This is a genomic window from Croceicoccus pelagius, from assembly GCF_001661915.1.
GTDB classification, from domain to species: Bacteria; Pseudomonadota; Alphaproteobacteria; order Sphingomonadales; family Sphingomonadaceae; genus Croceicoccus; species Croceicoccus pelagius.
Genome location: NZ_LYWY01000018.1, coordinates 57,672 through 113,672, shown reverse-complemented (window position 1 = coordinate 113,672; position 56,001 = coordinate 57,672). Strand labels below are relative to the sequence as shown.

At 62.7% G+C, this 56,001-nt stretch carries 58 protein-coding genes, 2 tRNA genes and 3 pseudogenes (2 of these 63 running past the window's edge); 34 read left to right on the top strand and 29 right to left on the bottom strand.

All coding sequences use genetic code 11. The annotated features are described in order from the left end of the window. The 14 genes and pseudogenes from A9D15_RS03450 to A9D15_RS03380 form a co-directional block, all read left to right on the top strand. Positions 1-22 carry the 3' end of a TetR/AcrR family transcriptional regulator gene (locus A9D15_RS03450; RefSeq protein WP_172807453.1) on the top strand. The gene continues 599 nt to the left of window position 1, outside the view, so only the last 22 of its 621 coding nucleotides appear in the window; the start codon falls outside the window, past its left edge; its stop codon occupies positions 20-22. Positions 23-74: 52 nt separating this feature from the next. Then, complete coding sequence (locus A9D15_RS03445) at positions 75-1,382, top strand: aromatic ring-hydroxylating oxygenase subunit alpha (RefSeq protein WP_066761772.1); 1,308 nt, start codon at positions 75-77, stop codon at positions 1,380-1,382. Then, positions 1,379-1,909: an aromatic-ring-hydroxylating dioxygenase subunit beta gene (locus A9D15_RS03440; RefSeq protein ID WP_216634372.1), complete on the top strand. Its 531-nt coding sequence runs from the start codon at positions 1,379-1,381 to the stop codon at positions 1,907-1,909. Before A9D15_RS03445 ends, A9D15_RS03440 begins: the two co-directional genes overlap by 4 nt. Before the next feature lie 69 nt (positions 1,910-1,978). After that, positions 1,979-3,082: a thiolase family protein gene (locus A9D15_RS03435; RefSeq protein ID WP_172807452.1), complete on the top strand. Its 1,104-nt coding sequence runs from the start codon at positions 1,979-1,981 to the stop codon at positions 3,080-3,082. Then, positions 3,082-3,453 (top strand): Zn-ribbon domain-containing OB-fold protein, encoded by a 372-nt coding sequence (locus tag A9D15_RS03430; RefSeq protein ID WP_066761768.1) that lies wholly within the window; start codon positions 3,082-3,084, stop codon positions 3,451-3,453. The genes A9D15_RS03435 and A9D15_RS03430 overlap by 1 nt, the downstream gene beginning before the upstream one ends. 30 nt (positions 3,454-3,483) lie before the next feature. Then, on the top strand, positions 3,484-5,046 hold the full coding sequence (locus A9D15_RS03425) for a class I adenylate-forming enzyme family protein (protein WP_066761766.1): 1,563 nt from the start codon (positions 3,484-3,486) through the stop codon (positions 5,044-5,046). 37 nt (positions 5,047-5,083) lie between these two features. Beyond that, the gene (locus A9D15_RS03420; protein WP_082924224.1) at positions 5,084-5,413 is read left to right on the top strand and encodes an AMP-binding protein; all 330 of its coding nucleotides are present in this window, start codon (positions 5,084-5,086) and stop codon (positions 5,411-5,413) included. Positions 5,414-5,610: 197 nt separating this feature from the next. After that, positions 5,611-5,931 (top strand): annotated as a pseudogene (locus tag A9D15_RS17135) (integrase arm-type DNA-binding domain-containing protein); the annotation flags it as partial. Positions 5,932-6,052: 121 nt separating this feature from the next. Beyond that, entirely contained in the window at positions 6,053-6,694 is a 642-nt protein-coding gene (locus tag A9D15_RS16885) for an Arm DNA-binding domain-containing protein (RefSeq protein ID WP_244881968.1), read from the top strand. Then, entirely contained in the window at positions 6,679-7,158 is a 480-nt protein-coding gene (locus A9D15_RS16880; protein ID WP_066761755.1) for a tyrosine-type recombinase/integrase, read from the top strand. Before A9D15_RS16885 ends, A9D15_RS16880 begins: the two co-directional genes overlap by 16 nt. Before the next feature lie 24 nt (positions 7,159-7,182). Then, entirely contained in the window at positions 7,183-7,575 is a 393-nt protein-coding gene (locus A9D15_RS16875; RefSeq protein ID WP_308419921.1) for a type II toxin-antitoxin system RelE/ParE family toxin, read from the top strand. Further along, a pseudogene (locus A9D15_RS03395) lies at positions 7,530-8,398 on the top strand (IS3 family transposase); the annotation flags it as partial. The gene A9D15_RS16875 and the pseudogene A9D15_RS03395, both read left to right, overlap by 46 nt. A gap of 75 nt (positions 8,399-8,473) precedes the next feature. Further along, positions 8,474-9,431 (top strand): IS630 family transposase gene (locus A9D15_RS16135; RefSeq protein WP_216634371.1). Its coding sequence is split into 2 segments (ribosomal slippage): positions 8,474-8,824 and positions 8,826-9,431, totalling 957 coding nucleotides; the frame shifts between segments, so codons are not numbered across the junction. Between the two features lie 13 nt (positions 9,432-9,444). Then, positions 9,445-9,720 (top strand): annotated as a pseudogene (locus A9D15_RS03380) (integrase core domain-containing protein); the annotation flags it as partial. A 288-nt stretch (positions 9,721-10,008) separates the two neighbouring features. On the opposite strand, the gene A9D15_RS03375 reads toward A9D15_RS03380, so the two are convergent. The 3 genes from A9D15_RS03375 to recJ form a co-directional block, all read right to left on the bottom strand. Then, a tRNA-Glu gene (locus A9D15_RS03375) sits at positions 10,009-10,083 on the bottom strand. 50 nt (positions 10,084-10,133) lie between these two features. Beyond that, positions 10,134-10,208, bottom strand: a tRNA-Glu gene (locus A9D15_RS03370). 104 nt (positions 10,209-10,312) lie between these two features. After that, positions 10,313-12,112 (bottom strand): single-stranded-DNA-specific exonuclease RecJ, encoded by a 1,800-nt coding sequence (gene recJ, locus A9D15_RS03365; RefSeq protein ID WP_066761751.1) that lies wholly within the window; start codon positions 12,110-12,112, stop codon positions 10,313-10,315. A gap of 100 nt (positions 12,113-12,212) precedes the next feature. Between recJ and A9D15_RS03360 the strand changes: the two genes are divergently transcribed. From A9D15_RS03360 to A9D15_RS03350, 3 genes are all read left to right on the top strand, one after another. Next, positions 12,213-12,701, top strand: coding sequence for a flavodoxin family protein (locus A9D15_RS03360; RefSeq protein ID WP_066761819.1), 489 nt, complete (start codon positions 12,213-12,215; stop codon positions 12,699-12,701). Between the two features lie 125 nt (positions 12,702-12,826). Next, a complete protein-coding gene (locus A9D15_RS16705; RefSeq protein ID WP_066761750.1) occupies positions 12,827-13,531 on the top strand; it encodes a hypothetical protein in 705 nt (234 codons plus the stop codon). Further along, on the top strand, positions 13,491-14,093 hold the full coding sequence (locus A9D15_RS03350) for an AHH domain-containing protein (protein WP_308419919.1): 603 nt from the start codon (positions 13,491-13,493) through the stop codon (positions 14,091-14,093). The genes A9D15_RS16705 and A9D15_RS03350 overlap by 41 nt, the downstream gene beginning before the upstream one ends. Positions 14,094-14,135: 42 nt before the next feature. Here the strand turns inward: A9D15_RS03350 and leuA are convergent, their stop codons facing one another. The 7 genes from leuA to miaA form a co-directional block, all read right to left on the bottom strand. Then, positions 14,136-15,842, bottom strand: coding sequence for a 2-isopropylmalate synthase (gene leuA, locus A9D15_RS03345; RefSeq protein ID WP_229660374.1), 1,707 nt, complete (start codon positions 15,840-15,842; stop codon positions 14,136-14,138). A 275-nt stretch (positions 15,843-16,117) separates the two neighbouring features. Beyond that, entirely contained in the window at positions 16,118-17,551 is a 1,434-nt protein-coding gene (locus A9D15_RS03340; protein WP_066761744.1) for an amidohydrolase family protein, read from the bottom strand. A gap of 107 nt (positions 17,552-17,658) precedes the next feature. Continuing rightward, positions 17,659-18,309 (bottom strand): YceI family protein, encoded by a 651-nt coding sequence (locus A9D15_RS03335; RefSeq protein WP_066761742.1) that lies wholly within the window; start codon positions 18,307-18,309, stop codon positions 17,659-17,661. Between the two features lie 184 nt (positions 18,310-18,493). After that, a complete protein-coding gene (gene ilvC, locus A9D15_RS03330) occupies positions 18,494-19,513 on the bottom strand; it encodes a ketol-acid reductoisomerase (protein ID WP_066761740.1) in 1,020 nt (339 codons plus the stop codon). 108 nt (positions 19,514-19,621) lie between these two features. Further along, complete coding sequence (gene ilvN / locus A9D15_RS03325) at positions 19,622-20,137, bottom strand: acetolactate synthase small subunit (RefSeq protein ID WP_066761738.1); 516 nt, start codon at positions 20,135-20,137, stop codon at positions 19,622-19,624. After that, positions 20,137-21,882 (bottom strand): biosynthetic-type acetolactate synthase large subunit, encoded by a 1,746-nt coding sequence (ilvB, locus tag A9D15_RS03320; protein ID WP_082924220.1) that lies wholly within the window; start codon positions 21,880-21,882, stop codon positions 20,137-20,139. The genes ilvN and ilvB overlap by 1 nt, the downstream gene beginning before the upstream one ends. A 109-nt stretch (positions 21,883-21,991) precedes the next feature. Beyond that, positions 21,992-22,978, bottom strand: a complete 987-nt coding sequence (gene miaA / locus A9D15_RS03315) for a tRNA (adenosine(37)-N6)-dimethylallyltransferase MiaA (RefSeq protein ID WP_066761815.1) — start codon at positions 22,976-22,978, stop codon at positions 21,992-21,994. On the opposite strand from miaA, the gene serB reads away from it, so the two are divergent. Continuing rightward, positions 22,971-23,852: a phosphoserine phosphatase SerB gene (gene serB / locus A9D15_RS03310; RefSeq protein WP_066761736.1), complete on the top strand. Its 882-nt coding sequence runs from the start codon at positions 22,971-22,973 to the stop codon at positions 23,850-23,852. The two genes, miaA and serB, sit on opposite strands and share 8 nt — an antisense overlap. Here the strand turns inward: serB and A9D15_RS03305 are convergent. The 3 genes from A9D15_RS03305 to purL are packed head-to-tail and all read right to left on the bottom strand — an operon-like array spanning position 23,849 to position 27,146. Next, positions 23,849-24,469 (bottom strand): hypothetical protein, encoded by a 621-nt coding sequence (locus A9D15_RS03305; protein ID WP_172807450.1) that lies wholly within the window; start codon positions 24,467-24,469, stop codon positions 23,849-23,851. The genes serB and A9D15_RS03305 overlap by 4 nt on opposite strands. A gap of 38 nt (positions 24,470-24,507) precedes the next feature. Continuing rightward, entirely contained in the window at positions 24,508-24,930 is a 423-nt protein-coding gene (locus tag A9D15_RS03300; RefSeq protein ID WP_229660373.1) for a GFA family protein, read from the bottom strand. After that, positions 24,927-27,146 (bottom strand): phosphoribosylformylglycinamidine synthase subunit PurL, encoded by a 2,220-nt coding sequence (purL, locus tag A9D15_RS03295; RefSeq protein WP_066761811.1) that lies wholly within the window; start codon positions 27,144-27,146, stop codon positions 24,927-24,929. Before purL ends, A9D15_RS03300 begins: the two co-directional genes overlap by 4 nt. A 109-nt stretch (positions 27,147-27,255) precedes the next feature. Between purL and A9D15_RS03290 the strand changes: the two genes are divergently transcribed. The 8 genes from A9D15_RS03290 to A9D15_RS03255 all read left to right on the top strand — a co-directional run bounded on the left by A9D15_RS03290 (position 27,256) and on the right by A9D15_RS03255 (position 33,776). Next, positions 27,256-27,507, top strand: a complete 252-nt coding sequence (locus A9D15_RS03290) for an exodeoxyribonuclease VII small subunit (RefSeq protein ID WP_066761732.1) — start codon at positions 27,256-27,258, stop codon at positions 27,505-27,507. Further along, complete coding sequence (locus tag A9D15_RS03285; protein ID WP_244881967.1) at positions 27,494-28,438, top strand: polyprenyl synthetase family protein; 945 nt, start codon at positions 27,494-27,496, stop codon at positions 28,436-28,438. The genes A9D15_RS03290 and A9D15_RS03285 overlap by 14 nt, the downstream gene beginning before the upstream one ends. Before the next feature lie 30 nt (positions 28,439-28,468). After that, positions 28,469-28,981 (top strand): pantetheine-phosphate adenylyltransferase, encoded by a 513-nt coding sequence (coaD, locus tag A9D15_RS03280; protein ID WP_066761728.1) that lies wholly within the window; start codon positions 28,469-28,471, stop codon positions 28,979-28,981. A 104-nt stretch (positions 28,982-29,085) separates the two neighbouring features. Continuing rightward, complete coding sequence (locus A9D15_RS03275; protein WP_066761727.1) at positions 29,086-29,832, top strand: peptidylprolyl isomerase; 747 nt, start codon at positions 29,086-29,088, stop codon at positions 29,830-29,832. A gap of 42 nt (positions 29,833-29,874) precedes the next feature. Further along, on the top strand, positions 29,875-30,903 hold the full coding sequence (queA, locus tag A9D15_RS03270) for a tRNA preQ1(34) S-adenosylmethionine ribosyltransferase-isomerase QueA (protein ID WP_066761726.1): 1,029 nt from the start codon (positions 29,875-29,877) through the stop codon (positions 30,901-30,903). A 164-nt stretch (positions 30,904-31,067) separates the two neighbouring features. Next, positions 31,068-32,051 (top strand): ABC transporter ATP-binding protein, encoded by a 984-nt coding sequence (locus tag A9D15_RS03265; RefSeq protein ID WP_082924219.1) that lies wholly within the window; start codon positions 31,068-31,070, stop codon positions 32,049-32,051. Next, complete coding sequence (locus A9D15_RS03260) at positions 32,048-32,821, top strand: ABC transporter permease (protein ID WP_066761724.1); 774 nt, start codon at positions 32,048-32,050, stop codon at positions 32,819-32,821. Before A9D15_RS03265 ends, A9D15_RS03260 begins: the two co-directional genes overlap by 4 nt. A 19-nt stretch (positions 32,822-32,840) precedes the next feature. After that, complete coding sequence (locus A9D15_RS03255; protein ID WP_066761722.1) at positions 32,841-33,776, top strand: DUF481 domain-containing protein; 936 nt, start codon at positions 32,841-32,843, stop codon at positions 33,774-33,776. A 9-nt stretch (positions 33,777-33,785) separates the two neighbouring features. Here the strand turns inward: A9D15_RS03255 and A9D15_RS03250 are convergent, their stop codons facing one another. Next, complete coding sequence (locus tag A9D15_RS03250) at positions 33,786-34,547, bottom strand: TSUP family transporter (protein WP_066761721.1); 762 nt, start codon at positions 34,545-34,547, stop codon at positions 33,786-33,788. 70 nt (positions 34,548-34,617) lie between these two features. Here A9D15_RS03250 and A9D15_RS03245 point away from each other — a divergent pair, with 70 nt between their 5' ends. Both A9D15_RS03245 and tgt read left to right on the top strand, forming a co-directional pair. Next, positions 34,618-35,190: an alpha-ketoglutarate-dependent dioxygenase AlkB gene (locus tag A9D15_RS03245; protein ID WP_066761719.1), complete on the top strand. Its 573-nt coding sequence runs from the start codon at positions 34,618-34,620 to the stop codon at positions 35,188-35,190. A gap of 85 nt (positions 35,191-35,275) precedes the next feature. Then, a complete protein-coding gene (gene tgt / locus A9D15_RS03240; protein ID WP_066761717.1) occupies positions 35,276-36,397 on the top strand; it encodes a tRNA guanosine(34) transglycosylase Tgt in 1,122 nt (373 codons plus the stop codon). A gap of 15 nt (positions 36,398-36,412) precedes the next feature. Here the strand turns inward: tgt and A9D15_RS03235 are convergent, their stop codons facing one another. Both A9D15_RS03235 and rpsD read right to left on the bottom strand, forming a co-directional pair. Then, the gene (locus A9D15_RS03235) at positions 36,413-36,601 is read right to left on the bottom strand and encodes a hypothetical protein (RefSeq protein ID WP_066761715.1); all 189 of its coding nucleotides are present in this window, start codon (positions 36,599-36,601) and stop codon (positions 36,413-36,415) included. 142 nt (positions 36,602-36,743) lie between these two features. Further along, positions 36,744-37,358, bottom strand: coding sequence for a 30S ribosomal protein S4 (rpsD, locus tag A9D15_RS03230; RefSeq protein WP_066761806.1), 615 nt, complete (start codon positions 37,356-37,358; stop codon positions 36,744-36,746). 233 nt (positions 37,359-37,591) lie between these two features. On the opposite strand from rpsD, the gene A9D15_RS03225 reads away from it, so the two are divergent. After that, positions 37,592-37,903 (top strand): chorismate mutase, encoded by a 312-nt coding sequence (locus tag A9D15_RS03225; protein ID WP_066761713.1) that lies wholly within the window; start codon positions 37,592-37,594, stop codon positions 37,901-37,903. A 4-nt stretch (positions 37,904-37,907) separates the two neighbouring features. On the opposite strand, the gene A9D15_RS03220 is transcribed toward A9D15_RS03225, so the two are convergent. The 5 genes from A9D15_RS03220 to rpiB are packed head-to-tail and all read right to left on the bottom strand — an operon-like array spanning position 37,908 to position 41,018. Further along, complete coding sequence (locus tag A9D15_RS03220; protein ID WP_066761711.1) at positions 37,908-38,624, bottom strand: RNA methyltransferase; 717 nt, start codon at positions 38,622-38,624, stop codon at positions 37,908-37,910. 5 nt (positions 38,625-38,629) lie between these two features. Next, entirely contained in the window at positions 38,630-39,091 is a 462-nt protein-coding gene (nrdR, locus tag A9D15_RS03215) for a transcriptional regulator NrdR (protein ID WP_066761710.1), read from the bottom strand. Positions 39,092-39,101: 10 nt separating this feature from the next. Further along, the gene (locus tag A9D15_RS16390) at positions 39,102-39,263 is read right to left on the bottom strand and encodes a hypothetical protein (RefSeq protein ID WP_156521628.1); all 162 of its coding nucleotides are present in this window, start codon (positions 39,261-39,263) and stop codon (positions 39,102-39,104) included. A 10-nt stretch (positions 39,264-39,273) separates the two neighbouring features. Then, positions 39,274-40,569 (bottom strand): serine hydroxymethyltransferase, encoded by a 1,296-nt coding sequence (gene glyA, locus A9D15_RS03210; RefSeq protein WP_066761709.1) that lies wholly within the window; start codon positions 40,567-40,569, stop codon positions 39,274-39,276. A gap of 11 nt (positions 40,570-40,580) precedes the next feature. Then, positions 40,581-41,018, bottom strand: a complete 438-nt coding sequence (gene rpiB / locus A9D15_RS03205; RefSeq protein ID WP_066761802.1) for a ribose 5-phosphate isomerase B — start codon at positions 41,016-41,018, stop codon at positions 40,581-40,583. 199 nt (positions 41,019-41,217) lie between these two features. On the opposite strand from rpiB, the gene A9D15_RS03200 reads away from it, so the two are divergent. After that, entirely contained in the window at positions 41,218-42,735 is a 1,518-nt protein-coding gene (locus A9D15_RS03200) for a catalase (RefSeq protein WP_066761708.1), read from the top strand. Between the two features lie 588 nt (positions 42,736-43,323). Here A9D15_RS03200 and rpoD read toward each other — a convergent pair. From rpoD to A9D15_RS03180, 3 genes are read right to left on the bottom strand one after another with little or no spacing between them, the layout of a single operon-like run. Further along, positions 43,324-45,348, bottom strand: coding sequence for an RNA polymerase sigma factor RpoD (gene rpoD / locus A9D15_RS03190; protein ID WP_066761704.1), 2,025 nt, complete (start codon positions 45,346-45,348; stop codon positions 43,324-43,326). A gap of 51 nt (positions 45,349-45,399) precedes the next feature. Further along, entirely contained in the window at positions 45,400-47,283 is a 1,884-nt protein-coding gene (gene dnaG / locus A9D15_RS03185; protein ID WP_066761702.1) for a DNA primase, read from the bottom strand. Positions 47,284-47,295: 12 nt separating this feature from the next. Then, a complete protein-coding gene (locus tag A9D15_RS03180) occupies positions 47,296-47,748 on the bottom strand; it encodes a GatB/YqeY domain-containing protein (RefSeq protein ID WP_066761700.1) in 453 nt (150 codons plus the stop codon). Between the two features lie 149 nt (positions 47,749-47,897). Here A9D15_RS03180 and carA point away from each other — a divergent pair, with 149 nt between their 5' ends. The 3 genes from carA (at position 47,898) to greA (ending at position 53,044) form a co-directional block, all read left to right on the top strand. Next, entirely contained in the window at positions 47,898-49,082 is a 1,185-nt protein-coding gene (gene carA / locus A9D15_RS03175; protein WP_066761698.1) for a glutamine-hydrolyzing carbamoyl-phosphate synthase small subunit, read from the top strand. A gap of 46 nt (positions 49,083-49,128) precedes the next feature. After that, positions 49,129-52,452, top strand: a complete 3,324-nt coding sequence (gene carB, locus A9D15_RS03170) for a carbamoyl-phosphate synthase large subunit (protein WP_066761695.1) — start codon at positions 49,129-49,131, stop codon at positions 52,450-52,452. A 115-nt stretch (positions 52,453-52,567) separates the two neighbouring features. After that, the gene (gene greA / locus A9D15_RS03165; RefSeq protein ID WP_066761693.1) at positions 52,568-53,044 is read left to right on the top strand and encodes a transcription elongation factor GreA; all 477 of its coding nucleotides are present in this window, start codon (positions 52,568-52,570) and stop codon (positions 53,042-53,044) included. Between the two features lie 77 nt (positions 53,045-53,121). On the opposite strand, the gene A9D15_RS03160 is transcribed toward greA, so the two are convergent. The 5 genes from A9D15_RS03160 to A9D15_RS03140 all read right to left on the bottom strand — a co-directional run bounded on the left by A9D15_RS03160 (position 53,122) and on the right by A9D15_RS03140 (position 55,464). Next, positions 53,122-53,349, bottom strand: coding sequence for a DUF4170 domain-containing protein (locus A9D15_RS03160; RefSeq protein ID WP_066761799.1), 228 nt, complete (start codon positions 53,347-53,349; stop codon positions 53,122-53,124). A gap of 141 nt (positions 53,350-53,490) precedes the next feature. Continuing rightward, a complete protein-coding gene (locus tag A9D15_RS03155) occupies positions 53,491-54,045 on the bottom strand; it encodes a hypothetical protein (RefSeq protein WP_066761687.1) in 555 nt (184 codons plus the stop codon). Between the two features lie 107 nt (positions 54,046-54,152). After that, the gene (locus tag A9D15_RS03150) at positions 54,153-54,488 is read right to left on the bottom strand and encodes a hypothetical protein (RefSeq protein ID WP_066761686.1); all 336 of its coding nucleotides are present in this window, start codon (positions 54,486-54,488) and stop codon (positions 54,153-54,155) included. Next, positions 54,485-54,877, bottom strand: a complete 393-nt coding sequence (locus A9D15_RS03145; RefSeq protein ID WP_066761685.1) for a phage holin family protein — start codon at positions 54,875-54,877, stop codon at positions 54,485-54,487. Before A9D15_RS03145 ends, A9D15_RS03150 begins: the two co-directional genes overlap by 4 nt. A gap of 26 nt (positions 54,878-54,903) precedes the next feature. Further along, entirely contained in the window at positions 54,904-55,464 is a 561-nt protein-coding gene (locus tag A9D15_RS03140; RefSeq protein ID WP_308419918.1) for a hypothetical protein, read from the bottom strand. A 191-nt stretch (positions 55,465-55,655) separates the two neighbouring features. Between A9D15_RS03140 and eno the strand changes: the two genes are divergently transcribed. Then, a protein-coding gene (eno, locus tag A9D15_RS03135; protein ID WP_066761684.1) for a phosphopyruvate hydratase crosses the window boundary here: on the top strand, positions 55,656-56,001 show its start. 938 nt of this gene lie beyond the right edge of the window; 346 of the gene's 1,284 nt are visible here — the first part of the coding sequence; it begins with the start codon at positions 55,656-55,658; the stop codon falls past the right edge of the window.

Genomic DNA, 56,001 nt, shown 5'->3' with positions numbered 1-56,001 from the left:
GCATCGACGAACTATTGACTGAGCGCTTGATTAACGTTAACTGCGAAGTGTATTTGTAGTGAAGGGAAACGGTTATGGCCGTAAGCAAGGCTCATGTCGCTCGCTCGGCGGGTTCGGGCGCGGATTACCGCGAACTGATTCGCGAGGATCGCATTCACGGTTCGCTCTATACCAGCGAAGCCATTTTTAAGGACGAGATGGAGCGAATCTTTCGGCAGGGCTGGGTTTACGTCGGCCACGAATCGGAAATTCCCAAGCGGGGCGATTTCGTGCGCCGACAGATCGCCGGCGATCAGGTGATCGTGGTCCGCGCGCAGGACGACAAGATCAACGTCTTCCTCAATCGATGCGCCCACCGCGGCAATCTGCTGTGTTCCGATAACAGCGGTTCAGCGCGGGCAATCGTCTGCAAGTATCACGGCTGGGCCTACGACCTTGAAGGCAATCTGATCGATGTCCCGTATCCGGCAGGCATGACTTGCGACAAGCAGAAGCTGGGACTGAATGCTTTGCCGCGCGTCGATTCCTATCGCGGCTTTTATTTCGCCAGCTTCAATGAACAAGTGATCCCGCTCGACCAGCATCTGGGCAAGGCCACCGACCTTATCGACCGGGCCTGTGAAATGTCCCCCACCGGCAAGCTTCGGCTTGATGGGGGGTGGGTGCAGCACCGCTTTAAGTCCAACTGGAAGATGCTGCCCGAGAACGACGTCGATGGTTATCACGTGAACTTTGTCCACCCGTCGTTCGCGCAGGCGATCCGTTCGAACTACGATGCCGCAGCGTTCAAGAACGAGGAAGACCTGGTTTCCGAGGCGCGTTACTGGGGCAATGGCCATACCGAGATCGATTTCTCTAAGGCGTATACCAAACCGCTCGAATGGTTCGGCTGCGACGAATCTCGTTTCCCGGTCTACGTTGCAAAGATGCGCGAGGCTTATGGCGTCGACGACGGCAACCGAAAGCTGACGGCAGGACCGCCGCACGCATGCATTTTCCCGAACCTGTTTCTTGGTGAAGGCAATGTCGGCATGTTCGAGCCGATAAGCGCCGATGAGTGCATTCACTGGCACACACCGCTCCTGCTCGAAGATGTCGAGCAAGGGGTCAACGACCGTCTTAAGCGTCAGTCGGAGGGCGCGCTTGGCCCCGCAGCCTTTCTGCTCGCCGATGATGCTGTCATCGCGGAGCGCACCCAGCAGGCGCTGGGCGAATCGGGCGGCTGGCTCGACCTCAGCCGGGGTATCGAACGCGAGCATGAAGAAGATGGCGTGATGATCGGGCACCTGACCGACGAGGTTACCAATCGCGGTTTCTGGCACCACTACCGGCGCATCATGACTGGCGATGCCGAACCGGCCCGCCTGGTCAAGGTCGCGTGAAGGAGGACGAGCACATGACTCTCGCTGAACCGAGAACCGTTTCGCTCGACGAGCGCTACGAAATCGAGGAATTTCTGGCCTGCGAGGCGCGCGCCGCGGATGAATCCCGCTACAGCGACTGGGAAGCGCTGGTGGACGACGACATGGTCTACTGGGTGCCGACCGCCGATGGCGCCCGCTTCCCCCCGGGGGAGAAGATCTCGGTCATTTTCGACAACCGCACCCGGCTTGCCACGCGTATTCGCCAGCTCAACACCGGCAAGCGGCACTCGCAGCTTCCGGCATCGCCGATGGTCCGCACCCAGGCCAATTTCCACATCGAACGCACCGGGGACGATACCTATGGCGTTCGTTGCAGCCAGGTGCTGTATGAATACCGGATCCAGTCCACCCGCGAAATGGTCACCTGGCCGGCGCGCGTGGAATACCGGCTTCGCCGCCATCCCGATGGGCTGAAGATGTATTTCAAGGGCGTGTTTCTGGTTACCGCATCGGATGCGCTGCCCGGCCTCCCGTTCATCATCTGAACGATGGCGACCAAACCGATAGCTGCAATCACCGGGCTCGGGTTCAGCACGCTTTCGCGCGAACCCGGAATGAGCGCGCGCCGCCTCGCCTGCGATGCGGCGCGCGCCGCCAGCCTTGATTCGGGCCAGGCGCTCTCATCGATCGACGGTCTTCTGCTCAACCGAAGTCCGATCGAGCCGCACGAAACGCTGCCGCTCACCGTGCAGCGCGATCTTGGCCTGCACGACCTCGGGCTGCTCGCATCGATCGAGGGTGAGGGCAGTTCGGTTGTGCAGATGATCCAGATCGCCGCGCTGGCGGTCAACTCGGGCATGGTCAATCGGGTCGCCTGCGTCTTTGCCGACGCCCCGATCAGGCCCGCGGTCAATTCGGGCCAGACATTCGCCATTCCCCTGCCGCTGACAGGGATCGAAGGCTGGGAGCGCGAAATCGGACTGTTCGGCGCGAGCGCGGCCTTTGCCCTGGTCGCATCGCGCTACATGAACCTTTACGGGGCAAACGAGGAACACTTCGGTGCCTGGGCGATCGCCGAGCGCGAGTGGGCGATGCGCAGCGAACGGGCCTTCCTGCGCACGCCGCTGACCATGCAGGACTATCTTGCCTCGCGCTGGATCTCGCGGCCGGTCCGGCTGCTCGATTGCGCCTATCCGGTCAATGGAGCGATCGCCTTCATCGTTTCCCGGGCCGATGAGGCGGCCGCCGCCCCCGCCCCCGCCTATATCCACGGCATGGGCCAGGGGCATTCCGGCTGCCGGGGGTTCGGCGCGCTGGAGCCCGAATTCGACAACGGCGCCGAGCAGGCCGGCAGGACCGCCTATGCCATGGCCGGCATCGGCCCGGCCGACATTTCAAGTGCGCAGTTCTATGCACCGTTCAGCTGCGCAGGGCTGGTGGCCGTGGAGAATTACGGCTTCTGCAAGCGCGGCGAGGGGGCGGCCTTCGTCGCCGATGGAAACACCAGGCCCGGCGGATCGCTGCCCACCAATACGGGGGGCGGGATGCTTTCGGGATATTACATGCAAGGCGCCACATCGCTGTCCGAGGCGGTGATCCAGGTCCGCGGCGAGGGGGGGCAGCGCCAGGTGGCCAATGACCTTGTTCTGGCAACAGGGCTGGGAGGACGCCAGGAGCATCATGCCGCGCTCGTCCTCAGCCCGCATGGGAGGCTGTGATGGGCGATTCCGTTGGCCACGACCACGACGAGGACGGCTTTCGCAGCGGCCTTGCCAGGGGTGAACTTCTTGTGCCGGTCTGCAGGCAATGCGGAGCGGTTCTTGACTATGCCCAGCGCGTCTGCGGCGAATGCGGTTCGGCCGCGCTCGGCTGGCGCCAGGCGGAGGGCCGCGGGGTGCTGCGCAGCGCCGTGGAAATGAGCGTCTCCTACGTCGACAGCCTCCAGGCGCCTTACCTCGTCGCTTCGGTCAGGCTGGCCGAAGGGCCCCATCTGCTGGCGCGCTATGCCGGAACCTGGGACGATGTGCGGGGCGGCCAGCCAGTGAACGCGCTTGTCGAGGACGGCGCGCTCTGCTTCAAGCCTGCCTGATAACAAAAATCGAGTGAGTGGGGTGTCGAAATGCTGACCCGGGATTTGATCGCGCGCTGCGGCCGACATTATCCGCGCCGCGCCGCCTATGTCGCGGGAGACCTAACGCGGACCTGGCGCGAAATGGAGGTCCGCTCCAGCCGGATCGCATCGGCCTTGCTGGATCTGGGCGTGACCAAGGGGGCGGCCGCCGGCTTCCTGGGGGGCGAGTTCGTCGAGGCCTACGAACACTTTTTCGCCTGCCTCAAGCTTGGCGCCATCCGCGTTGGCGTGAACCGGCGGCTGACGGTCCGCGAACTGATCCATGTTATCAGGGATTCGCAGTTGACGACGCTTGTCGTCCATGCCGATTGCTTGCCGCTGCTTGAAAAGCTGCGCGAGGCGGGGGGGCTTGGCGGGGTGCAGGTGATCGGTTTCGGGAGCGAACACGGCCTTGCCCACGATCTCGAGGACCTGATCGCCAGGGGCTCGGACAAGCCGGCGCTCCCCACGCTCGAAGGACAGGATCCGGCCTTCTACTCCTACACTTCGGGCACCACCGGCCTGCCCAAGGGCGTGGTCCTTTCGCAGCAGGGCCTTGCCGCCTCGATCATCCAGGCGGTGACCCAACTGGGTTTCAACCGGGAAGACGTGTTCTATCACGCCACCGCGAACGCCTGGGTCGCGGTCGTGCTCGGCATGCTTGGCCTGGCCAACGGGATGACGACTGTGCTTCCCGAAGCCGGCACGTTCGAACTGCCCAAGCTGCTGCCGACGCTCGAGCGTCATCGCTGCACGATCGCGCTGCTCGCGCCGACCATGCTGACCTGGGCCATCGAGGAACAGCGCGCCAAGGCCAATGACCTTTCCGCGCTGCGCCTCATCGCCTTCGGATCTTCGCCGTCCACCCCGGCCCTGATCCGCGATGCGCAGGAGACCTTCGGGTGCGGGCTGATGAATTGCTACGCGATGACCGAGACGACATGGGGCGGAATATCCTTCTTGATGCCCGATGAAATCCGCCGCGGCCTTGAGGACAGGCCCGATCTGCTCGGTTCGGTGGGCCAGATTTCTCCGCTGTTCGACATTCGCATCCTGGACAGCGACGGGCAGGAAGTTCCCGAGGGGGAAGCGGGCGAGGTGTGGCTGAGCAGCGAGGCCAACATGTTGCGCTACCTCAACCTGCCCGACGAAACCGCCGCGGCGATGAACGGCGACTGGATAAGGACGAACGACATCGGCCGGATCGACGAGGAAGGCTATCTTCACCTGCTCGACCGGCGCAATTTCATGATCATCACCGGCGGCATGAACGTCTATCCGGTCGTCGTCGAAGCGGTGCTGGCCGAACATGCGGCGGTTGCCGAAACCTGCGTCGTCGGATTGCCGGACCCGGTCTGGGGCGAGGCGGTTGTCGCGGTGATCCGCACACGGGAAGGTATGGAAGTCGCAGGCGAGGCCCTGCGCACCTTCTGCAAGGAACGGCTCAGCCATTTCCAGGTGCCCAAGCATTTCCATTTCACCACCACCCCGCTGCCGCGCACGGTGACTGGCAAGATGCGCAAGAGCGAGGTGCGCGAAACGCTTTGCCAGGCGGTCGAACCGCTCGCCTGAAGGCAGGTCGTTCCGGCCGGATGGAATCCACCGCCGAATGCGCGCAGTAGGGCTTGATTTGCCGCCGCAGCTGCGCGACCGCCAAGAGCATGACCACCACGCCAACCTTGTTGCCCACGTCCTTGCCGCCGCTGCCGCGGCCGGCAACAAGCCGTTCCTGATCGAGGGAGACGAAGGCAGGTTGTCCTTCGCCGAGCTGGACCGGCGCACGGCCGCGATGGCGGGGCGGCTGGCGGTGCTCGAGGGCAAGGCGGGTGACAGGATCGTCGTCCAGGTGGAAAAGTCGCCAGAGGCGGTTCTTCTCTATCTGGGCGCGCTGCGGCTGGGGCTGGTCTTCGTGCCGCTCAACACTACCTACGCGGCTTAAGCCGCAGAAATGGGAAAAAGTGCAGCGAAATCAATAAAGGCAACTTTGGAAGCCCTCGACAGATTGACTGCTGCTGATGGCTGTCTGGTCCCCAGAATTGGCAATAATTCCGCGACTTTGCCGAGCAGGTCCGGTCGTTCCGATGGCTATATGGTCCCCAAGCGGCATTCCTTGACGGCAATCTGGCTCGCCGGAAGATGGCGCCCGCACCCAGTGATTATGTCATCTGGGATACGGAGCTTGCAGGCTTTGGAATGCGGGTCCGGTCATCGGGCAATCGCTACTGGTTCGTGCGCGTCCGCCGACGCGGCAGGCATTGCCGTGTCTCGCTGGGCAAGGTCGACGAGGTCGATGCCCTGACCGCTCGGGGCGAAGCGCGCAAGCGTCTTGCCGAAGTCGCGCTCGATGGTCTGCCGCGCCGCGTATCGGTGAAGGTCGCTCCTCTGTTCTCGGATTACGCCGATGAATTCTGGACCGACTATGCCCGGCACTGGAAGGCCTCGACCCAGAAGCGCAACCTCGACGCAATCAACCGCGACCTGCTGCCGTGCTTTGGAAAGATACGGGTCGACTTGATTGGCAAATCCGAAACTGTCGCAGAGACCGAAGGGCAAGGCGCGAACGACGACTTGGATTGCCGTGGAGAACGGGTTCGGCATCCGCCACTACCCCAGTGGTCGGCATGTCTACGTTGTTCAGACGCGGATGGGCGGACGGGTTCGGACAATCACGATAGGTCCAGCGTCAGTTCTCAGCCGGCATCAAGCGGTGAAGGTGGCGCGTCAGGTTCTTGCCCATGCCCGTGTCGGCCACGATGCGGCGACATCGCGCCAGCGCGTGCGCAATGCGCCGCGCATGGACGACTTCCTGCGGGAGTACTGGGAGAAGTGTTCCTCGGCTTGGAAGCCGTCCACGCAAGAAACAGCGACCGGCTATCGCCGGAGCCACATCGACGGCGCCTTCCCGGAAGCGTTCGTGGACAGCTTGACCGAGGGCGAGGTGACCAAGTGGTTCGTAGCCATGACGGACAAGTCCGGTCCCGGCGCGGCAAACCGCTGCTTAGAAATTCTACGTTCGGCGCTGAACAATGCCGAGGAATGGGGCTATCGCGTCGAGAACACGAACCCTTGCTATGGAATCCGGCAGAACCGGAACAACCATCGCAATCGCTTCCTGTCCGACGACGAGCCGGCCCGCCTTGGCACTGTCCTCGCCAAGGCACGCGCAGGGGAAACCGAACAGAGCAAGCCTATGCCTCGGCGATCTTGCAACTCGTCCTGACCGGATGCCGGGTCGGTGAAATTCTGTCCCTTGACTGGTCCGACATCAAAGGCCTCCGCCTTCACCTCAGGGACAGCAAGACCGGCCCACAAACCGTCCCACGAACCGTATGGTTGGGTGACGAGGACCGCGACTTGATCGTAGCCCTCCCACGCTGCGGCAAGAATTCGTCGATCTTCTGGAACTGGCGCTATCAACGACCGATCCAGACGATCCACAGTCCTTGGGCGAAATTCAGAGACGTGGCTCGCGTGAAAGATGTTAGGCTGCACGGTTCGCGGCACACATACGCCAGCCACGCCGTGATGGGCCGGGAGAGCGTGCCCATGATCGGTCGGCTGCTCGGGCATGCGACGGTCAAATCCACTTCGCGGTACGCCCATTTCGAGGACGCGCACCTGTTGGAGGCGGCGGAGACGATCGGAGCCGCGATTGAGCGAGCGATGCTGACAGGCCGATCGTGACCGCGCATCGCCGTTCATTGATGCATAAATGGGCCATCCAGGATCGGTAAGCAGCGAACCCGCCTCTACAAGAACCGCTGGTTCGCCAAGCTCGCGATCCGTGAAGGGATCAATGACGCAACGCTTGTTGCCGCCATCGATCAGGCCAATCGCGGCCTGGTTGACGCCTATCTTGGCAGCGGCCTGATAAAGCAGCGCGTTGCGCGTGAGGGTGGAGGCAAGTCCGGCGGATACCGCACACTGGTCTTCTTCCGCCACGAGGAACGGGCCATATTCGCCTTTGGCTTCGCCAAGAGCGACAAGGCCAACCCGGCCTGCTGCCGGCTTGATGGACACCGAGATACGGTGTTTTATCGGACTGGAGGATCAGCATGGAACGAAGGAAGTTTGCGCGTGAGTTCAAGCTTGAGGCAGTGAGGCTGATCAAGGAGCGCGGTGTCAGCGTTGCGCAGGCATCGCGCGATCTGGATGTGCATCAGACGGTGCTGCGTAACTGGGTCCGCGATTTTGCTGACAACCCGCAGAGCGCCTTTCCCGGCCACGGGCAGATGAAGCCGGAGCAGTTGGAGATCGTGCGCCTACGCAAGGAAGTGGCGAAGCTCAGGGCGGAGCGCGACATTCTAAAAAAGCCGCGGCCTATTTTGCGAAGGACAGCCTGTGAGGTTCGCCTTCATCGCAAAGCACCGGGAGACATGGCCGGTATCGTGGATCTGCGAGGCGCTCGGGGTCTCGCGCAGCGGCTATCAGGCTGATCCGCGCGCCGTCCGCCCGCGCCCGAAGCGACGAGGAGATCGGCGCCAGGGTCAAGGCGAGCCACATCGCGAGCTACCGGACCTACGGAGCACGCCGCGTCTGGCACGACATGTTGGCCGAAGGTATCTCATGCGGTCTGCACAAGATCGAGCGGCTGATGCGCATCCAGGGCCTGCGGGCGCGGCCGCGTCGGCGTGGACTGCCAAAGGATAAAGGCGAACGCTCGGTGATCGCCGGCAGCGTGCTTGACCGCCAGTTCATGGCCGATGCGCCGAACCGCAAGTGGGTGGCCGACTTCACCTACATCTGGACCGCCGAGGGCTGGCTATACGTTGCTGCCGTGATCGACCTTTTCTCGCGGCGTGTCGTTGGCTGGTCGATGCAGGCGGAGATGACGGCTCAGCTCGTCACCGACGCTCTCATCATGGCGATCTGGCGACGCGGCAAGCCAGATGCTCTGCTTCACCACTCCGATCAGGGCAGCCAGAGCGTTCCACAGGTTTGCTGAACCGGCGGATTCCCTAAATTGATTGTTTGTGACCCCCCTCATTGGAGGTGGATCATGGGTATTGTTCGATCGTTGGATTTGCGGGAGCGCGTGGTTGCGGCGGTTGCCGAGGGAGCATCGCGGCATGCGGCGGCCAAGCGCTATTCGGTGAGCGTGAGTTCGGCGATCCGCTGGAAGGCGCTGGCGGCGAGCAAGGGCAGTCCGGCGCCGGGCAAGCAAGGCCGCCCGCTGGGCAAGGGGCCGCTGGCGGACCGCACTGACTTCCTGATCGCGGCGATCGAGGCGCAGCCGGACATGACGATGAAGGAGCTTGCCTCGCGCCTGCTGGCGACACGCGGGGTGAGCGGAGCCGAATGGACGCTGTCGCGGCTGCTCAACCGGGCCGGCTACGCATATAAAAAAACAGCTGATGGCGTCGGAATGCGCACGCGCCGATGTGGCTGAACGCCGCCGGGTATGGATCAACGAGCGCCAGCCCGCGATGCGTCAGGAGCCGCACCTGCTGGTGTTCATCGACGGAACTTCCGTGAACACCAAGATGACGCGGCTGCGCGGTCGGGCGAAGAAGGGCAAGCGGCTGAAAGCCAGCGCTCCGTTCGGCAAATGGGGCGCCCAGACGTTCATCGCCGGGCTTCGCTACGATGGCCTCACCGCCCCGTGGGTGATCCCCGGCGCGATGGATCGCGAGGCGTTCGACATCTACGTCGAGACCCAGCTCGCTCCAACACTTGCGCCAGGCGACGTGGTGATCCTCGACAACCTCTCGTTCCACAAGAGCGCCAAGGCCGAAGCCGCCATCCGGGCGTGCGGCGCGAGGATGCTGTTCCTGCCGCAATACTCGCACGACCTGAACCCGATCGAGATGGCCTTCTCGAAACTCAAGGCCCACCTCAGAAAGGTCGCCGCCCGCACCTTCGATGCCCTCACCGAGGCCATCGGAGACATCTGCGACCTCTACCTTCCCGCCGAATGCTCCAACTACTTCGAAAAAGCGGGCTATGGGTCAGACTAACAGTGGGTTTCTCCAGTATACCAGCGAACAGTCCCAACGCCTGATGACCGATAGCGGCGTCACCTGCTCGATGAGCCGCTCGGGTAACTGCTGGGACAATTCTGCCATGGAAAGCTTCTTCTCCTCGCTCAAGACCGAGCGGGTAGGCAAGAAGGTCTATCGATCAAGGGATGAAGCCAGGGCCGATGTGTTCGACTATATCGAGCGCTTCTACAACCCGACACGGCGCCACTCGACGATCGGCTACAAGAGCCCCATCGACTTCGAACGCGAAGCCGGTGTAGCATGAATGAGCCTATCTCGGTGTCCATCAAAGCGGCAGCAGGCCAGATGACCCGAGGGTGGTCTCCGATTAGGCGCCGATCACCGAGTCAGGTGGGCACCACTTGCATGCCGAAACACAGCTCATACCCAGGCCATGCGCCTCAAATTTCAGCCATAAGGGGAGCGATGAGGGTCGCCCAGCCGAGCTGGACTCGGCCAAATGGAGCGTTCCGCCCTGCGAATGCATCCGCTCGCATCTGTGTGGATATATTTGACGAAAGGGAGTCTCGCCCCTCTAAGTCATTGATTTTTATGGTGACCCCTACGGGAATCGAACCCGTGTTTCAGCCGTGAGAGGGCCGCGTCCTGACCGCTAGACGAAGGGGCCATGCCTTACCGGGGCAAACGCCGCGCCGGGGTGGCAAATACTGCACCGCGTGGTGACCCCTACGGGAATCGAACCCGTGTTTCAGCCGTGAAAGGGCCGCGTCCTAACCGCTAGACGAAGGGGCCACGTCGCGGTGCAGGCCGGCCATCTACGAGTGCATTCGCGGACGGTCAAGGGGCCTTTTGCACTTTTATTGCGCGGGCACGAAAATGTCGCGTCATGCTCTGCCTCAATCTGCGAACGCCGCGTCCTCGACATGAAGTTCCGCCGCAGGGACAGAGCCCCAGTCGTCGATCTTGGGACGCCCGGCAAGCCACATGCTGCGCCCGCGCGATGCGTGGAGCAGTGCCTGTCCCATGTCGCTTTCCTCTGCGCGAAAGGCGATGGCCTTGAACCGCGCCCCGTCCTGTCCCGATGCGATCAGGCGCACATGGCCGTTACCGACCACATCCGCCTTTACCAGCTTCACCGGCCCCACCGCGATGCGCGGGGCGGGCCAGCCGACGCCGAAGGGGCCGGCCGATTCGAGCAGTTCGACAAGATCGGGCTGCAGCCCACGCGGACTGACCGAGATGTCAACGAAGGTCGCCTGAGAGGCGCGCGCGCGGTCAACGTCGCGGGCAAGCTGGCTGTCCAACCAGTCGGCCAGCGCGTCGATCCGGCTTTCCTCGACCGTCAGGCCGGCCGCCATCGCGTGGCCGCCGCCTTTGACCAGCAGGCCGTGTTCGCGTGCCGCAATGATGGCCGCGCCAAGATCCACGCCCGATAACGAGCGGCCGGAACCCTTTCCTTCACCGTCCTCGTCCACGGCGATGACGATGGTGGGTTTGCCTGCCTTTTCCTTGATGCGACCGGCGACGATGCCGATGACGCCCGGATGCCAGCCTTTGCCTGAGAGGACGAGGACCGAGCGGTTGTGCTGTCCTGCCAGTTGTTCCTCGGCCGCGGCCTGGACCTCGGCCTCGATCGCGCGGCGCTCTTCGTTCAGCCCGTCGAGGCGGGCGGCGATGTCCTGAACCTCTGGCAAATCCTCACCGGTGAGCAGGCGCACGCCGAGGGTCGATTCCCCGACGCGGCCACCGGCATTGATCCGGGGCCCGAGCGCGAAGCCCAGATCACTGCACTGTGGCGCGCGCTTAAGGCGGCTCGTGTCGATCAGCGCGCTGAGGCCGACATTGCGGCGATGCGCCATGACCTTCAGGCCCTGAGCTACGAAAGCGCGATTGAGCCCGTGGATCGGCGCGACGTCGGCAACCGTGCCCAGCGCGACCAGATCGAGCAGGCCCATGAGGTCGGGGGTGGGGCGGTTGGCAAAAAAGCCCTGTCCGCGCAATGTCCGCACCAGCGCCACACTCAGCAGGAAAGCAACTCCCACGGCCGCAAGATGCCCGTGCGATGCCGCCTCGTCGGTCGAATCGAGCCGGTTGGGGTTCACCAGCGCGACGGTCTTCGGGTTCTCAGCCGCGCACTTGTGATGGTCGACCACGATTACGTCGATGCCCGCATCATGCGCCATCGCCAGCGCCTCGTGCGCCATCGCGCCGCAATCGACGGTAACGATCAGGCTGGAGCCCTGCTCACCGATCTTCACCAGCGCCTCGCCCGACGGGCCGTATCCTTCGAGCAAACGGTCGGGGATGTAGTGCGACGGGTTTGCGCCCAGTTCGCGCAGAAGGCGGATCAGCAGCGCGCTGCTCGTCGCGCCGTCGACGTCGTAGTCGCCGTAGATCGTGATTGCTTCGCCAGACACGACGGCCTGCGCCAGCCGGTCGGCGGCAACGTCCATGTCAGCGAAGATCGAAGGGTCAGGCAGGAAGTCGCGGATCGTCGGGTTGCGGTGGCGCTCGATATCGTCGGGCGCGACGCCCCGCGAGGTCAGCAACTGCATGACGAGATCGTCCCCCGCCATGCCGCCGCCCGAACCGAGCGCCATGTTCCCGCCACGCCAGCGCCATGCCTTGCCGCTAAGCGAGCGGGTAACCCCGCAAGCCGCATTGTCGAGTTCGTTGAGTCCTGCAACTGATGCCATGACAATCGGATACAGTATCGAGGGCCTTCAGCGCAAAGGTTGGCGCTATCGGCTTCCACGCCTTTCCAGTGCTGCGCTCGACCTGCTAGCGATAGCGGATATGAGCGATGACCCGCACCTTCTGATCGTCTGGCACTCAAGAACCGGTGGAGCCGAGGCGATGGCCCGCGCGGCAAAGGATGGTGCGGGGGACCGTGCGAGGCTCCTTTATTGCGATGACGCTGGTCCCGACGATCTCTTGCGGGCCGCAGCCTATCTGTTCGTATGCCCCGAAAATCTTGCCACCATGTCGGGTGCGATGAAGGAGTTCTTCGATCGGTCGTATTATCCTGTCCTCGGGCGGATCGAGGGCAGGGCGTTCGCCACGGCCATCGCCGCAGGTTCGGACGGGGAAGGCGCGACCCGTCAGATCGATCGGATCGCCCAAGGCTGGCGGCTTAAGCGGGTGGCCGATCCACTCATCGTGAACTTTGCGGCGCAGACACCGGAAGCGATCCTTGCGGCCAAGACCCTTGGTCACCCGGACGCTACGGCTTGCTGCGAACTGGGTTCCGCCTTGGCCGAAGGCATGGTTTTGGGCATCTTCTAGGTGTGGCGCGCCTGCCGCGTGCAGGGGCTATTATGTCTAGATCGGATACAACACCCGGCTAGGGTCTCGACGGGGTTGCGGAGGGGTTGCATAGCGTCACCAGGGCGCGATGGGAGCGCGGAACGATGGACGGCAACGCACAAAACTCCGATCAGACGACGCTGGCATCGCAGGCCTGTTTCCGATTCTGGTTCGGTGATGCGACGGCGGCAGAGGCAGTGGTCGTCGCTGCGTTTGGCGCGAATGCTTTGCCGATAGCGCTGACGCGGGACGGCTGCGAATTTGTGCTGGGTGCTGCGAAGAACGGGATCGGTTCTCCGCAATATATCGCCGCCAATCCGGTAGATCTGCCCAAAGGCCCCTCTATCGAACTGACCGTCGCGAACAGTGGCGCTTGCAAGTTTCCGGCAATGCTGCGGACGATGACCGGTATCGCCGCGCAGATTGCCGCGCTGGAAGGTGCAGCGGCGGTGGGCTGGACAGTATCGGGCACGGTCTGCGGCGCCGACTTTTTTTCCAGAGTAGCTGGAACCTGGCTGGACGGAGGCGCCTTTCCGGCGATGGTGCTCGTCGCGTTGCAGGGTAATGGCGAGGGCGGTCTCGTGACCAGGGGCCTAGAACCGTTCGGCGGTCAGGAAGTCTGGTTAGACCTTGCGCCGCTTCCCATGCCGGAACAGGCGAAGATCGCGATCCGCATGGTCGATCATCTCGTCACCGAAGGACCGGTTACCGATAACGAGATCGTCGAGGTCGACGGTTTCGGCTCTTTCGAGATCGGGCCTCGCGACAGTGGCAAGAAAATTTACCTTAGAAAGTCACCTTTTCCTTAAACCTGCCTTCCCATTAAGCGGCTTGAGGAGGGGGACGTTACCGAATTGCCATATTTCTGAACCGCTTCGTCGGTTCGTGAACGTTAACCGGCGTGGCCGGACGGGCTATCGAAGGGGGTGGCAGAAACACCACTTGCTGCCGCGACAGACCTTTGGCCGTCGCAGTTTCTCGGCAATGTTCTCCTCGATCTCTCCCAGGGGGGAGTGGTTCGACGATTTCAACGTGAACGGCATACTGTTGCCGGCCACAGAGGCGGCTGCGTTCGATAGCGGCCTGCCGCTACATCGCGGACCACATCAAGTGTACAATGAACTGGTGTTCGAAAGGGTCGGCGCAGTTGAAATGGAGTGGTCGCACACTCGCAGTCGTGATGAACTGCTTGCACGGGATGTTGCGCTTGCGCGAATCCGTCTTATCCAGCGCGGTCTGGCGCGTGGGCTGGAAATGGGCGGCGCTGGGCCATTCGTGCTGAACCGGCGCGACCCGATCGGTCGCGGCAAGGACTATTGTGAACTCGATGCGATGGCCGAAGTGCTCTGGGGTGCGGTAGGCACCCTGTAGGCGTGTCGGCGACAGGTGTTCCCGTCGCCGACATGAACAACGTTATTCGGGGCGCGTTGCGTTTGCGGCGCTGAGGATCGCGCGAACGCTGGCGGTCGCGACGTCGGCGCTGATGCCGACACCCCAGACGATATCACCAGCCTCGGTCATGCACTCGACATATGCGGCCGCGCGCGCATCCGAACCCTTGGCGAGCGCGTGTTCGGAATAGTCGAGCACTTCCAGCGTCATGCCGAATGCATCGGACAGCGTCGCAACAACCGACGAGATCAAGCCGTTGCCCCGGCCTGAAACGGTCCGTTCCTTGCCGCCCTCGCTGATCGTGCCGGAGAAGACGCGGGTGCCGTCCTTGGCGCGTTGTTCCTCGTAATCCACCAACTGGAAGTGCTGCGGACGCGACAGGTGGTATTCGTGCCGGAACGTCGTCCAGATATCCTCGGCGTTGAGCTCGCGGCCCGTCTCATCGGCCATGCGCTGCACCGCCTTGGAGAAATGCGCCTGCATCCGCTTGGGCAGCTTCAGGCCCTTGTCCTGCTCCAGCACCCAGGCAAACCCGCCCTTGCCGGACTGCGAATTGACGCGGATCACGGCTTCGTAATTACGGCCCAGATCGGCAGGATCGATCGGCAGGTACGGCACGCGCCACTGCTCGTCGTTCTGTTTTTCGTGCGCCTCGAAGCCCTTCTTGATCGCGTCCTGGTGGCTGCCCGAAAACGCGGTAAATACCAGTTCGCCGCCATAGGGGTGGCGCTGGTGCACGGGAATCTGGTTGCAGTACTCGACCGTCTCGATCACCTCGTCGATGTCCGAGAAATCGAGGCCGGGGTCGACCCCTTGCGTGTACATGTTAAGCGCAACCGTCACGAGGCAGCAGTTGCCCGTACGCTCGCCATTGCCGAACAGGCAGCCTTCGACGCGGTCCGCGCCTGCCATGATGCCAAGTTCCGCGGCTGCGACGCCGGTGCCGCGGTCGTTATGCGTGTGCAAAGACACGATCGCGCTCTCGCGGTTGGGCAGGTTGCGGCAGAAATACTCGATCTGGTCGGCGTAGATGTTGGGCGTCGCACACTCGACCGTTGCCGGCAGGTTAAGGATGATAGGCCGTTCGGGCGTGGGCTGCAGGATCTGCATCACCGCCTCGCAGCACTCGATCGAGAAATCGAGTTCGGCCGTGCTGAAGGTTTCGGGCGAATATTCAAAGTGCCAGTCGGTGCCGGGGCGCTTGCCCGCTTCGTCACGGATGACCTTGGCGCCTGCCTCGGCGATGCCGCGGACTTCGTCCTTGCTCATCTTGAACACGATGTCGCGCCACGCGGGCGAAACTGCGTTGTAGACGTGCACGATCGCCTGCTTCGCGCCTTCGAGGCTGTCGAAGCTGGTGCGGATCAGGTCCTCGCGGCTCTGCGTCAGGACCTGCACCATCACGTCGTCTGGAATGCGGCCCGAACGCACGAGGTTCTGGATGAAATCGAATTCGGTCGCACCAGCAGCAGGGAAACCGACTTCGATCTCTTTCAGACCGACTTTGACGAGCAGGTCGAAGAAGCGGTTCTTCTTCACGCTGTCCATCGGGTCGATAAGCGACTGGTTGCCGTCGCGCATGTCGGTGGAGAGCCAGCGGGGCGGCTTGGTGATCGTACGTGAGGGCCATTGGCGATCGGCGATGTCGATCTGCGGGAACGCGCGGTATTTGCGCGAGGGGTCTTTCAACATCCCGGTAGGCACCTGGACGGTAGCAGCTTGGGTCATGACAGGAACTTCTTGGCTAATTCGACTGGATAACGTGGCTTTCGATCCCCCGGGCGACAGGTGCGCCGCCAGCGGACAGCGCAAGGGTCACGCCCGAGGGCGAGTAAGTCGAAGCAGCAGGCCTAGGGCCGTAGGGGCGTAAATCGCTGTCATTTCGAAAGCGGCTATGGTCGTTCGAATCCTCTTTGTCCAGACCCGAATCTGGCGGATTTCTGCCAGATAGTAACGGTTGAAACCGAAAGAACTCGGATACGCCCTGACGCGGGGGAGGAAGATCAGCCACCGGACCCTTGCAGCAGCGGCGTGACGTCGGTGCCTTGTGCTTGCAAACCCTCGACCACGTTGGCCTGCGTCCTGGCGAGATCGGCCTTGGTGGCCAGCACTTTGAGCGCGGCGATCGCGTCGCGGTCGTGGACTTTGCCTTGTGCGATCACGAGCGCGGGATCGGAGAGGTGGGCCAGAGCCTGCGTCGGATCGGCGTCGAGCAAGAGGAGATCGGCAGTGCATCCAGCCGCGATGCAGGCGTGCGTTCCGGACTCTTCAAGAACTTTTGCCGCGTTGATCGTCGCGGATTTCAGGGCTTCGACCGGAGACAGACCTGCTTCGACAAGCAGATTCAGTTCGTCGATCAGCGAAAGCCCCGCCGGATTGGAATAAATGCCCGCATCGCTTCCGGCGACCAATGTAACTCCGGCATCGTGCATGGCCTTGGTCATCAGCTTGTAGAACTCGAACGCCTCGCGCGCAGGGGCGACCTCTTCGTTGGTCCAGCGCTCGTAATTTTCCTGTTCCTGCCCCACGAGCATGGGATTAAGCCATTCGGTGCCGGGGCGTGAGATGTATTCCCCCTTGGTCTCTGCCGTACGGAGCAGATTGTAAAACGCGACCAGCGTCGGATCGACGGCGATGCCAGCCTCGGCAACCTGGTCGGCCAGCGGCATGGCCGCATCGGGGTCGCGACTGTCGCGCAGGCCATGCCAGACGATGCTTTCGGTGTGCTCGAAAGTCACGAAACCCTCGTCGAGCATTTCCTCAAATGGAATGTCGAACGGCTTTTCGTAAGGCATCCCCGCCGTCCGGCGGCCTTCGGGTGTGTGACCCATGATCGTCATGCCAAGCGCATCGGCCTCGGCCTTGATACCGCGCCATGCCTCTGGCGTGAGATTCGAATAGACCTTGATCCGGCGAAAGCCCGCTGCGTGCTGGGCACGCACGGCTTCGCGGGCCTCGGTCTCGGTGTCGACGTACTGGTGGATGATCTGGCCGTTAGGGCCATGGCTGTTGAGGATCGGACCGGTCGTGATGAGGCGCGGTCCGGCCAGATTCCCGCTCGATATCCGTTCGGCGAGCCGCAGATGGAACGGCATGCCCGAGGCATTGCGGACCGTCGTCACCCCGTGCGCCAGATAAGCGGCCAGCTCCGCGTCGTCCCAGATATGTACGTGCATGTCGTAGAGACCGGGCATTACGATCCGGCCAAGGCCATTGATCACTTGCGCCTCGGCTGGTGCGTCAACTTCGTCCGTCGGACCAATCGCCACGATCTTGCCGTCATCGATGAAAATGGAACGCCCCGCGACCGGCGCTGGCTCTGCCGCGTTCAGGTCCAGAACCTGAACATCGCGGAGCACGATCGGTTCTGCCGCCACCGGTGTCGCCGCGATGAGCGCGCAGCCAGTCAGAAGTCCGCAAATGATCCGACATTTCATGAATTGCCCCCTTTAATCTGACCCCGGGGGCAAGGCCTAACGCAAGCGGCCGTCTTTGCGAAGGGGAAGGTCCGACGCGGCCTTACGCCCGCGCCGGACCAGCCGTGTCACTCTTTTTCGAAAGCAGCCGTGATGTCGAGCTCAACCTCGTCCGAGACCAACGGAACGAACGTGTCGATGCCGAAAGTGCTATGCTTCAACATGGCCCGGCCTTCGAAGCCGACGGTCTCGGCCTTGTTCATCGGGTTCGCGCCTGCGCCGGTGAACCTGGCGTTGATCGTGACCGGTGCGGTCACGCCGTTCATCGTCAGGTCGCCGACGATCTGGGCAGTGGTTTCGCCGGTCGGGGTTACCATCGTCGAGACGAAGCGGGCAGGGGCAGGTTCGGGGCCAAAGAAATCGGGTGCTGCGCCTTCCGAACCGGGGCGCAGGAGGTGATCCTTGAGACCTGACGCGGCCACGGTAACCGCGGAAATGGGTATGGTGACATCGAGCTTGGCCGAAGCCGGATCGGCTGGGTCGAGTTCCAGCGTGCCGCTTACGGCACCGAAGATTCCGAAATAATCGTTGAAGCCGAAGTGATTGACGCGCCAGCCGACCAGCGTGTGGTTCGGGTCAGCCGCATAAGTGCCGGCCGCAACGCGCGAGACGTCGACGACGCCGGGCAAGCCCGCTTCCTCGTGGTGGTCGGCAAGAACGGGGGCAGCCACGGCGAGACCGGCGGCGGCGAGAATGACAGGTACGAAATGGCGCTTCATCGGGTTTCCCTTTTGCTGAGTTTGCACTCCCGCAAGGGCAATTGGGCCTGCCATCAACGGCCTTCAATTAGGTACAACGATGTAACCGCCCGAAAAAATTGCGTGCATCAACGAAAAGACCCGCCGGATCGCGATGATCCGGCGGGCCGTTCTGTCCGTCAATCCGCGCCGAAGCGCGAGAGGATCAGTTCTTTTCCTTGTCGACCAGCGCGTTCGCGCCGATCCACGGCATCATCGCACGAAGCTTGGCGCCGGTTTCCTCGATCTGGTGGCGCTGGGCGGCCTTGCGCGAAGCCTTCAGCTCGGGCTGACCGGCGCGGTTGTCGAGGACGAAGTCCTTCACGAAGCGGCCCGACTGGATGTCTTCGAGGACGCGCTTCATTTCCTTCTTCGTTTCTTCCGTGATGATGCGCGGGCCGGTCTTGATGTCGCCGTATTCGGCGGTGTTCGAGATCGAGTAGCGCATGTTGGCGATACCGCCTTCATACATCAGGTCGACGATCAGCTTCAGTTCGTGGAGGCATTCGAAGTAGGCCATTTCCGGTGCGTAACCGGCTTCGACCAGCGTTTCGAAACCGGCCTGGACCAGCGCGGTCGCGCCGCCGCAAAGCACGGCCTGCTCACCGAACAGGTCGGTTTCACACTCTTCGCGGAAGTTGGTCTCGATGATGCCCGAACGGCCACCGCCAACGGCGCTGGCGTAAGCGAGGGCGACGTCATGCGCATTGCCGCTGGCGTCGTTCTCGACCGCGATCAGGCAGGGCACGCCGCCGCCACGCTGGTATTCGCTGCGCACGGTGTGGCCCGGGCCCTTCGGCGCGATCATGATGACGTCGATGTCCTTCGGAGCCTCGATCAGGCCGAAGTGGACGTTGAGGCCGTGCGCGAAAGCAAGGGCCGAACCGGGCTTCATCTTGCCGGCGATGTCGTCATTGTAGATCGCGGCCTGATGTTCGTCGGGGGCGAGGATCATGATGAGGTCGGCCCACTCGGCAGCTTCCGAGTTGGTCATGACCTTGAAGCCCGCGCCTTCAGCCTTCTTGGCCGTGGCCGAGCCGGGACGCAGCGCGATGGCGACTTCCGACACGCCGGAATCGCGCAGGTTCTGGGCGTGGGCGTGACCCTGCGAGCCATAGCCGACGATGGCGATCTTCTTGTCCTTGACCAGGTTCAGGTCGCAGTCGGCGTCGTAATAGACTTTCACTTCAATTCCCCTTGGCTTTTCGCCTGCTGATATGGCCAGGCCGCCGGATTACGCAGCGGCGCATAGCTGTGTTGGATGATTGCTTCAAATGTATCGTTTGGAACGAAATCAGGCCCCGTTCACGCCGCGCATCATGCCCACGATGCCGGTGCGGCCCACTTCGACCAGACCTAGCTCGCGCATCAATGCCACGAAACTGTCGATCTTCTCAGGGGCGCCGGTGATTTCGAAGATGAAACTCTCGGTCGTCGAATCCACCACCTTGGCGCGATAGACGTCGGCAAGACGCAGCGCCTCGACCCGGTTGTCGCCCTTGCCGGCGACTTTCACGAGCGCGAGTTCGCGTTCGACGTGCGGGCCCAGTTCGGTAAGATCCGAAACCTTGTGAACCGGCACCAGCCTTTCGAGCTGTGCATGAATCTGGTCGATCACTGCCGGCGGACCGTGGGTCACGATCGTGATGCGGCTGACGTTGTGGTTTTCCGATATGTCGGCAACCGTCAGCGAATCGATGTTGTAGCCGCGCGCGGTGAAAAGGCCCGCGATCTTGGCCAGGATGCCGCTTTCGTTATCGACGGTGATGGCAAGAACATGGCGTTCCTGCTCGCGATGCTGGATGTGCATCAGACAGATGCTTTCTGTTCGGCAGTGACGGTAATGGCGGCGGGCGCCTCGTCACCATAGAGGATCATGTCGGTGTGCGAAGCGCCCGACCGGAACATCGGCAGGCAGTTTGCCAGCTTGGCGACCCGGCAATCGACGATGACGGGGCCGTCATGTTCGATCATCGCCGTGATTCCGGCATCGAGATCGTCGAGATTGTCGATCACGATGCCCTTCCAGCCATACGCTTCGGCCAGCTTCACGAAATCGGGCAGCGAGTCCGAGTAAGAATTCGAATAGCGCGATTCATAGGTGAGTTCCTGCCACTGGCGGACCATGCCCATGTATTCGTTGTTGAGGATGAAGATCTTGACCGGCAGGCGATACTGGCTGGCCGTGCCAAGTTCCTGAATGTTCATCTGGATCGAGGCTTCGCCCGCGACGTCGATGACCAGCGCGTCGGGATTGCCCAGCTGCGCGCCGATCGCGGCGGGGAGGCCGTAACCCATCGTGCCCAGACCGCCACTCGTCAGCCACTTGTTGGGCGAGAAGAAGTGGAAGTGCTGGGCCGCCCACATCTGGTGCTGGCCGACTTCGGTGGTGATGATTGGATCGTACTGCCTGGTCAGTTCGAACAGGCGTTCGATGGCCAGCTGCGGCATTATCTCTTCTTCGGATTGCGGATAGGCGAGCGAGTTGCGCGCGCGCCAACCATCGATCCGGGCGTACCATTCGGCAAGGTTCTGGGCCGAAGCGCCGGTCGACTTCCACTCGTCGATCATCTGGCGCAGGACGAGCGTGCAGTCGCCGATGATCGGCAAGTCGACCTGAACCGTCTTGTTGATGGACGAACGATCGATGTCGATGTGGATTTTCTTCGCGTTGGGGGCAAAATCCTCGATACGGCCGGTGACGCGGTCGTCGAAACGCGCGCCGATGGCCACGACGAGGTCCGAGCGGTTCATCGCCATGTTGGCTTCATAGGTGCCGTGCATGCCCAGCATCCCCAGCCACGCCTTGTTCTGCGCGGGGAAAGCGCCGAGGCCCATGAGCGTGCTGGTCAGCGGAGCGCCGCAAAGATCCTGAAGCTCGCGCAGCAGTTCCGAAGCCTCGGGCCCCGAATTGATGACCCCGCCGCCGGTATAAAGGACAGGAGCCTTGGCTGCCGCCAGCATGGCAACGGCCTCGACGATGGCTTCGGGCGCGCCGGTCGTCGGCGGGTTGAAGCGCGAGCGCGGCTCCGACTGCGTGGCAGGTGCACTGGCGACCTGGACGTCCTTGGGAATGTCGATGACGACAGGGCCGGGGCGACCGGTCGTGGCGATCTTGAACGCCTCGTTGATTGTCGCGGCAAGATCTGCCGGATCCTTCACGAGGTAGTTGTGCTTCGTGCAGTGGCGCGTGATGCCGATCGTGTCCGCTTCCTGGAACGCGTCGGTACCGATCATCGCGGTCGCGACCTGTCCGGTCAGGACGACCATCGGGATCGAATCCATGAACGCATCGGCAATTCCGGTGACCGCATTGGTCGCGCCGGGGCCGGAAGTGACGAGAACGACGCCGGGCTTGCCTGTCGAACGCGCGTAACCTTCGGCGGCGTGGGCCGCGCCAGCTTCGTGCCGGACGAGGATGTGGCGGATGCGGTTGTCTTTGAACAGCGCATCATAGATGGGAAGCACGGCGCCGCCGGGGTAGCCGAAGACCACTTCGACTCCCTGCTCAACAAGGGTGTCCATCAAGATGTCGGCGCCGCTGCGCTCGGTCACTGTTCGTCTCCGTCAATCGAGGGGTCGGTCAAGAAAATGGGCCCGAGTGACATGCACTCGAGCCTCTCTCCCAACCCAAATTCAAGGGCGACCTAGGCGACACAGAATATCATGTCAACCGCAAATTACGCAATAAAGTTGCGATTATGTCATCCTTAGTGAAATCTTTCGTTTCAAAGCGGCGCCAGTTTTCCGGTGGCTGGTTCCGGAACCAGGTATATTGCCGCTTGGCGTATCGACGAGTCGCCTGCGCCCCGCGGCTCGCGGCCTCCCGCTCGTCGTACGAACCGTTCAGTAGGCCTGCTATTTCGGGCACGCCAATAGCGCGCATAACGGGCAGGGCCGGGTCCAGATTGCGGGCCAGCAGGGCGCGGACTTCCTCGATGGCGCCCTGTTCCAGCATGAGGTCGAAACGCCGATCGCACTTTTCGTAAAGTGTTTCGCGGTCGGGGATCAGGATTGCGGCAGTCATATCGATGCCGTCCCCGATCCCGCCCTCCAGCCGCTGCTGCCAGTACGCCATCGGGTAACCGGTACTGCGTACGACTTCGAGAGCGCGGGCGATGCGGGTGGTATCGGCGGGGTTGAGGCGCGCGGCGGCCTCCGGATCTTCGAACGTGAGAGCCTTGTGCGCGTCGGCTACGTCGAGGGCGCGAACCGCTTCACGGATGGCGGATTCGACAGCGGGGATGGGGGCGATGCCGTCGATCAGGGTACGCAAATAAAGGCCCGTTCCGCCGACCAGGATGGGCAGGCGGCCCTCGCCATGCGCCTTGTCAATTTCCTGCTTTGCCCGCATCGCCCAGTCTGCAGCGGAGCAGGGATCGGCGCCGTCCCACGCTCCGAACAAAACATGGCGCACGCCGCGCATTTCCTCTTCGCTTGGGCGGGCCGAAAGCACCCGCAGATCGGCATAGACTTGCGCGCTGTCTGCATTGATCACAGTGCCGGGAAGTCCGGCCGTTTCCGCCGCGAGCGCAAGGTCGACCGCGAGATCGCTCTTGCCGCTGGCGGTCGGCCCTGCAATGAGCGCGACCCGAGGCTTCTTGCCATTGCCGCCTGGGCCCGAATTGAAGGAGATAGCGTCCGTGCTCATTGCCCGGCTGATAGCAGAACCGGCCATCTTGGAAACCGCGCTCGACAAGGCGGGCAAGGCGCTGGCCCAAAAGGGCTGGGCCATTGCGGGGGCGCAGATGCTCGATTTCTGCGGCGACGTGCTGGAAATTGCCATGGCCGACGGCAACCCGGGCGAAGTTCGCGCAATCCTGGGCGAGGCGTTCGGGCCGTGCGACCTGCTGATGTCCGACCGCGAGATCACGGTGCCGCAGCTGTTCGTGTCGGACATGGATTCAACCATGATCGGGCAGGAATGCATCGACGAACTGGCTGACTATGCCGGCATCAAGGATCAGATCGCAGCGATCACCGAACGCGCGATGCAGGGCGAACTCGACTTTGCCAGCGCGCTGACGGAACGTGTCGGCCTTCTTGAGGGACTTGAAGAAACTGCGATAACCCGTTGTCTTGAGGAGCGTATAAGGCCGATGCCGGGTGCGCGGGTTCTGGTGGAAACATTGAAGTCGCGCGGTTGCCGTACGGTTCTCGTCACTGGCGGCTTCCACTCTTTCGCCGATCCGGTGGCCGAGATGCTGGGCTTCGAACGCGTTGTCGGCAACGTGCTTGGTGTCGACAGAGGAAAGCTGACCGGCAAGCTGGCGGCTGAAATCGTCGATAGCGGGACAAAGCTTTCGACTTTGAACGAGGAACTGGCCCGGCTCGGCAATGGCGCGCTGTCATTGGCGACGGGCGACGGGGCGAACGACATCCCGATGATCGAGGCTGCGGATTTCGGTGTCGCCTACTATGCCAAGCCAAAGGCGAAGGCGGCGGCGAACGGCTGGATCGAGCGGGGCGACCTGACCGACCTGCTCAAACTGCTCGGCGTGTCCCAGGGCGACTGGGTCGATTAATAGACGATCAGCGGGCCAAGGGCGATGGTGATGTGCGTTGCCGCTACCTGCTCCGGCGTAAGCGCGGCGCACAGGCGGTCGGCTTCGTCCTCATCGGTCAGGATGACTTCCATGCGGTCATTCTGCTGGCTAAATCCGGCAATCATCTCGCTCACGCCGGCACTCTCGCTAGCTGCGATCACCGCCGACTTCAGCGCCTCGGCCTCGGCCCGGTTGTGGCGGATTTCGCGGATCGTGACACGGTCGCGCAGTTCGGGTGCCAGCATCGCGAGCAGCGCGGCGCGGTCGTAAGGTGGCTTGACGTCGATCATCAGTCGGGGCTCGTCACGATAGGCGGCGACATAGCCGGGCGCATTGGCTGCAACGGCGCGCCAGTGGAATTCCTGCAATACCGCGACATCCTCCAGCCACGACCAGCCCGTGGCCGTGCCATCATATCGGGCGAAGTGCTGGCGAACGTAGGCCACGTCCTGTTCGGGTGGGTGAATCCGCGCGATCGGCAATGGCGTTGCGGGTTCGGTCGCCGTGATGGACGCGGGCGGACCGGATGGCGACGGATTTGTGCCAACGCAGGCGGAAAGCGCCATCAACGGCGCGATAAGGACAAACTTCCTCACGATGCGATAAACGAGAGGCAGGGGCGAGATGTTCCCTTTCAGACGGGCGGCAGGGTAATCGCCTGCTGATAGTAGCCGAATGCCCCTTCACCGGACCAGCCGCGCCCGTCGGGAAAGCGCAATTCGACACCCTCCACATCGGCGGGATCGGCCAGGGCGAAATTTACGCCGATCATCGTGTTGCCGTGCTGCGCGATGGCGCTTTTGGTAAGCACGAAGTGGGTGGTGCAACCGCACTTCCCGCAAAAGTGGATCTCGGCGCCGGGATCGTCCTTGTCAGCCCTGCAAAAAGGCTGAGTGTTTCCTTCGCATGACACGGATTCAGGCGGAAAGTAGGCCCACTGGGCGCCCGTTTTCGTGCAGAGCGTGCAATTGCATTGGTGCAGGAAATTAGGCTGGCTGGATACCGTCAGCCCGACATTGCCGCACAGGCACGACAATGCGATCGGGCTGTTGGTCAACTTTCCATCCACTCCTCGAAGAAGGACAAGTGCGCTGCCTTCAGGTCGGCGACGGAAACGCGGCTTTCGCCGGAAATCGAGCGGAAGACCACGTCATCGCCCTCGACATCGCCCAGCGCGACCGCGGCAAGGCCCGCGGCCTCGGCAGCTTCGAGGATCGGCTCGGCTTCGGCAGCGGTCACGACATAGCGGGACTGGTCCTCGCCGAACCAGAACGCGGCAGGGCTGGAACGTCCCTCCGGCATGGCGACCGCGCAACCCAGGCCGCTTGCCATCGCCATTTCGGCCAGAGCCACGGCAAGGCCGCCGTCCGAACAGTCGTGAACCGCGGTTGCGACGCCATCGGCGATCAGCTTGCGAACGGTTTCGCCCGCGCGCTTGGCAAGGTCCAGACCCACCGGCGGGGGCGGGCCTTCCTCGCGGCCATGCAGTTCGCGCAAGTAGAGTGACTGGCCGAGGTGGCCCGATTCGCCGCCGATTACGACGATTTGCTCCCCCGCGGCCTTGAAGCCGATGGTCGCCATGATCTCGTGGTCCTGCATCAGGCCGACGCCGCCGATGGCGGGCGTGGGCAGGATGGCAGAGCCGCCGCCGGTCGCCTTGCTCTCGTTATAAAGGCTGACATTGCCCGACACGATCGGGAAGTCGAGCGTGCGGCAGGCATCGCCCATGCCCTGCAGACAGCCCACGAACTGGGCCATGATCTCGGGTCGCTGCGGATTGCCGAAGTTAAGGCAGTTGGTCACCGCCAGCGGCGTCGCGCCCACGGCGCAGATGTTGCGATAGGCCTCGGCGATGGCCTGCTTGCCGCCCTCATAGGGGTCGGCATAGCAATAGCGCGGGGTGCAATCGGTGCTGATCGCCAGCGCCTTCTTCGTTCCGTGCACACGCACGACCGCCGCGTCGCCGCCCGACTTCTGCAGCGTGTCTGCGCCGACCTGCGAATCGTACTGTTCCCAGATCCACTTGCGCGAGGCGAGGTCGGGCGTCGCCAGCAGTGTCTTGAGGTCGCCCGCGATATCGGTGCTTTCCGGCACTTCGCCCAGCGGGGTCGTGCCTGCCCAGGCGGCATATTCCTCGCGTCCGATATAGGGCCGTTCGTATTCGGGCGCGTCTGCGGCGAGCGGGCCGAGCGGAATGTCGCAAACGACTTCGCCGCCGAATTCGAGCACCATGTGCTGTGTGTCGGTGACTTCACCGATGACCGCGAAGTCCAGCTCCCACTTGCGGAATATTGCTTCTGCCATCGCTTCCTTGCCGGGCTTGAGCACCATGAGCATACGCTCCTGGCTCTCGCTCAGCATCATTTCGTAAGGGGTCATCCCCTCTTCGCGGCAGGGGACCTTGTCCATGTCGAGGCGGATACCCGCCTTGCCATTGGTCGCCATCTCGACCGAGGAAGAGGTAAGTCCAGCGGCGCCCATGTCCTGGATTGCGACGATCGCGTCGGTCGACATGAGCTCGAGGCAGGCCTCGATCAGCAGCTTTTCCACGAACGGATCGCCGACCTGAACGGTGGGGCGCTTTTCCTCGATGTCGTCGCCGAAATCGGCGCTGGCCATCGTCGCGCCGTGTATGCCGTCACGGCCCGTCTTCGAACCGACGTAGACGATGGGATTGCCCACGCCGGTCGCGGCAGAATAGAAGATCTTGTCCGCGTCCGCGACGCCAACCGTCATCGCATTGACGAGAATATTGCCGTCGTAGGCCTTGTGAAAGTTCGTCTCGCCGCCAACGGTCGGCACGCCGACGCAGTTGCCGTATCCGCCGATACCTTCAACGACGCCCTTTACCAGATGCTTCATCTTGGGGTGATCGGGACGACCGAACCGCAGCGCGTTCATGTTCGCCACCGGACGCGCGCCCATCGTGAAGACGTCGCGCAGGATGCCGCCAACACCCGTCGCCGCGCCCTGATAGGGTTCGATGTACGATGGGTGGTTGTGGCTCTCCATCTTGAAGATCGCCGCCTGACCGTCCCCGATGTCGATGACGCCCGCATTCTCGCCCGGACCGCAGATGACCCACGGTGCCTCGGTCGGCAGCTTCTTCAGGTGGAAGCGCGAGGACTTGTACGAACAGTGTTCGGACCACATGACCGAGAAGATGCCCAGTTCGACAAGGTTGGGTTCGCGGCCAAGCGCATTCAGGACACGCTCGTACTCTTCGGGGGAGAGGCCGTGCGCCTCGACGACGTCAGGAGTGATCTCGCTCATGACCGCGCCCTTAACCACCGGCGCGCGCGCTTGCCAGCCCCTAAATCATGGTTGCAAGCCCTTTGTCGGTGCTTGACCGCGCCCAAGCGCGTCGTCATTGCTGTCGCGCATGGATGAGGCCCCACAAGATATTTCCGCCCTGACTTACGAACAGGCGTTGAAGGCGCTGGAAGACGTCGTGCGAAGGCTGGAAAGCGGCGAAGTCGCTCTCGACGAATCGATCTCGCTTTACGAACGCGGCGAAAAGCTGCGCGCGCATTGCCAGGCCCGCCTCGATGCGGCGCAGGCGCGGATCGAGAAGATCGTCGCCGGTCCCGACGGCGCACCGCAAGGCAAGCGCCCCTTTGATGAAGGTGCCTGAGGATATGGCTATCGAAGGCGTGGTCGGATCCGACGTGCTGGGCGAGGCGCTGGCCTTGATCCGGGAAGAGGTGGACCGCCACTTCGATGTCCTTCTGCCGGTGCCGGACGATGCCCGTGCACGCCTTTTCGAAGCGATGCGCTATGCCGCGATCGGTGGCGGCAAGCGTCTGCGCCCGCTTCTGCTGACCGCGACCGCCCAGATGTACGGCGTGAACCGCGAGGCCGCGGTGCGCACCGGGTGCGCGGTGGAAGCGATCCACGTCTATTCGCTGATCCATGACGACCTGCCCTGCATGGACGACGATGCAATGCGCCACGGCCAGCCGACAGTGCACCTCGAATACGACGAGGCGACGGCGGTTCTGGCGGGCGATGCGCTTCATGCTCTGGCCTTCGACATCCTCGTCAGCCCGCAAGTGACAAGCGATCCTTTCGTGCGCAGCGAGCTTGTCGCCTGCCTTGCCAAGGGCAGCGGCATGGACGGGATGGCGGGCGGCCAGATGATGGACATCGTCGCCGAAGAAGCGGGCGAGGGCGATGACGGCTTCGATCTCCATACCGTGACCCGGCTTCAGCAATTGAAGACCGGCGCATTGTTGAGTGCATCGGTCGAAATGGGGGCGATCCTCGGTCGCGTGCCGCCGGAAGGGCGCACGCACCTCAAGAGCTATGCCCGTGACATCGGCCTTGCCTTCCAGATCGCGGACGACCTGCTCGATCACGAAGGCGACGAGGAACTGGCGGGCAAGGCGCTGCGCAAGGACGCCGATGCGGGCAAGGCGACATTCGTCTCGCTGCTGGGCGCTGAACGCGCGCGCGAGCAGGCGGAAATGCTGGTGCGGCAGGCGATCGGGCACCTGTCGTCCTATGGCGAAGAGGCCGAAGTGCTTCGCGCCATCGCACGCTACATAGTCGAACGGGACCGCTGAGGTCCGCCCACGGACCAGACGGGGAGGGGCATGAGCAAGCGTATCGGAATCTATCCGGGGACATTCGACCCCATCACGCTGGGGCACCGCGACATTATCCGTCGCGGCTCCAAGCTGGTCGACGAACTGATCATCGGCGTCACGACGAACCCGTCGAAGAACCCGATGTTCACCCCCGAAGAACGCATGGAGATGGTGGAGCGCGAGGTCCGCGACCTTGGCATCGACAACGTTCGCGTGGTTGGCTTCAACGCGCTTCTGATCAAGTTCGCGCAGAAGATGGGTGCGAACGTCATCGTGCGCGGGCTGCGCGCAGTCGCCGACTTTGAATACGAATACCAGATGGCGGGCATGAACCAGCAGCTCGATCCCGGGATTGAGACCGTGTTCCTCATGGCTGACGTCTCGCTTCAGCCGATCGCATCGAAGCTGGTCAAGGAAATCGCCCAGTTCGGCGGCGAGATTTCCCGCTTCGTCAGCAACGATGTCTGCAAGGAAGTCATTGCCCGCGTTGAGCGTGAAGGGCGCAAGGGCGACTACTGAGGGCACCTGGCCCGTTGTAGCACCAGGCCCAGCCATTCATTGAAACGTCAGCCACGGCCCGCTAAGCGGCAGGCCGAGTGAAATTTCGGGATCACCAGAACAATATGAAGTTCCGCCTTACCGCCCGCGCCGCAATCCTTTCCGCCGCGCTCGGCCTTTCTGCAATCGCCGCGCCCGCTATGGCCCAGGACGCTCCTGCCGCTGAGGCAGAAGCGACCGAGACGGCGACGCCGGCTCCGATCGATCCGGCGACCTACTGGCGCGTCGATCCCTCGCTGCAGACCGATCCCGACAACATCCTGCTGCTGGACCTTTCGAATGGTGGCCGCGTCGCCATTCGTTTGAAGCCGGAATGGGCGCCGAACCATGTCGACCGGATCAAGACGCTGACCCGTCAGGGCTTCTACAACGGGGTGATCTTCCACCGCGTAATCGAAGGCTTCATGGCGCAGACCGGCGACCCGACGGGTACCGGCCGCGGCGGTTCGGAGCTTCCCGATCTCAAGGAAGAATTCAACCGCGTGCCGCACCTTCGCGGCACCGTTTCGGCAGCGCGTGAAGGCGCGAACGAGGATTCGGCCAACAGCCAGTTCTTCATCGTGTTCTACCCGACGATGCAGCTCGACATGAAGTACACCAACTTCGGCCGCGTCATCGCCGGCATGCAGTACGTGGACAGCATCTCGCGCGGTCAGCCGCCTGCGAACCCGACGCGGATCCTGCAGGCTTCGCTCGCCAGTCAGAACCTTGCTCCGCCGTCGACGACGCCGATGCAGGGTGCGATCACCAGCGACATGCTGAACGCTCCACTCAGCGCCGCCGCTCCTTCTTCGGAAGACGCTGGCAACTGAGCGGTTCCCTTCGCGCGCCTCAACCGCTAGGCGCGCGAAACCATGCGCGTTGACCTTTTCGATTTCGACCTTCCGACCGAACGCATAGCCCTGCGTCCGGCGCGCCCGCGCGACGCCGCGAAATTGCTGGTGGTGGAAGGCGACGCACCGTTCGCCGATCGCATCGTTCGCGACTTGCCCGCTGTGCTGAGAAAAGGCGACGTGCTGGTCTTCAACGATACGAGGGTCATTCCGGCCCAACTAGAAGGCCGCCGGGGCGATGCGCGTATCGGTGCGACGCTGCATAAGCGGATCGACTTGCGCCGCTGGCAGGCCTTCGTCCGCAACGCCAAACGCCTGCGCGAAGGTGACCGCGTGGAGTTTCCCGCAGATGTCACCGCCATTGCCGAAGAACGCCTGCCCGATGGCAGTTTCATCCTGACGTTCGAAGGCGAAGAGCCCGTCGAAGTCCTGCTGGAACGCGCAGGCCGGATGCCGCTGCCACCCTATATCGCAGGCAAACGCGAGACCGACGAGGCGGACCGCAGCGATTACCAGACGATGTTCGCGGACAAGGACGGTGCCGTTGCCGCTCCCACCGCCGCGCTGCATTTCACGCCCGACCTGATCGCGGCGCTCGATGCCGCCGGCGTCGGGCGCGAAACGCTTACACTCCACGTCGGCGCGGGCACGTTTCTGCCGGTGAAGGCCGACGACACCGAAGATCATGCCATGCATGCCGAGTGGGGCCGGATCGACACCGCGACCGCCGAGCGGCTCAACGCCGCCCGCGGCGCCGGTGGCCGCGTTATCTCCGTCGGCACCACCAGCCTGCGCCTGCTGGAAAGCGCGACGGGCAAAGACGGCGTGATACGCCCGTTTGAGGGCGACACCTCGATCTTCATTACCCCCGGCTACCGATTCCGCGCCATCGACGGGCTGATGACCAACTTCCACTTGCCGAAATCGACGCTGTTCATGCTGGTCAGCGCGTTGATGGGGCTGGATAAGATGCAGGCGGTCTATGCCCACGCGATCGCCAACGACTACCGCTTCTACAGTTATGGCGACGGGTCACTGCTGATCCCCTGATCACCACACAAAAAAGGCCCGCCACAATGAAGCGGCGGGCCGAAGTTTGTTGGAGAAGACACGAGCCAGGTAAGCACGTGCTGAGGCTTCTTCGCGGATGCAGCGCGGGCGTTCATTGATTTTCGTCAAACGGTCGTTTTTTCTTCCTACCTTGCATCGCGCGAATGAAGGCACACATTGCCGCGGTGACCGATCCAATCCTGAAAATCACCTGCCTCGACAAGACTTACCCAGGGCGCGGCGCTGCTCCGCCCGTAAAGGCGCTCGACAATGTCGACCTCGAAATCCGCAAGGGCGAGATATTCGCGCTCCTCGGCCCGAACGGAGCGGGCAAGACGACGCTGATCGGCGCGGTCTGCGGGCTCGTACGCCCGACCGGCGGGACCATCGAGGCTTTCGGGATGGACCTGAAGCACGAATGGCGGAAGATCCGGGCGCGCATCGGCCTCGTGCCCCAGGAAATGGCGGTCGATATCTTCGAGACCGTGCACCACGCGGTGACCTATTCGCGCGGGCTGTTCGGACGGCCTGCCGACGGCAAGCGGATCGAGGAAGTGCTGAGGGCACTGAGCCTGTGGGATAAGCGTGACAGCCAGCTTCGCATGCTTTCGGGCGGGATGAAGCGCCGCGTGCTGATCGCCAAGGCGCTGGCGCATGATCCTGACCTCTTGTTTCTCGACGAACCGACCGCAGGCGTCGACGTCGAACTGCGCCGCGACATGTGGAAGCAGATCGACGTGCTGCGCGAACTGGGCGTCACCATCATTCTGACCACTCACTACATTGAAGAGGCCGAGGAGATGGCCGACCGTGTCGGCGTGATCGACAAGGGCCGTATCCTGCTTGTCGACGACAAGGCATCCATCATGACCCGCCTAGGCCGGACCGAGGCAAGCTTTGCCCTCAATGCGCCGATGACCGTCATTCCGGCCAGCATCGCCCACGAAGGCCTCGCGCTTTCCGACGACGGCATGGCGCTTACCTTCCGTGGCGGCGACGGGGCAGGGGGCGGCAAGGAAGCCGTCGCCGAAGTCGCCCAGCGGCTTGCCCGCGAAGGGATCGGCTATTCCGCGATCGACGTACGCGAATCGAGCCTTGAGGACATTTTCGTGAAGCTGGTCGAAGACCGGCCGGAGATCGCGGCATGAGGGCAGGTTTCAACGCAGTCAGCGCGTGGGCCATCTACAAGCGCGAAGTCTCGCGGGCATGGCGAACGGTGTTCGGCACGATCATTTCGCCCGTGCTCACGACATGTCTCTATTTCATTGTCTTCGGCGCGGCCATCGGCTCGCGCATGAACGACATCGGCGGCGTGAACTACGGGGCGTTCATCGTGCCGGGCCTGCTGCTGCTTACGCTTCTTTCGGAGAGCACGTCTAACGGCAGCTTCGGCATTTACATGCCGCGATTTACCGGCGCGATCTACGAACTGCTGTCCGCACCCGTCAGCGTGGCCGAGACGCTGGTGGGTTTCGTCGGCGCGGCGGTGACCAAATCGCTGATCATCGCGGCGATTATCCTCGTCACGGCGACGCTGTTCGTTGACTATACGATCGCGCATCCGATTCTGGCCTTTGTCTACATCGTGCTTGTCGCGTCCTCGTTCTCGCTTTTCGGGTTCATCCTCGGGCTTTGGGCCGACGGGTTCGAGAAGTTGCAAATGGTGCCGCTGCTGGTGCTGACGCCGCTGACGTTCCTTGGCGGCACGTTCTATTCGATCGACATGCTGGCCGAACAGTGGCGCACGGTCGCGTTGTTCAACCCGATCGTCTATCTCGTATCAGGCCTGCGCTGGACGTTTTTCGAGCAGTCGGACGTTACGATCGGCGTCGCATTTGCCGCTACGGCCGGCTTCCTCGCTCTTTGTATCGGCATAATCACGTGGATATTCCGGACCGGGTGGCGACTTCGCGACTGATTTGCTAGCGGCCTCGCCCATGAAATGGACTGCCGCACTTTCGACCGCTGCCATCGCCCTCGTCCTGCCTGTCGCAGCACAGGCAAAACTGCCCGAACCCGTCCTGAAAATGATCGCCGCTGCCGAAGCGACGAAGGACCCGGCGCAAGTAGCCGCTGTCTATGCTGCGGCAGAGGCCGCCTATCCCGAGGAAGTCGAGGCGCTGGCCAAGCGCAAGCAGAGTTTCGACGGCATGGTCGAGAAGTGGGCCGAGCGCGAAGCTCTCTTGGCCAAGGAAGCGATCCGCACCGCGAGCATCTTCGACCGCTGGGAAGGCAAGGGCGAGCTTGGCGCAATCCGCGCGACCGGCAACAGCGACGACCTTGGCCTGACCGCGGCGCTCGGCGTCGAGCGGATCGGCATTGACTGGCGCCACAAGGTCATTGTGCAGGCCGACTACCAGCGAAGCGACGGCGATACCACGCGTGAACGGTTCTTGCTGTCCTACGAGCCGAATTTCGACATTGGGGAAAGCAGCTTCATCTACGGCCTCACGCAGGCAGAGCGGGACCGGATTCAGGGCTATTCCTCGCGCTTCTCGGTCTCGGGCGGTCTCGGCCACCGCGTCTTCGACCGCGAGAACCTCGCGCTTGAAATCAAGGCCGGCCCCGCGTGGCGCACGACCAGGGTGATCGAGGAAATCGAGCCCAACGTCGATCGCGAGAGCTATTTTGCGGGACTTGGCGCGATGAATTTCCGCTGGAAGTTCGCGCCAAACCTGAAGTTCACACAGAAAGCCAGCGCCTTCGTGCAGAGCGGGAACGACACCTATACCAGCCTGACGGGGGTTGAGGCTGCGATGGGCAGCGGCCTTTCGGCGCGGTTGTCGTACCGTTTCGTCCACGACACCAGTCCGCCAGACGATTCGGCCAAAACCGATACGCTTTCGCGCATCACGCTGATCTACGACTTCTGAACCTCGGGATCAGCCGGGAAAGAACCAGCCGTAAAGCAGCTTTGCCGTCAGCAGCAGGCTGATCGTGACGAGCAGCGGGCGGATCAGCTTTGCGCCATGCTTCACGGCGAACTTCGATCCGATCCACGACCCGGTCATGGCACCCACGGCCATGCACAGGCCCAGCGTCCAGATGACCTTTCCGCCCAGCGCGAAGACGATCACGCTGGCGACGTTCGTGGTCATGTTGAACAGCTTTGCGTGACCGGTCGCGGCCGTCAGGCCTTCACCGCGCAGGCCCACCAGCGAAGCGGCGAAGAACCCGCCCGCGCCGGGGCCGAAGAATCCGTCGTAAAATCCGATTGCCCCGCCCACCGGCGCATAGCCCTTACGCGTCACCAACTCGTGCGATTTCGTGTCGTCCATGCGGGGTGAGAAGATGACGTACGCCGCAACCCCCATCAATAGCAGCGGCACGACCAGTTCGAGCACGCGGGTCGAGATCTGCTGCACCATAAGCGATCCGGCGACTGCGCCGACGAAGGCGATCAGCGCCAGCCACTTTTCCTTGCGCCATTCGACCAGGCCCGCGCGCGAATAGTTACGGAACGCCATCGTCGTCGCCGCCAGAGACTGCACCTTGTTCGTTCCCAGCGCCAGAGATGGCGGCAGACCGGCAAAAAGCAGCGAGGGCATCATGACGAGCCCGCCGCCGCCCGCGACCGAGTCCAGAAAGCCGGTGAACACCGCCACGAGGGCCATGACGGCAAGAAGCCAGAGTTCGATTTCCATGCCCCCTCCATAGCGAAGGCTACGACGAGAGGAAGGTGGTCTTTCGTGCCTTGCTTACCATATTCGGGCGATGACCTTGCAGCTCGATCTCTTCGGTGCGGATGACGCGGCAGCGCCGCCCGCGGGCTTGTCTCTTTCGGGCAGACTGGTCGAGCCGGACGAGGACGCCCGACTGGCAGATCTGATCGACGCGACCGGATTATCCCCGTTCCGTTTTCAGCAATGGACCGGCAAACGGATGACGCGCTCTTTCGGGTGGCATTATGATTTCGAAGGCGGCGGCATCGCGCATGCCGAGCCCATGCCCGACTGGCTGGCCGACATACGCCAGCGCACGGTTTCAGCCTTTGGTGATGATCCTGCGCATTACGAACAGGCCCTGCTGATCCGCTACGATCCTGGCGCGGGTATCGGGTGGCATCGCGACAGGCCGCAGTTCGGGCGCGTGATCGGGTTGTCGCTAGGCACACCTGCCACAATGCGGCTGCGCAAGCGGAGCGGCGCTGGCTTTGAACGCACCAGCTTCGAACTCGAACCCGGCCATGCCTACCGGCTGGACGGGCCGGCTCGACGTGAATGGGAACATTCGATCGTGCCGTTGGAGCAGCCCCGTTGGTCGATCACATTCAGGACGCTGGCCTGAGGGGTCTTGTTTGAGGGGGCTGACCTGAAGGTATGATCCCACAGGCTGGCGCTTGCCCTTGCAAGCGGCTAGGGGCCTGCTTCTCATGACCCGATTTGCCTTCACCATCCACGCCCGCGACGGCAAGGCGCGCACTGGCGAGATCGCCATGAAGCGCGGCGCCATCCGCACCCCCGCTTTCATGCCCGTCGGTACTGCCGCCACGGTCAAGGCCATGAAGGTCGAGGACGTGCGCGCAACCGGCGCCGACATCATTCTTGGCAATACCTACCACCTGATGCTGCGTCCGGGTGCGGAGCGCGTGGCGCGGCTTGGCGGGCTGCACAAATTCATGGGCTGGGACCGCCCGATCCTTACCGACAGCGGCGGATACCAGGTGATGAGCCTGTCGGACCTGCGCAAGATCACCGAGGAAGGGGTGAGCTTCAAGAGCCACCTCGACGGGTCGAAGCACATGCTGACGCCCGAACGCTCGATGGAAATTCAGCGGTTGCTCGGCTCCGACATCGTCATGGCTTTCGACGAATGCCCGCGCGCCGATCAGGACCGCGATGTCATCGCGCAAAGCATGGAAATGTCGATGCGCTGGGCGAGGCGCAGCCGCGAAGGTTTCGACAGTGGCGAGGAACACGCCGCGCGTTCGGCGCTGTTCGGCATCCAGCAAGGCGCTCTGGACGAGGAACTGCGCGGCATTTCCGCGCAGAAGCTGAGCGAAATCGGCTTCGACGGCTACGCCATCGGCGGCCTTGCCGTGGGTGAAGGGCAGGAGGCAATGTTCGCCACACTGGACTTTGCGCCGGGGCAACTGCCCGACGATTGCCCTCGCTACCTGATGGGGGTCGGCAAGCCCGATGATCTTGTCGGCGCGGTAGAGCGCGGGGTCGACATGTTCGATTGCGTCCTACCGAGCCGTTCCGGCCGCAACGGGCAGGCGTTTACGTGGAACGGTCCTCTCAACATCCGCAATGCGCGGTTTGCAGAGGATCAGGAGCCGCTGGACGACCGTTGCACTTGCCCGACCTGCGGCAAGTATTCGCGCGCATACCTGCACCACCTCAACAAGGCAGGCGAGATCCTTGGCGCGATGCTGATGACGGAACACAACATCTCGTTCTACCAGCAGCTGATGCAGGCGATGCGCGATGCGATTGCGGGCGGCCGTTTCGCAGCGTTCGCCGCAGAGTTCAGGCGCAACTATCTGCGCTGAACCGTCTGGTGTCGATCAGGCGGCGAGCGGCGCGTCGTCGTCAGGCGAATTTCGCACCTGCAATTGCGTGTCGCGGTATTTGAAAAACTGCCCGCTGGCCTTGTCGTAATATCCTGCCCCGATCGCTGCAGCCTGCTTCATGGCGAGCTTCAGTTCGGGGTACCACTTGCCGATCCGGTTGGGCGTGATGAAACGGTATTGCATAGTGCCGGATAAATGCCTGAAACCTGCCTGCGGTTCCCGGATAAGGCCCTGATCACACTGAAAAATCATTAGCGGATTGCACAAACGAAAAAGGGCGGGAAAGCCCGCCCTTTTCCTTGAATTCGTGTCGTCACCCGACTGATCAGCGCGAGTAGAACTCGACGACCAGGTTCGGTTCCATGCGGACCGGATAGGGCACTTCGTCAAGCGTCGGAACGCGGGTGAAGGTCACCTTGTCGTTGCCGTCGGTCGAAACATAGTCGGGGATCTCACGCTCGGGCAGGCTCTGCGCTTCGATGATCAGTGCCATCTCCTTGGCCTTGTTGCCGAGGCTGATGACGTCGCCGACGCGGATGCGGCGCGACGGGATGTTGCACTTCACGCCGTTCACGAGAATGTGGCCGTGGTTGACGATCTGGCGAGCGGCGAACACGGTCGGCGCGAACTTGGCGCGGTACACAACCATGTCGAGGCGCTGTTCGAGCAGGCCGATCAGGTTCTGGCCGGTGTCGCCCTTCATCCTCGACGCGTCGAGGTAGGTCGCCTTGAACTGCTTCTCGGTGACGTCGCCGTAGTAGCCCTTGAGCTTCTGCTTGGCGCGCAGCTGCAGACCGAAGTCGCTGATCTTGCTCTTGCGGCGCTGACCGTGCTGGCCGGGGCCGTAGGAACGCTTGTTGACGGGGCTGTTCGGGCGACCCCAGATGTTCTCGCCCATACGACGGTCGAGTTTATGCTTGGCGCGGGTGCGCTTCGTCATGATCATTCTCCAATATGCTGTCCCTGCCACCATGACAGGGCCAAAGCCCGGCATCGCACCACCTGGCCATCTGCCAGATGCGGCCACCGCTTCACCGGGGTGCGGGACCTATCGGGAACGGACCTGTAGCAGGCCCGACCGACGTGGATGCGCGCCCCTTAAAGGAATGCGCTGCGGTGTCAAGCAAAAGGGCCTCTCGACACGGGGCGAAGGCTTGGGCAAAGCGCGGGCCCATGAACACACCTTTGAAGTCGCCTGAAGACTGCGAGACGATGGCCGAAGTCCGCGCCGGTGTCGACGCGACCGACCGTGCCCTGATCGACCTTCTTTCCACCCGATTCGGCTACATGCGCGCCGCCGCCCGGATCAAGCCCGAACGCGGCCAGGTCCGCGACGAGGAGCGTAAAGCGGCGGTCATCGATGCTGCCAAGGCCGACGCTTTGGCGAAGGGCGTGCCAGTGGACCTGATCGCGGAATTCTGGGAAAATCTCGTGGAGACGTCGATCGCCTACGAGATGGAGGAATGGGACCGCATCCGGTCCTGATCCCTTACACCTTGTCGGGCTTGCCCAGTGCGGAAAGCACACCTCGCATGGTCCGCACCTCAAGGTGGTTCCAGCCCGGTTTGGTCAGCATGTTGCGCAGCGTCCGCCTGGTCGCGGCAGCGCGGCTTTCGGGAAAGAAATAGCGCTTGGGTTCAAGCAGGCCTTCCAACTGCGCGATCATGCCGTCGAGCTGGTCCTGCGGGGCAGGGGGTAGCACCTCTTCCTGCGTCGGCTGAGCGAGAACGGCGGCCTGGGTCTTCGACCACTCGTAAGCCATCAGGATCACGGCCTGAGCCAGGTTCAGCGAGCCGAATTCGGGGTTGATCGGCACCGTCACGATATTGCGTGCAATGGCAACGTCGTCGGTTTCAAGGCCTGAGCGTTCCGGCCCGAACAGGATCGCGTGGCGGCCACTGGCCGTTGTTATCTCGCGTGCGGCTTCCTCGGGCGTCAGGACGGGTTTGGTCACGCCGCGCTTGCGTACCGTGGTCGCGTGGACATGTTCGCAATCGGCGACCGCGTCGGCGACGGTTTCGTAAACTTGCGCCTTTTCCAGCACGATGTCCGCGCCGCTGGCGGCCGGGCCTGCACTGGGGTTGGGCCAGCCGTCACGCGGGGCGACGAGGCGCATTTCGGTAAGTCCAAAGTTCAGCATGGCACGCGCGGCCTTGCCGATATTCTCGCCCAGCTGCGGGCGGACGAGGACGATAACGGGGTTCATGGGGGTCAGTCCTTGGCCGCGTCGCGCACGGTTTCGGCGAACTGGGCAAAGTCCTGCGCTTCGCTGAACTCGCGATAGACACTGGCAAAGCGGATATAGGCGACAGGGTCCAGCTGGCGCAGCCCTTCCATCACCATCTCACCGATTTCAGCGGCCTTGATCTCGCTCTCGCCCCGGGTTTCGATCTGGCGCTGCACGCTGGAGACAAGGCGGTCGATCCGCTCCTGCTCGATCCCGCGCTTGCGGCAGGCGAGGTTGATCGCAAGTTCGAGCTTCGTGCGGTCGAAAACCTCGCGGCGATCCCCGCTTTTCAGCACGTATATCTCACGAAGCTGGATGCGTTCGAAAGTCGTGAACCTTGCGCCGCAGCCTTCGCACTGACGGCGCCGACGGATAGCCGCGCCGTCTTCTGCGGGGCGGCTATCCTTTACCTGGCTCGATTCGTTGGCACAGAACGGGCAGCGCAAATCGTGTCCTTCAGATCTTGCCCTTGGCCTTCGCATAGCCGAGCCCGCCGCCGACGATACCGCCGATGATAGGGCCCACGAAGGGCACGGGGATCGCGATAAGCGCGCCGATCGCGCCCCATTTTAGGGCGGTCTTGGTCTCGGGCGTCATCTGGCTGCCGTTTTCGGCCATTTTGAACTCCTCAGCTGTAGATCGGGAATCGATCGCACAGCTCTTCGACGCGCTGGCGCACGTTCTGTTCCACCTGGGCATCGCCTTCTTCACCGCAGCGGGCCAGACCGTCGAGAACGTCGGCGACCATGTGGCCGATCGCCTTGAATTCTTCCGCGCCGAAACCGCGGGTCGTCCCGGCGGGCGAGCCGACGCGGATGCCGCTAGTCTTTGTCGGCGGCAGCGGGTCGTTCGGGATCCCGTTCTTGTTGCAGGTGATGCCTGCACGCTCCAGCGCCTCGTCAGCGTCCTTGCCGGTGACGCCCAGCGGGGTGAGGTCGATCAGCGCAAGGTGCGTGTCGGTGCCGCCCGAAACGATCTCCGCGCCGCGCTCCTTCAGCGTCGCGGCGAGGACCTGTGCGTTCTCGACAACCTTCTTGGCGTAATCCTTGAACTCGGGGCGGAGCGCCTCGCCGAAGGCCACGGCCTTGGCGGCGATGACGTGCATCAGCGGGCCGCCCTGAAGGCCTGGGAACACGGCCGAGTTGATCTTCTTGGCCAGCTTCTCGTCGTTGGTCAGGATCATGCCGGCACGGGGCCCACGCAGCGTCTTGTGTGTCGTGGTGGTCGCGATGTGGGCGTGCGGGAAGGGCGAGGGGTGGACGCCTGCTGCGACGAGACCCGCGAAGTGCGCCATGTCGACATGGAGCAGCGCGCCGACCTTGTCGGCAATCGCGCGCATGCGGGCGAAATCGATGATGCGCGGATAGGCGCTGCCGCCAGCGATGATCAGCTTGGGCTCGTGCTCAAGCGCCAGTGCCTCGACCTCGTCATAGTCGATGAGGTGCGTGTCGGGCGTGACGCCGTACTGGACGGCATTGAACCACTTGCCCGAAAGCGCGGGGCGTGCGCCGTGGGTAAGGTGGCCGCCTGCATCGAGGCTCATGCCCATGATCGTATCGCCCGGCTTTACCGTGGCGAGCAGAACTGCGCCGTTTGCCTGTGCGCCCGAATGTGGCTGAACATTCGCGTATTCACACCCGAACAGCTGCTTGGCGCGTTCGATAGCCAGCGTCTCGACCTCGTCCGAGGGCGCGCAGCCCTGATAGTAACGCTTGCCGGGATAGCCTTCGGCATACTTGTTCGTCAGGACCGAGCCCTGTGCTTCGAGCACGGCCTTGGAGACGATGTTTTCCGAAGCGATCAGTTCGATCTGCTTGCGCTCACGCGACATCTCGGCGTCGATTGCCTTGGCGATCGCGGGATCGGTTGCGGCCAGATCGTCGGTGAAGAAGCCGGGTGCGCGGATGATGGTGTCGGTGGTCATGCTTGGCTCACTCAGCAAGAGGGGTTGGTAAGCTTGTCGACGCGGCCGGCGTGGCGGCCTCCGCCGAATTCGGTCGAAAGGAATGCGTCGAGGCAGGCCTTCGCCATGTCGATGCCGGTCAGGCGTGCGCCCATGGCAATGACGTTGGCGTCGTTGTGTTCGCGGGCCAGTGCTGCCGAAAGCGGTTCGGAGACCAGCGCGGCGCGGCATTTCGGTTCGCGGTTGACGGCGATGGATATACCGATGCCCGATCCGCAGAGCGCGACGCCGTATTCGACGGTCCCGTCCGCAACGATCGAGGCAAGCTTGTAGCCATAGTCGGGATAATCGACGCGATCCGCGGTTTCGGGACCGAGATCGGCGACCTCGTGGTCCAGTTCGATCAGGTACTCGCGCAAGGCGGCCTTCAGGTCGACGGCGGCGTGATCGGATGCGATGGCAATGCGCATGAAGCTTTCCGTGTCGCTAATGGGATTCGGCTCGCGCCTGCGCATAGTGCGAAGAACGGGGAAACGCCACCGCTATTGGACGCTTGCCGGGGAAAGCGATCAGGCTGATCGGAAAAACCGCCCGCGCTTGCGGAACTTAGCCCATCGGCAATCGCTTGATGCACGAGAGAACACTCCATTGCATCGAAAGGGCCCGCACATGGCCGACAGCACGAAAGTCCCGCACACCACCACCGACGCAGGCATCCGCGTCCAGAGCGACGAACACTCGCTGACGGTGGGGCCGGACGGGCCCATCGTCCTCAACGATCACTACCTCCTTGAGCAGATGGCCAACTTCAACCGTGAGCGTATTCCCGAACGCCAGCCCCACGCCAAGGGCAGCGGCGCGCACGGCTATTTCGAAGTGACGCAGGACGTTTCGAAGTACACGAAGGCCAAAGTCTTTCAGCCCGGCACGAAGACCGACGTGCTGATGCGTTTTTCGACCGTTGCGGGCGAGCGCGGCAGCCCCGACACCTGGCGCGATCCGCGCGGCTTTTCGGTGAAGATGTACACCGATGACGGCAATTTCGACATGGTCGGAAACAACACGCCGGTGTTCTTCATCCGGGACCCCATCAAGTTCCAGAACTTCATCCGCAGCCAGAAACGCCGCGCCGACAACGGCCTGCGCGATCATGACATGCAGTGGGACTTCTGGACCCTGTCACCCGAATCCGCGCATCAGGTCACTTATCTGATGGGCGATCGCGGCGTGCCGAAGAATTGGCGCGAGATGAACGGCTATTCCAGCCATACCTACAGCCTCGTCAACGCCGAGGGTGAGAAGTTCTGGGTCAAGTTCCACTTCAAGACCGACCTTGGTGACGGCAACGCCCACCTGACGCAGGAGGAGGCGGACAAGATGGCGGGCATGGACGGCGATTATCACCGCCGCGACCTGTTCAATGCCATTGCGGACGGCAACTATCCCAGCTGGACGCTCTATTGGCAGATCATGCCGTGGGACGAAGCCAAGACCTATCGCCTCAACCCGTTCGACCTGACCAAGGTCTGGCCGCACGCGGATTACCCGCTGATCAAGGTTGGCAAGCTGGTGCTGAACCGCAATCCCACCGACTTTCATACCGAGATCGAGCAGGCGGCGTTCGAGCCGAACAACATGGTGCCGGGCATTGGCCTGTCGCCGGACAAGATGCTGCTGGCGCGCGGATTCTCCTATTCCGACGCGCACCGTGCGCGGCTTGGCGTCAACTACAAGGAAATTCCCGTAAATCGCCCCCAAAGCCCGGTCCATTCCTATTCGAAGGACGGGGCAGGGCGCACCATCGGCGTCACCGATCCGGTCTATGCGCCCAACTCCTACGGCGGTCCCGCTGCTCAGCCCGACATGGGCGCGGAGGCCGGCACCTGGTATTCGGACGGCGACATGGTGCGCGCAGCTTATACCTTGCGCGAAGACGACGATGATTTCAGCCAGGCCCGCGCGCTGATCAATGACGTGATGAACGATGACGAGCGCGAACGGCTGGTCATGAACGTCACCGGCCACTTGTGTGACGGCGTCAGCGAGAAGGTGCTTGTTCGCGCTTTCGACTACTGGAAGCAGATCGACGGTCCGACAGGTGACAAGATCGAGAAAGCGGTCCGCGAAAAGCTGGGCGGCGAATCCAAGGCGAAGGGCATGGCCTCGGCGCTATCGATCTCGGGCTGATTGGCTTCAGGCAAAGCAGGAGAGGGCCGGTCCTTCGCGGGATCGGTCCTTTTCGTTCGTCCATCGCAAACGCGATGAGAGCAAACGCTCTCTATAAGAATGCAGTAAGATGTCCGGCTGACGACGGCTATGCCCCAAGTCTCGTGCCGGCCTCCGAGAAGGCGCTGGCGATCCATCGCAAGCAGGTTGCAACGCTGGGCCAAGGTGGATGCGGCGACCGAAGTCTGTCCGGACTAAGACATGGTCAATCGCGCGCACCCGGACCTTTTCCGCGAGGCCATTGCGGGCGGTTTGGGCAGGGTTAACCGCATCAGCTGCCTACGCGCTAACGCCTCGCGCATATGAGCCATGAGGAACTCGACAACGCCAAAGAGCTCGGCGACGGCAATCCGGAATAATTCGGAGAGCGGCACGGCGAACTGGCACCAATTCTGCCGAACCCGCGGGTGTTGCGCGCTTGCTTCGGCACCGATCACCGGCACATTGGGGCGTCTAGCCGCGATGTCCGAGACGCCTGTCTCAGCGCCTTAGCCCAAAAGAAAAACCCCGCCTCTACAGGGCGGGGTTTTGTCTTGTTCGCTGTAGCGCTTACTGGTCGAGGAAGGAGCGCATCTTTCGGCTCCGGCTCGGGTGCTTCAGCTTCCTGAGCGCCTTTGCCTCGATCTGACGGATACGTTCGCGGGTAACCGAGAACTGCTGGCCGACTTCTTCCAGCGTGTGATCGGTGTTCATGCCAATACCGAAACGCATGCGAAGCACACGTTCTTCACGCGGGGTCAGCGAGGCAAGGACGCGGGTAACCGTTTCCTTGAGGTTCGCCTGGATCGCGGCGTCGACCGGGATGATTGCGTTCTTGTCCTCGATGAAATCGCCAAGGTGCGAATCTTCCTCGTCGCCGATCGGCGTTTCGAGGCTGATGGGTTCCTTGGCGATCTTCATCACCTTGCGGACCTTTTCGAGCGGCATCGACAGACGCTCTGCCATTTCCTCGGGCGTGGGCTCGCGGCCCTGCTCATGCAGGAACTGGCGCGACGTACGGACCAGCTTGTTGATCGTCTCGATCATATGGACCGGAATACGGATCGTGCGCGCCTGGTCGGCGATGGAACGGGTGATGGCCTGACGGATCCACCAGGTCGCATAAGTCGAGAACTTGTAGCCGCGGCGATACTCGAACTTGTCGACGGCCTTCATCAGGCCGATGTTGCCTTCCTGGATGAGGTCCAGAAATTGCAGACCGCGGTTCGTGTACTTCTTCGCGATGGAAATCACGAGACGCAAGTTCGCCTCGACCATTTCCTTCTTCGCGATACGGGCTTCACGCTCTGCCTTCTGCACCATGTTCACGATGCGGCGGAATTCGTGCAGCGCCATGCCGGTCTGCGAAGCGATGTCGGCGATTTCGGCGCGGATGCGTTCGACCGAGTCGGCTTCCTTCTCGGCGAAGGCAGCCCACTTCTTGTCCTTCTTCGACATCTCGGCAAGCCAGGTGTCGTCAAGCTCGTGCCCGACGTAGCTTTGCAGGAAATCGGCGCGCTTTACCTTGTGCCGTTCGGCAAGGCGCAGCATCTGGCCGCCAAGGGCGGTCAGGCGGCGGTTGAAGGCGTACAGATTGTCGACGAGGAATTCGATCTTCGTCGCGTGGAACTGTACGGACTCGACCTCTGCGGTCAGGTCTTCGCGCAGCTTCTCGTACTTGTTTTCCTTCGCGGTCGGGAAACTTTCGCCACGACCCATCGCCTCGACGCGTTCTTCCTGAAGCTTCTCGAAGGTCTTGAACAACTTGGTGATGCGGGCGAACCGTTCGATGGCGTCGGGCTTCAGCGCCGCTTCCATCTGCGCGAGCGAGAGGGTGTTGTCCTCATCGTCGTCGTCGTCCTTGCGGCGGCTCGAACCTTCTTCGCCGTCCTCGCCCCCTTCGGACTCGTCTTCGTCGTCGTCATCGTCCTCCTTGTAGGAGGGGCCGGCCGTTTCCTCGGAAATCTCGCCGTCGCCTTCGTCCTCGTCAGTAAGGTTCTCGGGCGCAGGCTCCTTCGACAGCATCGCGTCGAGATCGAGGATCTCGCGCAGCTGCATTTCCTCGTTGTTGAGGGCTTCTGACCACTGGATGATGGCGTGGAAGGTGATCGGGCTTTCGCAAAGGCCCATGATCATCATGTCGCGGCCAGCCTCGATGCGCTTGGCGATGGCGATTTCGCCCTCGCGGCTGAGCAGTTCGACCGCGCCCATTTCGCGCAGGTACATGCGGACCGGGTCGTCGGTACGCTCGATCGTTTCCTTCTTCTTGGCAGGGGCCTTGTTGGCCGAGCCGGTCGAAGGACTGTCGTTATCGTCATCGTTGTCGTCGTCGTCGTTGCCGATTTCGCCGGGACTGCCGTCCTCGCCGTCGGAATCGTCATCGCTCTCGACGATGTTGACGCCCATCTCGCTGATCGCGGCCATGATGTCCTCGATCTGCTCGGAGGACATCTGGTCGGATGGAAGCGCCTCGTTCAGCTCGTCATACGTGATGACCCCGCGCTTTTTGGCGCGGGCGATGAGTTTCTTGATGGAGGCTTCGTTGAGATCGATCAGCGGAGCATCGCCGCTTTCGTTCTTTTCCTGTGTCGCCATTACCGAAATATATTCCCGTATCCCTCGAGCCGGCCGTCAAAGTCGCGATCTTCAGGCCGACGCATTCGCGCGCGATGCCGCCATTTGCATGAGACGGCGTTCGAATTCCAGCTTTCTCTTTAGCAACCGCTGCTGTTCGGCGTAGGCTCCTTCCGGATCCTCGGCAAAACGCGCGGTCGCCTCGGCAAGGGCGGTCTCGATTGCGGGCCTTTCGACCAGCAGCTCGATCGCCTGTACCAGTCCTCTCGTGGCCTCGTGCTCCTCTGCGTGATCGGACAAGAAGGCAAATTTCATGCCGCCGATCGATTCCCTGTCGGGTAGGGCCAGTCCACGTCGTTGCAATATGGACGTAACTTCACCCGTTTCAAGCGGCTGCGAATCGATTTCCGCCGTAAATTTTCGCGTTTCCGCCGCTTCCAGCATGGCGTCGAGTACGCGGGCCTGAACGGCATCGTCGGGATGCAGCGCGGCGAGGCGGTTGCTCTCGTCACCGATCACGCCTGGATGGCGGCACAAGCCCACGATTACCGCGGTAATAAGCCGGTTGCGGGCAGCAGCGGGCGTGAGCTGTTTGAGCCTTCCCGAAGGCGGCTCGCTACCGGGGCGACCCGGGAATGACCCGCGCCCTTTCTGGAACGAGCCGCGCTGAAAGCCTGATCGTTGTTCGCGCGGCGGAAAAGCAAACTCGCTATACCGGTCCAGCAGCTCCCGGCGATAGAGCGAGCGGATGTCGGGGTGCTGGATCGTCTCGGTATGTTCGATGAGCCGCGCCTTCAGCCCGGCCTTGTCCTCGGGCGTGCGCAGCGGCTGTGCGTCGCGCTCGAACCGCCAGATCGCGTCGAGCAGCGTCTCACCCTTCGCCAGCAGCGCTTCCATTGCCTGTGCCCCATCGCGACGGATGAGGTCGTCGGGGTCCATCTTTTCGGGCAGAGTGACGATGGAAAGCGAATGCCCCGGCTTCAGCATCGGCAGCGCCCGCGCAATCCCGCGCAGCGCCGCGCGCTGGCCCGCGCTGTCGCCGTCGAAGCAGAGCGTCGGTACGGGGACGAGCCGCCAGATCAGCTCAAGCTGGTTCTCGGTCAGCGCAGTGCCCATCGGCGCGACCGCTTCGCCCATGCCTGCGCCAGCCAGAGCGATTACGTCCATGTAGCCTTCGACCACGATGATCCTGTCCGTTTGGCGCGAGGCAGCGGCGGCGCGGTGCAGGTTGTAAAGCGTTCGCCCCTTGTCGAAGACCGGCGTATCGGGGCTGTTCAGGTACTTCGGCGCATTCGGCGTATCGGTCAGAATACGCCCGCCAAACGCGATCACGCGGCCCCGCCGGTCCTGAATGGGCAGGATGAGGCGGCCTCGGAACCTGTCATAAGGCTCCTTACCCTCGACATCGATGAGGAGCCCCGCCTCGATCAGCATCTCTTTCGGAAAGCCTGACAGCGCCTGGGCAATCGCCCCGCGATCGTCAGGGGCATAGCCGAAACCGAATTCGCGAATCGCCGCCGCAGATATGCCGCGCTTTTCCAGATAGGCCCGCGCCTGCGTGCCTGCGGGCGAGGCGAGGTTGTCGACGAACCAAGCCTGCGCCGCGGCCATCACGTCGTGAAGCGAGGCGCGCTGTTCCGCAGCCTTCGCCATGCGCGGGTCGGGGGCGGGGACTTCCATCCCCGCTTCCGCTGCCAGTTCCTTCACCGCGTCCATGAAGGGCATTCCCCGCTGATCGGTCATCCAGCGGATGGCATCGCCATGCGCGCCGCAGCCGAAGCAGTGGTAGAAACCCTTTTCGTCGTTGACGGTAAAGCTGGGCGTCTTCTCGTTATGGAAAGGACAACAGGCCTTGAACTCGCGCCCCGCCTTGGTGAGCCGCGTGGTACGACCGATCACGCCCGAAAGCGTGATGCGGCTCCGCAGTTCGTCCAGCCATTGGGGTGAGAGCGCCATCGCCCACCCGTATTAGGAAAGAGACGCCTTCACCAGTCCGCTGGCCTTGCTCATGTCGAGCTGTGCACCGTGGCGTGCCTTCAGCTCGGCCATGACCTTGCCCATGTCCTTCATGCCGGTGGCGCCGGTCTCGGCCTTGATCGCCTCGATCGCGGCCTTGGTGTCTTCCTCACTCATTTGCTGAGGGAGGAATTCCTCGATCACCTTCATTTCCGATTCTTCGGCGGCAGCCAGTTCCTCACGCCCGCCCTGTCGGTACATCTCGATCGATTCGCGGCGCTGCTTGGCCATCTTCTGCAGAACCTCGATCACCATCGCGTCGTCGTCGGGCTGGGTCTCCGCAGTGCGAAGCTCGATGTCGCGGTCCTTGATCTTGGCGAGGATCAGGCGGACAGCGGCAAGGCGTTCCTTGTCCTTGGCCTTCATGGCATCGATCTGGGCGGCCTTCAGGTCATCGCGAAGCATGTGTCTTGGTCTTTCGGTCTAATGCGGTGGATTGAGGCGCCGATAGCGAAAAGAAACCTGTCCGGCCACCTTGACGCTGCACTTGCACACCTCTAGCGACCGAGCCTTAGCACGCATCGCTGGATTCTAAGATAACGGAGCGCCTTTTTATGGCAGACGCCGCACCTTCGCACGCGCCTCAACCAAAGGGAGCGACGGCCGTCTTGGTCTTTGCCGACGGCCACGTGGCCTGGGGCCGCGGATTCGGCGCTGTCGGCGATGCGGTGGGCGAACTTTGCTTCAACACCTCGATGACCGGTTATCAGGAAGTGATGACCGACCCGTCCTACGCGGGCCAGTTCGTCTGCTTTACCTTCCCGCATATCGGCAACGTCGGCACCAACCCCGAGGACGTTGAAGGGCTGTGCGATTCGGCACTGGGCTGCGTCGTTCGTGAGGATGTGACCGACCCGTCCAATTTCCGCTCGATGGGCGACCTGCCGCAGTGGATGGCGGAGAAGGGCAAGATCGGCATCGCCGGGCTCGACACCCGCGCGCTGACCCGCCGGATCCGCATCCAGGGCGCGCCCAACGTGGTGATCGCGCACGATCCCGACGGCAATTTTGACCTGAAGGCACTCCACGCCAAGGCGGAAGGATGGCCGGGTCTGGAAGGGATGGACCTTGCCAAGACCGTGGCGCGTTCGTGCCATCAGGACTGGACCGGCGGGCACTGGACGCTTGGCGAAGGCTATGACGAGCCGGGCGCCGAAGGCCGCCCCCATGTCGTGGCGATGGACTTCGGCGCGAAGGACAACATTTTCCGCAACCTCGTGAAGGCGCGCGCGAAAGTGACCGTGGTTCCGGCAGAGGCGAGCTATGAGGACATCATGGCCCTGAACCCCGATGGCGTGTTCCTTTCGAACGGCCCCGGCGATCCGGCGGCGACGGGCGTATACGCGGTGCCGGTGATCAAGCAGCTTCTGGACGCGGACGTGCCGCTGTTCGGCATCTGCCTCGGCCACCAGATGCTGGCGCTGGCCGCTGGCGCCAAGACCTCCAAGATGTTCCAGGGCCACCGCGGCGCGAACCACCCGGTCCAGCGCGTAGGCGGCGTCTGGGGCGAGACCGAGGGTCTGGTCGAGATCACCAGCATGAACCACGGCTTCGCAGTCGACGGCGACACGCTGCCCGCGGGCGTGATCGAAACGCACAAATCGCTGTTCGACGGCACCAATTGCGGCATCGCGATCAAGGACAAGAAGGCGTTCGGCGTGCAATATCATCCCGAAGCCAGCCCCGGCCCGCAGGACAGTTTCTATCTGTTCGAGAAGTTCGTGAGCAGCCTCGGCTGACCAGAGCCAAGACGCACCCCCTCAAGATTACGTCAGGCGAGAAAAGATGCCCAAACGCACCGACATTTCCTCCATCCTCATCATCGGCGCAGGCCCGATCATCATCGGTCAGGCGTGCGAGTTCGACTATTCGGGCACGCAGGCGGTCAAGGCGCTGAAGGAAGAGGGTTACCGGGTCATCCTGGTGAACTCCAACCCCGCCACGATCATGACCGATCCGGAAATGGCCGACGCGACTTATGTCGAGCCGATCACCCCTGAATTCGTCGAGCGCGTGATCGCGAAGGAAAGGCCCGATGCCCTGCTGCCCACGATGGGCGGACAGACTGCGCTGAACACCGCGCTCAAGCTCTTCGAGAACGGTGTTCTGGAGAAGTACGGCGTGAAGATGATCGGCGCGGATGCCGATGCCATCGACAAGGCCGAAAACCGCCAGCGGTTCCGCAAGGCAATGGACAAGATCGGGCTGGAATCGGCGCGTTCGGGCGTCGCCAATACGGTGGAAGAGGCGTTCGCAGTGCTCGAACACACGAACCTGCCCGCGATCATCCGTCCTTCGTTCACGCTGGGCGGCACCGGCGGCGGGATCGCCTACAACAAGGCCGAATTCGAGAAGATCGTGCGCGAAGGTCTCGACGCCAGCCCCACCACTGAAGTCCTGATCGAGGAATCGCTGCTCGGCTGGAAAGAGTACGAGATGGAGGTTGTCCGCGATAAAAAGGACAACTGCATCATCATCTGCTCGATCGAGAACGTTGACCCGATGGGCGTCCACACCGGCGATTCCATCACCGTCGCGCCCGCGCTGACGCTGACGGACAAGGAATACCAGATCATGCGTACCGCGTCGTTGAACGTGCTGCGCGAAATCGGCGTGGAAACAGGCGGTTCGAACGTACAGTTCGCTGTGAATCCCGAAGACGGCCGCCTGATCGTGATCGAGATGAACCCGCGCGTTTCGCGTTCCTCGGCGCTGGCATCGAAGGCCACGGGCTTCCCCATCGCGCGCGTCGCGGCGAAGCTGGCCGTGGGTTACACGCTGGACGAGATCACGAACGAGATCACCGGCGCGACGCCTGCCAGTTTCGAGCCGACTATCGACTACATCGTCACCAAGATTCCGCGCTTCGCGTTCGAGAAGTTCAAGGGCAGCCAGAACAAGCTGTCGACCGCGATGAAGTCGGTCGGCGAAGTCATGGCCATCGGGCGCAACATGAAGGAATCGCTGCAGAAGGCCCTGCGCGGTCTGGAAACCGGCCTCGACGGGTTCAACCGCGTGGAGGAGCTGGAAGGCGCATCGAAGGACGTGTTGACCGCGCGCCTGTCCGAACGCACACCCGAACGGCTGCTGATCGTGGCGCAGGCCTTCCGCGAGGGCATGACGCAGGACGAAATCCACGCCGTCACACAATACGATCCTTGGTTCCTGACGCACATTCGCCAAATCATCGAGGAAGAGACCCGGATCGTCGAGAACGGTGTCCCCGGCGATGCCGAGGGTCTGCGCCGGTTGAAAGCCATGGGCTTTTCCGACAAGCGCCTTGCCACGCTGGCCGTGCGTTCCATCGGCGTTGCCGGCGGCATGGGCGAAACCCAGGCGAAGCGTTCGGGCCTTTTGCACGACACGCTGAAGGCGATGGCTGGCGGCACCTCGGAAGAGGAAATCCGCAAGCTGCGCCACAAGCTGGGCGTGCGCCCGGTGTTCAAGCGCATCGACAGCTGCGCCGCCGAGTTCGAGGCGATCACGCCCTACATGTACTCGACCTACGAAGCCCCGCTGTTCGGCGAGGCCGAGAATGAGGCCGATCCGTCGTCGCGGAACAAGATCGTGATCCTTGGTGGCGGCCCCAACCGCATCGGCCAGGGGATCGAGTTCGACTACTGCTGCTGCCACGCATGTTTCGCGCTGGAAGAGGCCGGGTACGAGACGATCATGATCAACTGTAACCCCGAGACGGTTTCGACCGACTACGACACGTCGGACCGCCTCTATTTCGAGCCGCTGACGGCAGAAGACGTGCTGGAAATCCTCGCCGTCGAAATGTCGAACGGCACGCTGGCCGGTGTTATCGTCCAGTTCGGCGGGCAGACCCCGCTGAAGCTGGCGGCAGACCTCGAAAAGGCAGGCATTCCTATCCTCGGCACGTCGCCCGACGCGATCGACCTTGCCGAAGACCGTGAACGCTTTGCCAAGCTGGTCAACAAGCTGGGCCTCAAGCAGCCCGCCAACGGCATCGCCCGCAGCCAGGAAGAAGCACGCGGCATCGCCGCGCAAATCGGCTATCCGGTCCTCATCCGCCCGTCGTACGTCCTTGGCGGCCGCGCGATGGAGATCGTGGACAGCGAGGCGCAGCTAGACGAGTATATGGCTACGGCCGTGCGCGTCTCGGGTGATAGCCCGGTGCTGATCGACCAGTACTTGCGCGATGCCGTGGAATGCGACGTAGACGCGCTTTGCGATGGCACCGATGTCGTGGTCGCTGGCGTGATGCAGCACATCGAGGAAGCGGGCGTGCACTCGGGCGACAGTGCCTGCACCCTGCCGCCCTACAGCCTGTCGGACGACATCATCGAAGAGATGGAGCGTCAGGCCGACGCGCTCGCTCGTGCTCTGAAGGTCGTGGGTCTGATGAACATCCAGTTCGCGATCAAGGACGGTGAGGTCTACCTGATCGAGGTGAACCCGCGTGCATCGCGCACTGTTCCCTTCGTCGCCAAGGCCATCGGCGATCCCATCGCCAAGATCGCCGCGCGCGTCATGGCGGGCGAGAAGCTGGCAGACCTGCCCAAGATCAAGCGTAAGATCGATCACATCGCGGTCAAGGAAGCCGTCTTCCCGTTCAGCCGGTTCCCCGGCACGGACCCGGTGTTAAGCCCCGAAATGAAGTCCACGGGCGAAGTCATGGGCATCGACACCGACTTCACCGCGGCCTTCATCAAGAGCCAGTTGGGCGCAGGCGCACTTCTGCCGGAAGGCGGCGTGCTGTTCGTTTCCGTGAAGGACAGCGACAAGGACCACATCCTGACCGCAGTGAAGAAGCTGGAAGCCAACGGCTTTTCCATCATCGCCACCGGCGGCACACAGCGCTTCCTTGCCGAGAACGGCGTGAACGTCGAACGTGTGAACAAGGTGGCCGAAGGGCGTCCGCACATCGTGGACCGGATCATCGACGGCGATGTCTCGCTGATCTTCAACACGACCGAAGGGTGGCAGAGCCTCAAGGACTCCGCGTCGATCCGTCAGGCAGCGCTTGAAGGCAAGGTCGCGATCTACACGACTGCTGCTGCCGCAGTCGTCGCAGCCGATGCCATTGCGGCACAACGTGGCGGCACGCTTGAAGTGCGTTCGCTTCAATCCTATTATGGATGACTGATCGGATTTCCCTCACACGTTCAGGTAACCCGGACGCCGACTTCTTGACGAAGTGGTGATAGGGTCACCTGTCCCGGGGGAATCCCTTGCGACGGATAGAACAGGGAAAGAAATGGCGAGTATCGAAAAAGTCCCGATGCTGGCGGAAGGCTACGAAAAGCTGACTGCGGATCTCAAGGCGCTGCGGCTGGAACGGCCCCGCGTGGTGGACGCGATCGAGGAAGCCCGCGCCCATGGCGACCTTTCCGAAAACGCCGAGTATCACGCCGCCAAGGAACGGCAGGGCCAGATCGAGGCGCAGATTGGCGAACTGGAAGACAAGATCAGCCGCGCGCAGATCATCGATCCGGCTTCGCTTTCAGGCGACAAGATCGTCTTCGGAGCGACGGTCACTCTGCTGGACGATGATGACAAGCCGGTGAAATACCAGATCGTCGGCCAGACCGAGGCGGATGCCAAGAAGGGCCGGATCAGTTACAACAGCCCGCTGGCCCGCGCGCTGATCGGCAAGAAGGTCGGTGACGAGATCGAGGTTACGGTGCCGTCGGGTGACCGTTTCTACCTCGTCAAGACGATCGAGTTTATTTGAACCACGGCCCCCACGGGCATGGTTTCGAAAGAAAAACCCCGCGAGGCTCGATGGCTTCGCGGGGTTTTCTCTTTAACTCACTCGCCGGCTTCGATGTTCGGTTCGAGCAGCTTGTGCAGGTGCACGATGACGTACTTCATCTCGGCATCGTCCACGGTGCGCTGCGCGTTCGAGCGCCAGGCTTCTTCGGCGCTGGCATAGTCGGGAAAGACACCGACGAGATGGACCGACGGCAGGTCGGCGAATTCGAGCGAACGCGGGTCGGTAACCCGGCCACCCATCACAAGATGCAACTTCTGCGTCATGAGAAGGGGTTCCATTCCAGTTGAGGGAGAAGACCGCTCCACCCTTGAAGCGAGCTCTTGCGCGGCCCTTTAAAGAAAAATCGGCCCGGCGCAAGAGATGCACCGGACCGACATTCGTCTAATTCCTGTAGAGCGGGCAGATCAGCGCTTGATCTTTCCGGCCAGCGATTGTGCCTGCGACGCGGTCGCTTCGCCTGCGCGTTTCACGCTTTCGAGTACTGAAGAGCCGGTTTCCGCCGCCGTGTCGGCAAGGGATTCCCCCGCAGCCGCAAAGCTCTGACCGATTTCGCCAAGCTTTTCCTGGCTTGCTTCGGCAGCATCCTCGGCCATGGACAACATGCGTGCACCATACGTGGCAGCAAGTTCGGCGACGAGACCGCCCAGCGCAAGCGTACCGCTGCGGAGCTTACGGCTCGGCTTGCCAGGCAGGACATAGGCGATGGCGACACCGGCCGCGATGGCGCCGCCGATGGCGATGGCCGGGTGATCCTTCACGAACTGCTTGGCGTTGCTTGCCGCAGCCTTGGTCTGCTCCGCCGCTTTGGCGCGGGCAGGGGCGGTGCGCTCGGCGATACGCTTCTGCGCGGCCGCCACGCGGTCGGACAGGGTCTGCGGTTCGGGTTCGGGATTGCTCGCGTCGATGTTCAGCGGAATAGCCGGGCTGTCGTTGGCGGGCATCGGATCGGTGTCGGTCACGAAATGGTCCTTCCTGTCGGAATGTTATTGTTTGCGCCCGCGAAAAACGGGGCTTTGCAAAACCAATGCAGCGAAAGCCCTCTGGTTCCGCCGGGAAGGGCCTTCGGTTACTCTACGCGGTCTTTTTCCGTATCTGCTGCGGTTTCTTCAGCATCTTCGACCTTTTCAGCGCCGAAAATGCTGCCCGCGAACGCCATCAGAGGCTTGCGGAAGACCAGCGCGGTGACGGCAAGCGCGCCAAGGCCAGTCAGCGCCTTGTTGCGATTGGCGGCATTGGCGGCTTCTTCGGCTAGGTAGCGTCCGTCCTCGCTGATACGCGTGGCGACGCGCTTGCCCAACGAAGCAGCGTCTAGGTCGGCGCGCACGAGGTCCTTCTGCGTGTCGAAGACATCGCGCGCGGTGTTGCGAAGGCGCTTGGCCTCGATGACTTCGGCCTCGGTCATACCTCTTCCTCGGTGCTCAGCACGATTTTCATGCGGTTGAGACGCGACTTGCCCTTCGACACGAAGATCATCGCCACCAGAAGCAGTGCTCCGACGACGACAGCGGTCGAACCCCAGTAAGTGATGATCTGTCCCAGCGCGAGGATCAGGCCGAAGACCAGCCCCATGACTGCAAAAAACGCCAGCACGCCCGCAACGGCGAACGAAATGGCGACATTCTTTCCCTCGTTCGCGCCATAGATGGCGCGCTTTTTGTGAAAATCGATCTCTGCCTCGGCGAGAAGGCGCCCGTCGCTGACGAGCGCCTTGATATCTTCGGCCAGCGACCTTTCGGTCGCCAGATCCGCACTGTCCGAGGCGTCGGACTCGTAGCGTGTGCTATCCAGCATTACCCCCGTCCGTTCCTGTCGGGAACTTACTTGGAACGGAACAGGCGTGCGAGCAGGAAGCCTGCACCGACCGCGACGGCAATCGCGGTGCCCGGGCTCTTGCGGACGACTTCGCGGGCGTCCTCGCCCAGTTCGTCGAGGCTCTTGGCATCGAGCTTGGCAGCACCGGTTTCGAGGCTTCGCGCAGCCGAGCGGGCATAATCGCCATACTTCACGCCAAGCTTTTCATCGATCGTACCGGCATTGTCGGTCGCAAAACGGCCCAGCGAGACCATCGCCTCGCTCGTCTTCGCCTTGGTTTCGAGCGCGAGCTCGGTCGCCTTGGCCTTCGCCTGCTCGCCATAAGCGGCGGCGTCGCCCTTTAGCTGTTCGCCCTTTTCACCGGCGCGGCCCTTGTAACCATCGGCCTTGACCCTGGCGTCCGCCTTCAGGGCGCCAGCCTTTTCAACGGCTTCGGCCTTCAGCGCAGCGGCACCGGCCTTTGCCTCGTCAAGCGCCTTCGAAAAGCGGCTCTTGGCTTCGGCGCGGTTCGAATTCACCGGCGTTTCCGGAGTGGTGGGTTCGATCGGTTCGGCCATCGTTTCCATCTTTCTTCCTTAATCCACCCGAGTATCGGGCGGCCCCTTCATGATATGTGGCGGGCAGCCGTCCGGCTCCCCCGTTTAGCTGACTAACGAGTGTTGCCAGCGATTGTTCCGCCATCTATCGGCTGCGAGCGTATCACATACGGGCGCGCGATGCGCGTGCCGTCTCAGTCACGACAGGAAGGTGCCCGAACATGACCGCCATCATCGATATCCATGGCCGCGAAATCCTCGATTCCCGCGGTAACCCGACGGTGGAAGTGGACGTCCTGCTCGAAGATGGCTCGATGGGCCGCGCGGCCGTTCCCTCGGGCGCATCGACCGGCGCACACGAAGCCGTCGAACTGCGCGACGGAGACAAGACCCGGTACATGGGCAAGGGCGTGCTGAAGGCCGTCGATGCCGTGAATGACGAAATTTCCGAAGTACTTCTGGGTCTCGACGCTGAAGACCAGCGTGATATCGACCTTGCGATGATCGCTCTCGACGGGACCGAGAACAAGGCCCGCCTCGGCGCGAACGCGATCCTCGGCACGTCGA

Coding starts and splice junctions, on each gene's coding strand:
- A9D15_RS03445 (WP_066761772.1), top strand. CDS start 75: ATGGCCGTAAGCAAGGCTCATGTCGCTCGCTCGGCGGGTTCGGGCGCG.
- A9D15_RS03435 (WP_172807452.1), top strand. CDS start 1,979: ATGAGCGCGCGCCGCCTCGCCTGCGATGCGGCGCGCGCCGCCAGCCTT.
- A9D15_RS03430 (WP_066761768.1), top strand. CDS start 3,082: ATGGGCGATTCCGTTGGCCACGACCACGACGAGGACGGCTTTCGCAGC.
- A9D15_RS03425 (WP_066761766.1), top strand. CDS start 3,484: ATGCTGACCCGGGATTTGATCGCGCGCTGCGGCCGACATTATCCGCGC.
- A9D15_RS03420 (WP_082924224.1), top strand. CDS start 5,084: ATGCGCGCAGTAGGGCTTGATTTGCCGCCGCAGCTGCGCGACCGCCAA.
- recJ (WP_066761751.1), bottom strand. CDS start 12,112: ATGGCATCAGTTGCAGGACTCAACGAACTCGACAATGCGGCTTGCGGG.
- A9D15_RS03360 (WP_066761819.1), top strand. CDS start 12,213: ATGAGCGATGACCCGCACCTTCTGATCGTCTGGCACTCAAGAACCGGT.
- A9D15_RS16705 (WP_066761750.1), top strand. CDS start 12,827: ATGGACGGCAACGCACAAAACTCCGATCAGACGACGCTGGCATCGCAG.
- leuA (WP_229660374.1), bottom strand. CDS start 15,842: ATGACCCAAGCTGCTACCGTCCAGGTGCCTACCGGGATGTTGAAAGAC.
- A9D15_RS03340 (WP_066761744.1), bottom strand. CDS start 17,551: ATGAAATGTCGGATCATTTGCGGACTTCTGACTGGCTGCGCGCTCATC.
- A9D15_RS03335 (WP_066761742.1), bottom strand. CDS start 18,309: ATGAAGCGCCATTTCGTACCTGTCATTCTCGCCGCCGCCGGTCTCGCC.
- ilvN (WP_066761738.1), bottom strand. CDS start 20,137: ATGCACATCCAGCATCGCGAGCAGGAACGCCATGTTCTTGCCATCACC.
- miaA (WP_066761815.1), bottom strand. CDS start 22,978: ATGAGCACGGACGCTATCTCCTTCAATTCGGGCCCAGGCGGCAATGGC.
- purL (WP_066761811.1), bottom strand. CDS start 27,146: ATGAGCGAGATCACTCCTGACGTCGTCGAGGCGCACGGCCTCTCCCCC.
- A9D15_RS03290 (WP_066761732.1), top strand. CDS start 27,256: ATGGATGAGGCCCCACAAGATATTTCCGCCCTGACTTACGAACAGGCG.
- A9D15_RS03285 (WP_244881967.1), top strand. CDS start 27,494: ATGAAGGTGCCTGAGGATATGGCTATCGAAGGCGTGGTCGGATCCGAC.
- coaD (WP_066761728.1), top strand. CDS start 28,469: ATGAGCAAGCGTATCGGAATCTATCCGGGGACATTCGACCCCATCACG.
- A9D15_RS03275 (WP_066761727.1), top strand. CDS start 29,086: ATGAAGTTCCGCCTTACCGCCCGCGCCGCAATCCTTTCCGCCGCGCTC.
- queA (WP_066761726.1), top strand. CDS start 29,875: ATGCGCGTTGACCTTTTCGATTTCGACCTTCCGACCGAACGCATAGCC.
- A9D15_RS03265 (WP_082924219.1), top strand. CDS start 31,068: ATGAAGGCACACATTGCCGCGGTGACCGATCCAATCCTGAAAATCACC.
- A9D15_RS03260 (WP_066761724.1), top strand. CDS start 32,048: ATGAGGGCAGGTTTCAACGCAGTCAGCGCGTGGGCCATCTACAAGCGC.
- A9D15_RS03255 (WP_066761722.1), top strand. CDS start 32,841: ATGAAATGGACTGCCGCACTTTCGACCGCTGCCATCGCCCTCGTCCTG.
- A9D15_RS03250 (WP_066761721.1), bottom strand. CDS start 34,547: ATGGAAATCGAACTCTGGCTTCTTGCCGTCATGGCCCTCGTGGCGGTG.
- A9D15_RS03245 (WP_066761719.1), top strand. CDS start 34,618: ATGACCTTGCAGCTCGATCTCTTCGGTGCGGATGACGCGGCAGCGCCG.
- tgt (WP_066761717.1), top strand. CDS start 35,276: ATGACCCGATTTGCCTTCACCATCCACGCCCGCGACGGCAAGGCGCGC.
- A9D15_RS03235 (WP_066761715.1), bottom strand. CDS start 36,601: ATGCAATACCGTTTCATCACGCCCAACCGGATCGGCAAGTGGTACCCC.
- rpsD (WP_066761806.1), bottom strand. CDS start 37,358: ATGACGAAGCGCACCCGCGCCAAGCATAAACTCGACCGTCGTATGGGC.
- A9D15_RS03225 (WP_066761713.1), top strand. CDS start 37,592: ATGAACACACCTTTGAAGTCGCCTGAAGACTGCGAGACGATGGCCGAA.
- A9D15_RS03220 (WP_066761711.1), bottom strand. CDS start 38,624: ATGAACCCCGTTATCGTCCTCGTCCGCCCGCAGCTGGGCGAGAATATC.
- A9D15_RS16390 (WP_156521628.1), bottom strand. CDS start 39,263: ATGGCCGAAAACGGCAGCCAGATGACGCCCGAGACCAAGACCGCCCTA.
- glyA (WP_066761709.1), bottom strand. CDS start 40,569: ATGACCACCGACACCATCATCCGCGCACCCGGCTTCTTCACCGACGAT.
- rpiB (WP_066761802.1), bottom strand. CDS start 41,018: ATGCGCATTGCCATCGCATCCGATCACGCCGCCGTCGACCTGAAGGCC.
- A9D15_RS03200 (WP_066761708.1), top strand. CDS start 41,218: ATGGCCGACAGCACGAAAGTCCCGCACACCACCACCGACGCAGGCATC.
- rpoD (WP_066761704.1), bottom strand. CDS start 45,348: ATGGCGACACAGGAAAAGAACGAAAGCGGCGATGCTCCGCTGATCGAT.
- dnaG (WP_066761702.1), bottom strand. CDS start 47,283: ATGGCGCTCTCACCCCAATGGCTGGACGAACTGCGGAGCCGCATCACG.
- A9D15_RS03180 (WP_066761700.1), bottom strand. CDS start 47,748: ATGCTTCGCGATGACCTGAAGGCCGCCCAGATCGATGCCATGAAGGCC.
- carA (WP_066761698.1), top strand. CDS start 47,898: ATGGCAGACGCCGCACCTTCGCACGCGCCTCAACCAAAGGGAGCGACG.
- carB (WP_066761695.1), top strand. CDS start 49,129: ATGCCCAAACGCACCGACATTTCCTCCATCCTCATCATCGGCGCAGGC.
- greA (WP_066761693.1), top strand. CDS start 52,568: ATGGCGAGTATCGAAAAAGTCCCGATGCTGGCGGAAGGCTACGAAAAG.
- A9D15_RS03160 (WP_066761799.1), bottom strand. CDS start 53,349: ATGACGCAGAAGTTGCATCTTGTGATGGGTGGCCGGGTTACCGACCCG.
- A9D15_RS03150 (WP_066761686.1), bottom strand. CDS start 54,488: ATGACCGAGGCCGAAGTCATCGAGGCCAAGCGCCTTCGCAACACCGCG.
- A9D15_RS03145 (WP_066761685.1), bottom strand. CDS start 54,877: ATGCTGGATAGCACACGCTACGAGTCCGACGCCTCGGACAGTGCGGAT.
- A9D15_RS03140 (WP_308419918.1), bottom strand. CDS start 55,464: ATGGAAACGATGGCCGAACCGATCGAACCCACCACTCCGGAAACGCCG.